Annotated in this window: 58 protein-coding genes and 1 tRNA gene; 43 read left to right on the top strand and 16 right to left on the bottom strand. The window is 63.4% G+C overall.

All coding sequences use genetic code 11. The features are described from left to right. Positions 1-6 precede the first annotated feature (6 nt). From D1227_RS08905 to D1227_RS08885, 5 genes are all read left to right on the top strand, one after another. The gene (locus tag D1227_RS08905) at positions 7-1455 is read left to right on the top strand and encodes a sigma-54-dependent transcriptional regulator (protein ID WP_119377398.1); all 1449 of its coding nucleotides are present in this window, start codon (positions 7-9) and stop codon (positions 1453-1455) included. 128 nt (positions 1456-1583) lie between these two features. Continuing rightward, the gene (locus D1227_RS08900; RefSeq protein WP_119377397.1) at positions 1584-2468 is read left to right on the top strand and encodes a methylated-DNA--[protein]-cysteine S-methyltransferase; all 885 of its coding nucleotides are present in this window, start codon (positions 1584-1586) and stop codon (positions 2466-2468) included. Positions 2469-2521: 53 nt separating this feature from the next. Then, positions 2522-2989 (top strand): hypothetical protein, encoded by a 468-nt coding sequence (locus D1227_RS08895; RefSeq protein WP_119404558.1) that lies wholly within the window; start codon positions 2522-2524, stop codon positions 2987-2989. Continuing rightward, positions 2986-3459, top strand: coding sequence for a VOC family protein (locus tag D1227_RS08890; RefSeq protein ID WP_119377395.1), 474 nt, complete (start codon positions 2986-2988; stop codon positions 3457-3459). Before D1227_RS08895 ends, D1227_RS08890 begins: the two co-directional genes overlap by 4 nt. A gap of 10 nt (positions 3460-3469) precedes the next feature. Next, positions 3470-4834, top strand: a complete 1365-nt coding sequence (locus tag D1227_RS08885) for an ABC1 kinase family protein (RefSeq protein WP_119404557.1) — start codon at positions 3470-3472, stop codon at positions 4832-4834. Here the strand turns inward: D1227_RS08885 and D1227_RS08880 are convergent. After that, positions 4831-6105, bottom strand: coding sequence for a cytochrome P450 (locus D1227_RS08880; protein ID WP_119404556.1), 1275 nt, complete (start codon positions 6103-6105; stop codon positions 4831-4833). The genes D1227_RS08885 and D1227_RS08880 overlap by 4 nt on opposite strands. Before the next feature lie 95 nt (positions 6106-6200). Between D1227_RS08880 and D1227_RS08875 the strand changes: the two genes are divergently transcribed. The 6 genes from D1227_RS08875 (at position 6201) to D1227_RS08850 (ending at position 9876) form a co-directional block, all read left to right on the top strand. Then, the gene (locus D1227_RS08875; RefSeq protein ID WP_119377392.1) at positions 6201-6839 is read left to right on the top strand and encodes a TetR/AcrR family transcriptional regulator; all 639 of its coding nucleotides are present in this window, start codon (positions 6201-6203) and stop codon (positions 6837-6839) included. A gap of 10 nt (positions 6840-6849) precedes the next feature. Further along, positions 6850-7029 carry a rubredoxin gene (locus D1227_RS08870; protein WP_119377391.1) on the top strand — a complete coding sequence of 60 codons (180 nt, stop codon included), beginning with the start codon at positions 6850-6852 and terminating at the stop codon, positions 7027-7029. Between the two features lie 39 nt (positions 7030-7068). Further along, positions 7069-7830, top strand: coding sequence for a CPBP family intramembrane glutamic endopeptidase (locus D1227_RS08865; protein WP_119455273.1), 762 nt, complete (start codon positions 7069-7071; stop codon positions 7828-7830). Between the two features lie 76 nt (positions 7831-7906). Next, positions 7907-8353 carry a PaaI family thioesterase gene (locus D1227_RS08860; RefSeq protein ID WP_119377389.1) on the top strand — a complete coding sequence of 149 codons (447 nt, stop codon included), beginning with the start codon at positions 7907-7909 and terminating at the stop codon, positions 8351-8353. Next, complete coding sequence (locus D1227_RS08855) at positions 8353-9336, top strand: alpha/beta fold hydrolase (RefSeq protein ID WP_119404554.1); 984 nt, start codon at positions 8353-8355, stop codon at positions 9334-9336. Before D1227_RS08860 ends, D1227_RS08855 begins: the two co-directional genes overlap by 1 nt. A 48-nt stretch (positions 9337-9384) precedes the next feature. Further along, positions 9385-9876, top strand: coding sequence for a GNAT family N-acetyltransferase (locus D1227_RS08850; protein ID WP_119377387.1), 492 nt, complete (start codon positions 9385-9387; stop codon positions 9874-9876). Here D1227_RS08850 and D1227_RS08845 read toward each other — a convergent pair. Then, positions 9873-10364 (bottom strand): MarR family winged helix-turn-helix transcriptional regulator, encoded by a 492-nt coding sequence (locus D1227_RS08845; RefSeq protein WP_233350091.1) that lies wholly within the window; start codon positions 10362-10364, stop codon positions 9873-9875. The two genes, D1227_RS08850 and D1227_RS08845, sit on opposite strands and share 4 nt — an antisense overlap. Next, complete coding sequence (locus D1227_RS08840) at positions 10357-11493, bottom strand: Acg family FMN-binding oxidoreductase (protein ID WP_147373291.1); 1137 nt, start codon at positions 11491-11493, stop codon at positions 10357-10359. Before D1227_RS08840 ends, D1227_RS08845 begins: the two co-directional genes overlap by 8 nt. A 151-nt stretch (positions 11494-11644) precedes the next feature. Here D1227_RS08840 and D1227_RS08835 point away from each other — a divergent pair, with 151 nt between their 5' ends. The 3 genes from D1227_RS08835 to arsB are packed head-to-tail and all read left to right on the top strand — an operon-like array spanning position 11645 to position 13485. Further along, on the top strand, positions 11645-12007 hold the full coding sequence (locus tag D1227_RS08835) for an ArsR/SmtB family transcription factor (protein ID WP_119377384.1): 363 nt from the start codon (positions 11645-11647) through the stop codon (positions 12005-12007). Beyond that, positions 12004-12453: an ArsI/CadI family heavy metal resistance metalloenzyme gene (locus D1227_RS08830; protein ID WP_119377383.1), complete on the top strand. Its 450-nt coding sequence runs from the start codon at positions 12004-12006 to the stop codon at positions 12451-12453. The genes D1227_RS08835 and D1227_RS08830 overlap by 4 nt, the downstream gene beginning before the upstream one ends. A gap of 6 nt (positions 12454-12459) precedes the next feature. Continuing rightward, a complete protein-coding gene (gene arsB, locus D1227_RS08825) occupies positions 12460-13485 on the top strand; it encodes an ACR3 family arsenite efflux transporter (RefSeq protein WP_119377382.1) in 1026 nt (341 codons plus the stop codon). An 84-nt stretch (positions 13486-13569) separates the two neighbouring features. Here arsB and D1227_RS08820 read toward each other — a convergent pair whose 3' ends face one another. Beyond that, positions 13570-13935, bottom strand: a complete 366-nt coding sequence (locus D1227_RS08820) for a hypothetical protein (RefSeq protein ID WP_147372875.1) — start codon at positions 13933-13935, stop codon at positions 13570-13572. 78 nt (positions 13936-14013) lie between these two features. Continuing rightward, positions 14014-14754 (bottom strand): hypothetical protein, encoded by a 741-nt coding sequence (locus tag D1227_RS08815; protein ID WP_199288224.1) that lies wholly within the window; start codon positions 14752-14754, stop codon positions 14014-14016. A 321-nt stretch (positions 14755-15075) separates the two neighbouring features. On the opposite strand from D1227_RS08815, the gene D1227_RS08810 reads away from it, so the two are divergent. Both D1227_RS08810 and D1227_RS08805 read left to right on the top strand, forming a co-directional pair. Continuing rightward, positions 15076-15333, top strand: coding sequence for a hypothetical protein (locus D1227_RS08810; RefSeq protein WP_119377380.1), 258 nt, complete (start codon positions 15076-15078; stop codon positions 15331-15333). 285 nt (positions 15334-15618) lie between these two features. Then, on the top strand, positions 15619-16971 hold the full coding sequence (locus D1227_RS08805) for a Shedu anti-phage system protein SduA domain-containing protein (RefSeq protein ID WP_119404552.1): 1353 nt from the start codon (positions 15619-15621) through the stop codon (positions 16969-16971). A 13-nt stretch (positions 16972-16984) separates the two neighbouring features. On the opposite strand, the gene D1227_RS08800 is transcribed toward D1227_RS08805, so the two are convergent. The 5 genes from D1227_RS08800 to D1227_RS08780 form a co-directional block, all read right to left on the bottom strand. After that, complete coding sequence (locus D1227_RS08800) at positions 16985-18784, bottom strand: DUF7408 domain-containing protein (protein WP_233350086.1); 1800 nt, start codon at positions 18782-18784, stop codon at positions 16985-16987. A 236-nt stretch (positions 18785-19020) separates the two neighbouring features. After that, on the bottom strand, positions 19021-21879 hold the full coding sequence (locus tag D1227_RS08795; protein ID WP_119404551.1) for a DUF4159 domain-containing protein: 2859 nt from the start codon (positions 21877-21879) through the stop codon (positions 19021-19023). Beyond that, the gene (locus tag D1227_RS08790; protein WP_233350084.1) at positions 21876-22742 is read right to left on the bottom strand and encodes a DUF58 domain-containing protein; all 867 of its coding nucleotides are present in this window, start codon (positions 22740-22742) and stop codon (positions 21876-21878) included. The genes D1227_RS08795 and D1227_RS08790 overlap by 4 nt, the downstream gene beginning before the upstream one ends. Beyond that, on the bottom strand, positions 22739-23188 hold the full coding sequence (locus tag D1227_RS08785) for a hypothetical protein (RefSeq protein ID WP_119404550.1): 450 nt from the start codon (positions 23186-23188) through the stop codon (positions 22739-22741). The genes D1227_RS08790 and D1227_RS08785 overlap by 4 nt, the downstream gene beginning before the upstream one ends. Positions 23189-23190: 2 nt before the next feature. Next, positions 23191-24180, bottom strand: coding sequence for an AAA family ATPase (locus D1227_RS08780; protein ID WP_119377375.1), 990 nt, complete (start codon positions 24178-24180; stop codon positions 23191-23193). Positions 24181-24291: 111 nt separating this feature from the next. On the opposite strand from D1227_RS08780, the gene D1227_RS08775 reads away from it, so the two are divergent. From D1227_RS08775 to D1227_RS08750, 6 genes are read left to right on the top strand one after another with little or no spacing between them, the layout of a single operon-like run. Next, entirely contained in the window at positions 24292-24891 is a 600-nt protein-coding gene (locus D1227_RS08775; protein ID WP_119377374.1) for a DUF1285 domain-containing protein, read from the top strand. 6 nt (positions 24892-24897) lie between these two features. Then, positions 24898-25536, top strand: a complete 639-nt coding sequence (locus tag D1227_RS08770) for a CoA pyrophosphatase (RefSeq protein WP_119377373.1) — start codon at positions 24898-24900, stop codon at positions 25534-25536. Then, positions 25533-25973 (top strand): DUF6111 family protein, encoded by a 441-nt coding sequence (locus D1227_RS08765; protein WP_119377372.1) that lies wholly within the window; start codon positions 25533-25535, stop codon positions 25971-25973. Before D1227_RS08770 ends, D1227_RS08765 begins: the two co-directional genes overlap by 4 nt. Next, positions 25970-27166 carry a CCA tRNA nucleotidyltransferase gene (locus D1227_RS08760; RefSeq protein WP_233350080.1) on the top strand — a complete coding sequence of 399 codons (1197 nt, stop codon included), beginning with the start codon at positions 25970-25972 and terminating at the stop codon, positions 27164-27166. Before D1227_RS08765 ends, D1227_RS08760 begins: the two co-directional genes overlap by 4 nt. Before the next feature lie 56 nt (positions 27167-27222). After that, positions 27223-27516, top strand: coding sequence for an AbrB/MazE/SpoVT family DNA-binding domain-containing protein (locus D1227_RS08755; RefSeq protein WP_407646990.1), 294 nt, complete (start codon positions 27223-27225; stop codon positions 27514-27516). After that, entirely contained in the window at positions 27513-27899 is a 387-nt protein-coding gene (locus tag D1227_RS08750; protein ID WP_119377371.1) for a type II toxin-antitoxin system death-on-curing family toxin, read from the top strand. Before D1227_RS08755 ends, D1227_RS08750 begins: the two co-directional genes overlap by 4 nt. Positions 27900-27903: 4 nt before the next feature. Here D1227_RS08750 and hemF read toward each other — a convergent pair whose 3' ends face one another. Further along, positions 27904-28776 carry an oxygen-dependent coproporphyrinogen oxidase gene (gene hemF / locus D1227_RS08745; protein ID WP_119377847.1) on the bottom strand — a complete coding sequence of 291 codons (873 nt, stop codon included), beginning with the start codon at positions 28774-28776 and terminating at the stop codon, positions 27904-27906. Positions 28777-29081: 305 nt separating this feature from the next. On the opposite strand from hemF, the gene petA reads away from it, so the two are divergent. From petA to D1227_RS08730, 3 genes are read left to right on the top strand one after another with little or no spacing between them, the layout of a single operon-like run. After that, complete coding sequence (petA, locus tag D1227_RS08740) at positions 29082-29651, top strand: ubiquinol-cytochrome c reductase iron-sulfur subunit (protein WP_119377370.1); 570 nt, start codon at positions 29082-29084, stop codon at positions 29649-29651. Between the two features lie 17 nt (positions 29652-29668). Further along, a complete protein-coding gene (locus tag D1227_RS08735; RefSeq protein ID WP_119377369.1) occupies positions 29669-31126 on the top strand; it encodes a cytochrome b in 1458 nt (485 codons plus the stop codon). A gap of 11 nt (positions 31127-31137) precedes the next feature. After that, complete coding sequence (locus D1227_RS08730) at positions 31138-32112, top strand: cytochrome c1 (protein WP_119404549.1); 975 nt, start codon at positions 31138-31140, stop codon at positions 32110-32112. An 89-nt stretch (positions 32113-32201) separates the two neighbouring features. Here D1227_RS08730 and D1227_RS08725 read toward each other — a convergent pair whose 3' ends face one another. Continuing rightward, positions 32202-33002 (bottom strand): DUF1206 domain-containing protein, encoded by an 801-nt coding sequence (locus D1227_RS08725; protein ID WP_119404548.1) that lies wholly within the window; start codon positions 33000-33002, stop codon positions 32202-32204. Between the two features lie 119 nt (positions 33003-33121). Here D1227_RS08725 and D1227_RS08720 point away from each other — a divergent pair, with 119 nt between their 5' ends. The 5 genes from D1227_RS08720 to D1227_RS08700 all read left to right on the top strand — a co-directional run bounded on the left by D1227_RS08720 (position 33122) and on the right by D1227_RS08700 (position 38436). Then, positions 33122-33994, top strand: a complete 873-nt coding sequence (locus D1227_RS08720) for an S-methyl-5'-thioadenosine phosphorylase (RefSeq protein WP_119404547.1) — start codon at positions 33122-33124, stop codon at positions 33992-33994. Positions 33995-34096: 102 nt separating this feature from the next. Then, complete coding sequence (locus D1227_RS08715) at positions 34097-35221, top strand: hypothetical protein (RefSeq protein ID WP_119404546.1); 1125 nt, start codon at positions 34097-34099, stop codon at positions 35219-35221. After that, entirely contained in the window at positions 35221-35748 is a 528-nt protein-coding gene (locus tag D1227_RS08710; protein ID WP_119404569.1) for an adenine phosphoribosyltransferase, read from the top strand. Before D1227_RS08715 ends, D1227_RS08710 begins: the two co-directional genes overlap by 1 nt. Before the next feature lie 20 nt (positions 35749-35768). After that, complete coding sequence (locus D1227_RS08705) at positions 35769-37751, top strand: hypothetical protein (protein ID WP_119404545.1); 1983 nt, start codon at positions 35769-35771, stop codon at positions 37749-37751. A 94-nt stretch (positions 37752-37845) separates the two neighbouring features. After that, complete coding sequence (locus tag D1227_RS08700; RefSeq protein ID WP_119377845.1) at positions 37846-38436, top strand: ATP-dependent Clp protease proteolytic subunit; 591 nt, start codon at positions 37846-37848, stop codon at positions 38434-38436. 14 nt (positions 38437-38450) lie between these two features. On the opposite strand, the gene D1227_RS08695 is transcribed toward D1227_RS08700, so the two are convergent. The 4 genes from D1227_RS08695 to D1227_RS08680 all read right to left on the bottom strand — a co-directional run bounded on the left by D1227_RS08695 (position 38451) and on the right by D1227_RS08680 (position 41656). Then, a complete protein-coding gene (locus tag D1227_RS08695; RefSeq protein ID WP_158586610.1) occupies positions 38451-39275 on the bottom strand; it encodes an alpha/beta fold hydrolase in 825 nt (274 codons plus the stop codon). A gap of 253 nt (positions 39276-39528) precedes the next feature. Further along, positions 39529-40161, bottom strand: coding sequence for a response regulator transcription factor (locus tag D1227_RS08690; RefSeq protein WP_119377362.1), 633 nt, complete (start codon positions 40159-40161; stop codon positions 39529-39531). Next, the gene (locus D1227_RS08685) at positions 40154-41281 is read right to left on the bottom strand and encodes a sensor histidine kinase (protein ID WP_119377361.1); all 1128 of its coding nucleotides are present in this window, start codon (positions 41279-41281) and stop codon (positions 40154-40156) included. Before D1227_RS08685 ends, D1227_RS08690 begins: the two co-directional genes overlap by 8 nt. Positions 41282-41392: 111 nt before the next feature. Next, a complete protein-coding gene (locus D1227_RS08680) occupies positions 41393-41656 on the bottom strand; it encodes a hypothetical protein (RefSeq protein WP_119377360.1) in 264 nt (87 codons plus the stop codon). Positions 41657-41851: 195 nt separating this feature from the next. Between D1227_RS08680 and ccoN the strand changes: the two genes are divergently transcribed. The 13 genes from ccoN to tnpC all read left to right on the top strand — a co-directional run bounded on the left by ccoN (position 41852) and on the right by tnpC (position 54870). Beyond that, positions 41852-43501, top strand: a complete 1650-nt coding sequence (ccoN, locus tag D1227_RS08675; protein WP_119377359.1) for a cytochrome-c oxidase, cbb3-type subunit I — start codon at positions 41852-41854, stop codon at positions 43499-43501. Between the two features lie 12 nt (positions 43502-43513). Continuing rightward, positions 43514-44281, top strand: a complete 768-nt coding sequence (gene ccoO / locus D1227_RS08670) for a cytochrome-c oxidase, cbb3-type subunit II (RefSeq protein ID WP_119377358.1) — start codon at positions 43514-43516, stop codon at positions 44279-44281. Positions 44282-44290: 9 nt separating this feature from the next. Next, positions 44291-44452, top strand: coding sequence for a cbb3-type cytochrome c oxidase subunit 3 (locus tag D1227_RS08665; protein WP_119377357.1), 162 nt, complete (start codon positions 44291-44293; stop codon positions 44450-44452). Beyond that, the gene (gene ccoP, locus D1227_RS08660) at positions 44445-45332 is read left to right on the top strand and encodes a cytochrome-c oxidase, cbb3-type subunit III (RefSeq protein ID WP_119404543.1); all 888 of its coding nucleotides are present in this window, start codon (positions 44445-44447) and stop codon (positions 45330-45332) included. The genes D1227_RS08665 and ccoP overlap by 8 nt, the downstream gene beginning before the upstream one ends. 12 nt (positions 45333-45344) lie before the next feature. Continuing rightward, entirely contained in the window at positions 45345-46802 is a 1458-nt protein-coding gene (gene ccoG, locus D1227_RS08655) for a cytochrome c oxidase accessory protein CcoG (RefSeq protein ID WP_119377355.1), read from the top strand. 2 nt (positions 46803-46804) lie between these two features. Next, positions 46805-47320 carry a FixH family protein gene (locus D1227_RS08650; protein ID WP_119404542.1) on the top strand — a complete coding sequence of 172 codons (516 nt, stop codon included), beginning with the start codon at positions 46805-46807 and terminating at the stop codon, positions 47318-47320. Continuing rightward, the gene (locus tag D1227_RS08645; RefSeq protein ID WP_119404541.1) at positions 47317-49542 is read left to right on the top strand and encodes a heavy metal translocating P-type ATPase; all 2226 of its coding nucleotides are present in this window, start codon (positions 47317-47319) and stop codon (positions 49540-49542) included. Before D1227_RS08650 ends, D1227_RS08645 begins: the two co-directional genes overlap by 4 nt. Continuing rightward, positions 49539-49688 (top strand): cbb3-type cytochrome oxidase assembly protein CcoS, encoded by a 150-nt coding sequence (gene ccoS / locus D1227_RS08640; RefSeq protein ID WP_119377352.1) that lies wholly within the window; start codon positions 49539-49541, stop codon positions 49686-49688. The genes D1227_RS08645 and ccoS overlap by 4 nt, the downstream gene beginning before the upstream one ends. Positions 49689-49793: 105 nt before the next feature. Further along, positions 49794-51776, top strand: coding sequence for an alkyl/aryl-sulfatase (locus D1227_RS08635; RefSeq protein WP_119404540.1), 1983 nt, complete (start codon positions 49794-49796; stop codon positions 51774-51776). Between the two features lie 71 nt (positions 51777-51847). Further along, positions 51848-51938: transfer RNA gene (locus tag D1227_RS08630), tRNA-Ser, on the top strand. A gap of 430 nt (positions 51939-52368) precedes the next feature. Then, positions 52369-52899 (top strand): IS66 family insertion sequence element accessory protein TnpA, encoded by a 531-nt coding sequence (gene tnpA / locus D1227_RS08625; RefSeq protein ID WP_119404465.1) that lies wholly within the window; start codon positions 52369-52371, stop codon positions 52897-52899. Then, positions 52896-53249: an IS66 family insertion sequence element accessory protein TnpB gene (tnpB, locus tag D1227_RS08620; protein WP_119404466.1), complete on the top strand. Its 354-nt coding sequence runs from the start codon at positions 52896-52898 to the stop codon at positions 53247-53249. Before tnpA ends, tnpB begins: the two co-directional genes overlap by 4 nt. A 76-nt stretch (positions 53250-53325) precedes the next feature. Then, complete coding sequence (gene tnpC, locus D1227_RS08615) at positions 53326-54870, top strand: IS66 family transposase (protein WP_119404467.1); 1545 nt, start codon at positions 53326-53328, stop codon at positions 54868-54870. The last annotated feature ends 16 nt before the right edge of the window (positions 54871-54886 follow it).

The following is a 54886-nucleotide window of genomic DNA, read 5'->3' as shown; positions in this document are numbered from 1 at the left end:
AAGATGATGGCGAAGACAGTCCTTGTAATCGACGACGATCCGACGCAACGCAGGCTGATCCAGGCTGCTGTCGAGAAGGCCGGCTTTGCCTGCCGCACCGCGCCGGATGGCGAGACCGGCTTCACCGCAGCGACCGAAGCGGGCGCCGATGTCATCCTGCTGGATCTCACCATGCCGGGCCTTTCGGGGATGGAAACGCTTGAGCGCCTGTCGGAACGCGTTCCCGACGTGCCGGTCATCATGCTGACGGCGACGTCCGGCATCGACACAATCGTCACCACCATGCGCGCCGGCGCTGTCGACTTCATCGTCAAGCCGGCCAATCCGGAACGTGTGGTCGTCTCGATCCGCAATGCACTGAAGATGTCGTCGCTGACCGGCGAAGTGAAACGCCTGACCCGCAAGACCGAAGGCGGCATGAGTTTCGACGACATGATCGGCTCGGCGACCGCGATGCGCCAGGTGATCCGCCTGGGCCAGCGCGCGGCGAGTTCGGACATTCCGGTGCTGATCCTCGGTGAGAGCGGTGTGGGTAAGGAAGTCGTCGCCCGCTGCATCCAGGGCGCCTCCGACCGTGCAGGCAAGCCGTTCGTGACCGTCAACTGTGGCGCGATCCCGGAGAACCTGGTCGAGAGCATCCTGTTCGGCCATGAGAAGGGCGCGTTTACGGGCGCTGTCTCCAAGTCGCTTGGCAAGTTCGTCGAGGCCGATGGCGGCACGCTGTTCCTCGACGAGGTCGGCGAACTGCCGCTCGACATGCAGGTGAAATTGCTGCGGGCGCTGCAGGAAAGCGAGGTCGATGCTGTTGGCTCGCGCCGCCCGACCAAGGTCGACGTCCGGATCATCTCGGCGACCAACAAGGACCTTGCAGAGCAGGTGAAGTCCGGCGGCTTCCGCGAGGACCTCTATTACCGCCTCAACGTCTTCCCGATCGACATGCCGTCCCTGCGCGAGCGCAAGGATGATGTCCCGGCCCTCGTCGAGCACTTCATCTCCCGCTTCAATGCGTCGGAAGGGCTCAACATTGCCGGGGTCAGCGAGGAAACGCTTCAGGTGCTTTGCGCTTATGACTGGCCGGGCAATGTCCGGCAGCTGGAAAACGCGGTCTTCCGCGCGATGATCCTCTGCGAAGGCAATGAGCTTCTGCCGCACGACTTCCCGCAAATCTCGGGCGTCATGCCGGAAATGGCGGACCTGCCACCGGTGCCGCAATCGGCAAAGCCGGCGAATGACCAGTCGGAATATAGCGAAGCCCCGAGCCCGGTCGCGATCAAGGACGGCACAGGCGAGCTGCGCACCCTGTCGGAAATCGAACGCGATGTGATCGAATATGCGATCGACTTTTATCAGGGCCACATGTCCGAAGTCAGCCGCCGCCTCGGCATCGGCCGTTCGACGCTCTACCGCAAGCTGCGTGAGTATGAGCTGGAGCCTGAAGCGAAGAAGGTCGGCTAAACGTCCGGTACAGATCTATCGGAATTGGCGGTGCGTTCTGGCGTGCCGCCATTCTAATTGCGGCTATTGCATTTCAATGCCGCAAGAAACGGGTGGCGGCGCGCCTTTGAACGCGCCACATTCGGCCCATGACGACGACGCTTTCATCCCTTTCGGAGCGATCGGCTGCCTATGAGCGCATGGCCGAAGCCCTCGAGCACCTCGGCGATACCTGGCGCGACTGGCCGGACCTGACCCAATGTGCCCGCGCCATGGGCCTCTCGCCGCACCACTTCCAGCGCGAATTCACACGCTGGGCCGGGGTAAGCCCGAAACAGTTCCAGGCCGCGCTGGCTCATGCCGAAGCGGGAGACCTGCTGAGGCAGGGGGCGAGCGTCATGGATGCGGCGTTTGAAGCTGGCCTGTCCGGCCCATCGCGCCTGCACGACCTCTTCATCGCGCATGAAGGCTTAAGCCCCGGAGAAGCGAAAACCGGCGGAGCGGGCGCGCAGCTGACGATTGGCGAGGCGCCGACGCCGTTTGGTACCGGTGTCTTCCTGGTCTCGTCCCGGGGGCTTTGCGGGCTCGGCTTTGCCGATGATGCCGCCGCGTCGAAGACCGGCTTCGAACATCCCGGTTATACAAAGGACGCCGTGCTCGCGGACCTCGCCAGCCGCTATGAGAACGCAGAGACGCGGCGCGACGACGCCGAGGCGGCCCGCTGGGCGGCCCGCATCTTCCAGTCCGATAAGCCAATTCCCGTCGCTCTCTACGGGACGCCCTTCCGCCGCCAGATCTGGCGCGCCCTGCTCGACATCCCGGCCGGCGAGACCCGGACCTATGGCGAGGTGGCGGCCGCTGCCGGCCAGCCAAAAGCGGCGCGGGCGGCTGGTACGGCCATCGGGGCGAACAACATCTCCTGGCTCATCCCCTGCCACCGCGCTCTTGCTTCGGACGGAAGGTTACATAATTACCATTGGGGTGTGGCGCGCAAACGCGCCATGCTGACATTCGAGCGTGCCCACGCGGCCTGACGCCTGTTCCGGGTGACGGCGCGCGGCACGCGCCAGAGACCACGGGACCGGAGATGACACTCACAATCTATGCGCTAATGTTTGCGGCGCTGGGGATCTGGGGGGCGTACCTGCTAATGAAGTGGCGCGAGCTGCCGCACTTCTCCAACGCTGTGTACAACTCGATGCGCGAAAAGGGCCTGTTATCGGAAAAGGTCGAACGCGAGGACTTCCAGGAAGCCTTCATCAAGTGCGAAGCGCCGCTCGCCGCGAGCTATCGCTGGTTCGCAGCGCTGGTCAGCCTGTCGGGTCTGCCCATGCTGGTGTCCGGCTTCAACTTCCTCTGGGATTCGATCTGGCGGTTCAGCGGCGCACAGCCGGGTCCGCTGGAAAGTGGCTACATGTTCCACATCTTCATGACCTTTCTGGTCGTGATGGGTGTGGTGGTCGGTTTCCTTTATCTCGTGACGTCCCATTATTACAGGAACGCGCCGCCCTCGCTGAAATCCGAGATCCGGCGGCTGGAAGGAGACCAGGAATGAGCGTTGAATACCTGCACACCATGATCCGTATCAGTGATGTCGATGCCGCTTTGAAGTTCTTTTGCGACGGCCTTGGCCTGCAGGAGGTTCGCCGCGTCGACAATGAGGGCGGTCGCTTCACGCTGGTCTTTCTTGCGTCGCCTGAAGATCTTGCCCGCTTCCAGGCCAATCCGAGCGACGAGAAGGGCTTGCCGCCCGGCCTGCCGATGATCGAGCTGACCCACAACTGGGACCCTGAAGAGCTGGAAGGCGGGCGCAATTTCGGCCACCTCGCCTACAAGGTCGATGACATCTACGCCGCCACCGAGCGTTTCCAGAAGCTTGGCGTCACCATCAACCGCCCGCCACGTGACGGGCGCATGTGTTTCGTGCGTTCGCCGGATGGCATTTCCGTCGAGCTGCTGCAGAAGGGCGACCCGCTGCCTCCGAAGGAACCATGGGCCAGCGCCGAGAACATCGGGACGTGGTGAGCGGAGGCATATGACCGAAGACCGCGATCCCGAACGCAACCGCTTTTCCGCGCGCCTGATGCGAACCGCGCAGGTGGGCGGCAACCTGTCCGGCGCAGGCCTGAGCTTTGCGGCCAACCGGCTTTTTGGCGGCGACGATAGCCAGAACCGCAATGCGAAGGCCCTGGCTGCGGCGCTCGGCAAGACCAAGGGCCCGTTGATGAAGGTCGCGCAGATCCTGTCGACCATTCCCGATTTCCTGCCGTCCGAATATGCCGATGAGCTCTCGCAGCTGCAGGCCCACGCGCCGGCCATGGGCTGGCCGTTCGTCAAGCGCCGCATGCGCGCCGAACTCGGGCCGGGCTGGCAGGACAGGTTCGCCGAGTTCGGCAAGGAGGCTGCTCATGCCGCCTCGCTCGGCCAGGTCCACCGTGCGCGCCTGCATGATGACCGCGAGGTCGCCTGCAAGCTGCAATATCCCGACATGTCCAGCGCGGTTGAAAGCGATGTCGCCCAGCTGAGAAACCTGCTCGGCCTCTTCAAGCGCATGGATGGCTCGATCGACGCCGAGGAGATCATCGAGGAAATCGGTGACCGGCTGCGCGAGGAACTCGACTATGAGCGTGAACGCAAGGCCATGTCGCTGTATCGCGAAATGCTGGAGCCGAAGGACTTCGTGCACATTCCTGAACCCGTTGCAGAGCTGTCCACCGACCGCCTCCTGACCATGGAATGGGTCACCGGCGAACGCCTGGTCGACTATCAGGACGCCTCTCAGGACGTCCGCAACGGAATTGCCGAGCGCCTGTTCTGGACCTGGTGGCTGCCGGTGAACTCCTATGCCGTCATCCATGGTGACCCGCATCTCGGCAATTACCAGGTGCGCGATGGCGGGGCTGGGCTCAACCTCCTCGACTTTGGTTGCATCCGCATCTTCCCGCCGAACTTTGTCGGTGGTGTCGTCGATCTCTACCGCGCCATGCTGGCCGAGGATTTCGATGCGACCTATGCGGCCTATGAGAAGTGGGGCTTCCGCAATCTCAACAAGGACCTGGTCGAGATCCTGAACATCTGGGCGGGCTTCATCTATGGTCCACTGCTTGAAGACCGGGTGCGGACTGTCGCCGATGGGGTCGCACCGGGCGAGTATGGCCGCAAGCAGGCCTTCGAGGTGCGCAAGCGGCTGAAGGAAAAGGGGCCGGTCCGGATTCCGCGTGAGTTCGTCTTCCTCGACCGGGCCGCTATCGGCCTCGGTGCAGCCTATCTGCGCCTTGGGGCAGAGCTGAACTTCCACCGCCTCTTCGAAGAAAGCCTGGAAGGCTTTTCCGAAGCGGCCGTCGCAGACCGCCAGCGGCAAGCCCTGCAGCGTGCCGGTCTGGCGGAGGTAGAAGCCTAGTTCATTTCGTACCGGATCGGGATCGATTTCGGTCCGCTGACGAAATTTGCCTTCACGCGGGTCGGCTTGCCCGCCAGTTCCACGGATTTAAGACGCGGGAGCAATTCTTCCCAGAGAATCCGCATTTCCATCCGGCCGAGATGCTGGCCGAGACAGACATGCGCGCCATACCCGAAAGCGACGTGCTTGTTCGGTGAGCGGTCGATCCTGAAGCTGTAGGGGTCGTCGAATACGTCCTCGTCGCGATTGCCCGACGGGTAGGCCAGGAACAGCCAGTCTCCCTTCCTGATCTTCTTGCCGTGAACCTCCGTGTCGTCGGTGGCGGTGCGCATGAAGTGCTTCACCGGTGTTTCCCATCGGATGGATTCTTCCACCATGGACGGGATCAGCGACAGGTCTTCCTTGAGCCTGCGGAACTGGTCCTGGTTCTCGGCAAGGGCCCAGAGCGCCCCGGCAGTGGTGTTGGACGTCGTGTCATGGCCGGCCGTTGCGGCGATGATGTAATAGCTCATGGCTTCGAGGTGGCCGAGCGGCTTGCCATAGACTTCGCCGTTCGCGATGACGCTGGCGAGGTCTTCGCGCGGGTTCCGGCGGCGGTCCTCGGTCATTTCCATGAAGTAGGTGAAGAAGTCCGCGACCGTGGCCTGGATGTTGGCGAGGCCGGTATCGGCATCTGAGATTTCCTGCCCGGATCGGTTCACCTCCGGGTCCTGCGCGCCGAACAGTTCCTGCGTCAGCTTCAGCATGCGCGGCTCATCAATTTCCGGCACGCCGAGTACTTCCATGATGACGTGCAGCGGATAGAGGAAGGCCACATCGCGGGCAAAATCGCACTCGCCGTTTTTGTCCGCCATCTTGTCGATGAAGCCGCGGGCAATCTCGCGAATCCGGTCTTCCAGCTTGCGCAAATTCTGCGGCATGAACCAGGCCTGCGTCAGGCGGCGATACTGCATGTGGTCCGGATTATCCATCTGCACCAGCGAGCGCAGGAGGTTGGGTGAGCCACCCATCATCTCGCGGACCTTCTTGTCGGTCTCGATATTGGTCAGCGTCGCCGAGCGGTCCTCATTGTGGAAGAGGTCGTTCTGGCGCTCGATGGCCTGGATGTCGGCATGTTTGCTGACGACCCAGAACGGATCAAATCCTTCTATTTCAGCCACATCGAGCGGGGCATTCTTTCTCAGCCAGGCAAAGGCTTCGTGCGAACGGTCCCAGTCGGCATAGGCCTTCGGGTCGACCACGGATTCGGCGATATGGGCAGGTATTGTCATTTGATCCCTCCGGAGATGTGCGCAGCTGGCGGCGCCTCTGACAGGGTCACTAACACATACTTGCTATACAGCCAACAAATATGTTAGCAGTGAGCATGGCTGAATCGAGCACCTTCACCCGTAAACATGATGGCCGGCCCACCCAGGCAGAGCGGCGTGAGCGGTCTGAACAGGAATTGCTGGAAGCCACATTGCGCGTGGTTTCCGGGCAGGGTGTGTCCGCGGCGACATTCGACACGATCGGAAAGGAGGCCGGTTATTCGCGCGGCCTCGTCACGCAGCGTTTCGGGTCAAAGGATGGCCTGATCCGCGCTTTGATCGCGCACCTCCATACCTGGCAGCAAGCGGCACTCGACCGCGACCGGGTGGACAGTATGGACGGTCTCTCCGCGCTTTGTGCCTTCGTCGACCTTCACTGCCAGGTTCTCGACGGTCATGAAGAGGTCACCGCCTATTACATGTTGCTTTCGGCCGCCGTCGCGGACCAGCTCGAAACGCGCGAGGCTTTTGCCGACGAGCACGAGATCGAGCGGGTCCTGATCCGCCAGATCATCGAAAGGGGGCAGGCGGACGGTAGCATCAGGGCCGATGCCGACGCGGACGCCGCCGCCCTGATGACGGGTTGTTCCCTGATTGGCATTCGCATGCAGAGCCTGATCGATCCGAACACCGATATCGCGCCGATCAGGGACGAATTGATCCGCTCGCTGCGGGCGCGACTTTCACTGGACTAAGGAGAGGGCCATGGCCGAGGAAGCCTTCAAGACGTGGCAATGCCGAACGTGTGGCTACATCTATGATGAAGCCGAGGGTGACGAAAGCGAAGGGCTCGCCCCGGGGACGCGCTGGCGCGACATACCGGAGGACTGGGTATGCCCGCTTTGCGGAACGCCCAAATCCGATTTTGACATGATCGAGATGTAGAGCGCTTTCAGCAGGAAGCGCTTTCCAAAGCCGGTCTCGTTGGATAAGCCGGACCGCATGGAATCCGGTCCCTACAACACGCCCATGGCGCTGCACCGCGAGCCGTTCAGTGCGGTCTTCTGGGTCCTCTGCGCTCCCTTTCTCATTCCCGTCGCCGGGTCCGCGCTGATCGTCCTGGCGTGGCCGGGCTATTTCGATGTGATCCAGAACAAGTCCGCCGGCCGCGAGGCCATCGGCCAGGTCTGGATGGCGCTGGCCGGGATCCAGATCATCTATTTCGGCCTGCTCAGCCTGTGGAGCGAACATGTCGGCGCCGGTGCCTTTGCCGGCCAGATGCGAGCGTCGCAGAACTGGATCATTGCAGCCATCCTGCTGGGGCCTGTCGTGCTGCTGGCGCCGCAATTCCTCATCGCGGCTTTTTTTGGCGGCGCTGAGGGGTGGCAGTATAGCGGGGACGTGAACGAGACGCTTTTCGCACCGGAAAACTGGGGCGCGTCCTACCTCGTTTATGTTCTCCTGCTCGCGCCGTTTATCGAGGAAGTGACTTTCAGGGGTGTCGCCATGGGGGCGCTGCTGGTACGCGGCGTGCCGCCTGTCATGAGCATGGCGATTTCAAGCGCAGCCTTCACCTTCATCCATCTGCAATACTCGGTCGCGGCGCTGGTGGTGGTTTTCATTGCGGGGATGGGGTTTGCCTGGCTGCGGCTGAAAAGCGGAACGATCCTGGTGCCGATCCTGGCTCACATCTCGGCCAACGGTTTCATAACCTTCCTGGCCAGCCTGGCACCGCCATCGACCTGAACCAGGGTCGCGCGCAGCCTTTTCGCCGGGGCAGGGCTTGCCGGTTCCGTGCACCTCCGGCAAATCCCGTCGCCTGATGACTGACGATTTTACAAAATCCCAGAGTTTCGACGTTCCCGACGGATTCGAACTCCTGCCCTGGCACCGGGGCTTTGGCCGGCAGGTCGGCCCGCTTTTCCAGAAGCGCGATGGAACGGATGTGACGCGCGGCTTCCGGGTCGAGGAACACCATACCAATGGCATGATGAATGCGCACGGTGGCATGCTGATGACCTTCGCAGACATGGCCTGGGGCTCGGCCATCGAAAATGATGAGAGCACCTGGTGGGTGACGGTCCGCCTGCTTTGCGACTTCCTGTCCGGCGCGAAGCTAGGAGACTGGGTCGAGGGCGCAGGCAAAGTCGTCGGTGAGGTTGATGGCATCTACACGGTTGAAGGCCGGATCTGGGCGGGTGAGCGCACACTCCTGACCGGGACGGGCGTCTTCAAGGTCATCGAGCGCCGCCCGGGCGGGGTAGCCTGATGCGAAACCCTTCCGACGACACGGCGCCAGTCCGCACGCGTTCAGCGCCCAGTGAGGCAGATTTCCTGCTGAAACCCTATAGCGGGGCCCGCCCTGCCGCGCCGGACTGGTTCAGGCGGGCCCTGGCTGCGCCTGTCCGTACCGGCGAGACCACAGTCGATGGCGCGGTGATCCGATGGCGTCAGTGGGGCGATCCGTCGAAACCAGGCCTGTTGCTGGCGCACGGCAATGGCGCCCACGCCCACTGGTGGGACTTCATCGCGCCTTTTCTGGCCGAGGACTGGAACGTTGTCGCGCCGGACTTCTCGGGCATGGGCGACAGCGACTGGCGCGAATCCTATACCTTCTCGACATTCGCCAATGAGCAGGTTGCGGTCAGCGAGGCGGCCGGCCTGTTCGACCATGCCCGCAAGCCCATCATCGTCGCGCACAGCTTTGGCGGTTTTGTTGCCATGACGGCGGCCATTCGGCACGGAGACCGCTTCGCCGGTGCTGTTGTCGTGGACACTCATATCGAGCCTCCGGGCAGTGACCGGCCGCGCCCGCCGCAGCGCCGCAATCCAAACCCGGTTTATCCTGATGTCACCGCTGCGCTCGCCCGGTTCAGGCTTGCGCCGCCGCAGCCCTGCGCCAACCATTTCGTTGTCGACTATATCGCCCGCCACAGCCTGCGAGAGGCAACGGCCGACGATGGCACAAACGGTGTGACCTGGAAGTTCGACCCCTTCATCTTCTCGAAACTGATCGCGGAATGGGACAAGATGGACCTGACGCGGCTCGACACGAAATGTCCGATCGCCTTCATGCGCGGCGAACTCTCGGAGCTGGTCCCGCCTGCGGCGGCCGCCAGTATGCAGGCAATCCAGGACCCGCCCATCCCGATGATCACAATTCCGGATGCCTACCACCATGTGATGCTCGACCAGCCGCTTGCCTTTATATCGGCGGTGCGCGGCCTACTGGCCGGATGGCCGCACGATTAGGGAAAAGCCGTTTGCAAGCGGGGCCGCTGCGCCCTAAACACCCGCCCCATGATCGAAATCCTCCCAGAAACGCCGGACATTCACGCCGAAGCGATTGAAGACCTGTTCGACCGCACCTTCGGTCCTGGCCACTTTGCCAAGACGGCTGAGCGGTTGCGTGAGTATTCTGCCTCGATACCTGAGGTGAACCGCGTGGCCGTGGTCGACAATCTCGTTGTCGGGGTCTGCCGTGTCTGGCCGCTGTTGGTCGGCGAGCGCCGCGACCGGGCGCTGTTCTACGGACCGGTGGCCGTGTCTCCGGCCTGGCGGGGGGCGAGTCTGGGCCTGCAGGTCACCGAGGCGGCGATGGAGGCCGGTAAGGCAGCCGGCTGGCCAGCGGCGGTGCTGATTGGCGCGCCGGAATACTTCGGCCGGATTGGTTTTACCGTCACGCCCAGAAACCGGCTCACTTTCCCCGGCCCGCAAGACCAGTCGCGTGTCATGGTCTGCGATCTCGCCGGCGACGCCAGTGCGCTCGAAGGCCTGGTAACGGCTCCCTAAAGACCGTCAAAATCTGTATTACGGTTCTCGTCCAGCCACTTGCGAAGAGCCTGCAGCGGCTGGAGTAGTGCTTCAGCCTGCGCCCGATCGAGCGCCCCTGTAACGTCCCGGAAAAGCGGGGCGGCCGCGGCGACACCATCCTCGCGCGCCGTCTTCCCCGCTTCTGTAAGGTAGACGCGCTTCGAGCGGCCATCCTTCGGATCTGGCTCGGTGCGGATAAAGCCTTTGGATTCAAGGCGTGAAAGCGTCGATGTCATTGTTCCGCGTGTGACCTGAAAGGCGGCAGCCAGCCGCGCCGGTGTCTGTCCATCACCCAGTCGCACGCAATGATTTAGCACGCCGAACTGCGCCGCGGTCAGGCCATGCGGCAGGGCCTTCTCGAAGGCCGAGGACGACAGCTGGCTGATGATGCCGATCTCGTTGAACAACTGGAAATAGAGCGCCTCTGTGGGCGTGGAGTCCGTCGGCGTTCCTGAAGTGTCAGACAAGATGAGCGTCCAGTCCTCGTCGCGGTGTTGGCATGATCTTCGGGCCATAGCCAATCCGCACCAGCATCTGCAAGCGTTCGCCACCGCCGACAAGGTCATGGACCTCACGGTACAGCTCAGCCATTTCTGGATATTCCTGCAGGGACTGGCTCCAGGGGTGGATGCCAATGCCAAGTTCGGTGGCTTTCAGGTTGAGCCTCGCATAGGCGCGCCCCGCATTGATCTGGTCCTGACGCGTCGCGTTGGAATTGCTGATCCAGGCAAAGCCGCGCGCAGACATCGCCATGGCGCGGTACATGTCCAGGCCCTGACGGAAAGCGCTTGATGACGGATCGGCCAACGTCTTGCGATTGACCAGGCCGAGCAGCCTGCCGGCCGCGATCATTGGTCCTTCCAGCTCGATACCGTCCGGACTGTTTGTGACTTCCTTCGCACCGATGCGCATAAGGTCGAGTGATTCCTGGTAGGTATAGTCAGTCATAACTTCCACCTGATGCGCTCGCCATGTCAGGTCCCGCAACTTTACTGCCAGGAGGTCATTGCCGATACAGCCAGCTGTCTGGCCATAAACGGCGCCAGCCGCTACCAGCGCATTGCGCTTGTCGGTATCAACGTCCCTGTTTTCATAGACTTCCTTGTTGGACCTGCGGGCGAGGATGTGCGCAAAGAGCGGATCTGGCCTGGCTCGTCCGGCGTGGAAGGTCACGCGCGCCACGGGGCGGCGGTCGAGTGCCTGCAGGTCGCTTCCATCAGGAAAGGCTGTGATTTCCGTCCTGTAACCGTCTTCTGCCGCTGCGATGGACAGCAGTTCAAGAAAAGCGCCGCAGCCAATCGTGATCTGGCGATCGTATGGATCGGTCGCCGGAAGGCGCCGTTCCGGATCATGGTAGAGTGTAAGCGCGTCTTTTCCATCGAGCGAGACCTGCCATGGCTGCAGATTGTGCGGATTGGGCGCGAGCAAGGCGTACGAAAGTGCTCGCTTGCGATAGGACTCGTACAGGCCTGCCTGCCGCCATGGTTCGCGCGCGGCCCTTGACGGCCCATTCATTGCGACGAAAGTGCCCACGCTGCCTGCGGCCAGCACGGTTCCGCCTCCAACCAGTTTCAGCACACCTCGCCGCGAAACCATGACAATCTCCATTTAGTTTGATATCAAGCGAATATTGTATGATATCAAACTAGTCAAGCTCAGTTCAGTGCGTAACGCGTGGTTCGGGCGCTATGGAGGGTCGTGAACACAATCGCTTGACACATTTCGATAATTCAACGATATTAGAAATGTGAGAGTTGAAACAGCTATTTCGGGATTGTCAGCGCTGGCCCAGGAGGGACGGCTTGCCGTGTTCCGCCGACTGGTCAAAGCCGGCAAATCCGGGCTTGCGGCCGGGGCAATCGCTGACGCCGTTGGCGTTCCCGCCAATACGCTGTCGGCCCAGCTCAACATCCTGTCTCAGGCGGGACTACTCGAGAAGCGCCGTGACGGCCGGTCAATCATCTACTCGGTGAATTTCGAGGCTGTCAGCGACCTGATCGTCTGGCTGATGGAGGACTGCTGCGCCGGTGATGCGGCCATTGCCGGACCGGTCGAGCAGGCTGCCAGTCGATGCTGCTTCCCCACGAATTTCCAAGGAGCCCCACAATGAAACGCCTTCACGTCCATATCGCCGTTGACGACCTCGCGCAGGCGACGCGCTTCTACTCGACGCTGTTTGCGGCCGAACCGGCGGTCAGCAAGCCGGACTATGCCAAATGGATGCTCGACGATCCGCGCCTGAACCTTGCGATCAGCCAGCGCGGGGCCAAGGCCGGGGTCGAGCATCTGGGCATCCAGGTCGAGGACGATGCCGAACTCGCAGAGGTCTATCAGCGCCTCGCCGATGCCGATGCGCCCGTTTTCGAGGAAGGCGAGACCACGTGCTGCTATGCCAACTCCAACAAGAGCTGGATCAGCGATCCGGCCGGTGTCCCCTGGGAGGTTTTCCTCACACATGGCGACGCGGCGACCTATGGCGGCGGAGACGAGGCGGAGGGCGGACGCCTGTCCCAGACGCCGACCGGAATGCCGAAAAGCGCCTGCTGCGGGGCTTGATCGAAAATGGGGGCCTTTGAACGTTTCCTGTCGCTATGGGTAGCGCTGGCGATTGCCGCCGGTATCGCGCTCGGCCAGCTTCTGCCCGGCGTCTTCGGCGCCCTGGCCGGTTTCGAATATGCCAGCGTGAACCTCGCCGTCGCGGTGCTCATCTGGGCCATGGTCTGGCCGATGATGATCGGCGTCGACTTCTCCAGCCTCCGGCGCGTCGGCGAAAAGCCGAAAGGGCTTCTCATCACGCTGGCCGTCAACTGGCTGATCAAGCCTTTTACCATGGCGGCGCTGGGGGTCCTGTTCTTCCGCTACGTCTTCGCCGGATTCATCCCGCCAGCCGAGGCGGAAGGCTATCTGGCAGGGCTCATCCTGCTCGGCGCGGCGCCCTGTACCGCCATGGTTTTCGTCTGGTCACAGCTGACGCGCGGCGACCCGAACTACACGCTTGTCCAGGTCAGTCTCAACGATGCGATCATGGTCCTCGCCTTCGCGCCGATTGTCGCTTTCCTGCTGGGCGTGACGGACATTGCGGTGCCGTGGGAGACGCTGATCCTGTCGGTCGTGCTCTATGTCGTGGTGCCGCTGATCGCCGGGGTCGTGACCCGCTCGCTGCTGATCCAGCGGGGCGGGCAGGCGGCGGTGGACGGCTTCATGGCGCGGGTCAAACCGGCTTCGGTCGCCGGCCTGCTGGTGACCGTGATCCTTCTGTTTGGCTTCCAGGGCGATGTGATCCTGTCGCGCCCGCTGGTGATCGCGATGATCGCCGTGCCGATCCTCCTGCAGTCCTACGGCATCTTTGCCCTGGCCTATGGCGCCGCGATGGCGCTGCGGGTGCCGCACAATATCGCCGCGCCCTGCGCCCTGATCGGCACCTCCAACTTCTTCGAACTGGCCGTCGCCGTGGCGATCAGCCTCTACGGGCTGAACTCGGCCGCCGCGCTCGCGACCGTTGTCGGCGTGCTGGTCGAGGTGCCGGTGATGCTGTCACTGGTGGCGCTCGCCAACCGGACGAAGGCGCGGTTTCCCGCTTCGGCCTGACAGGGCGGGCGTCCCGCCCCAGCACGTGCGGCCGCTCGATCCCGGGGACCAGCGGCGGTGTGATTGGGTTCGGAAAGGGCAGCGTCAGGGCGGGGCGCGCACGCGGGTGCCAGACAGTACGAAGACAGTCTGATGGCGGTACGGAAACAGTACAATTCCGGTCCGATTCCAGCCTGGCTGGATCTCGCCCGCAAAAGCCGGCGCATCGAGCGGCAGGCGGGCCCAGGGCGCGGCGTCAAACCCGGCCGGCAGCTCGCCCCGGGCCGCGCGCTCGGCGGCGCTCGCATCCATGTACGAGACCCGGATGACGCCGTTCTTCTCAAGATGCCACATGAAGCCCTTGCGCCCCTCGGCGCGGGCGAGCGCGGCGGTCGCCTCAAGCCGGGCGAGGTAATGCCACAGCACCGGCCAATACCAGACCGGCACGAAAAGGTGGCATCTGAGGATCATCCGCCCATCGAGCATGACGGAGAGGATAGGGCCGGTTCAGGGGGAGGGGGAAAGTCGGGGAGAACCCCTGGACCCATATCAACCCAGAGAAGCAATTAACTTCTGGATTCTCGTCAGCTTTTCACCTTCGCCATTGCGAAGCCCTTCGTCTTCGCCCCTGAGCATGGCCAGCGTGTCGAACTCCCATTGCCGCAGCAGGGTGATCTTTTCGGCATCCGACAGCCAGGAGACCTGAGCCACGGCTTCCGGCGTGGCCAGCGCTTTTGCATCCGCGCCGATATCGTGGATATGGATGTCGCGCGCACCGGCGGCTTTAAGAATGTCCGTCGCCGTGCGCTCATCCTCCGGTGTCCATGTGCGGACCCAGAGCAGGATGCCGCCATGTTCGAGCTGGGTGTCGATGAAGTCCACGTGCTGCTTGTCCACAAACCGGGCAAGGACAGCCCCCACGGCGGCGCCAGCGCCCATGCCGGCCGCGACCGCAGCAAGCGTTATCGCCAGCGGTCCGCCGGCCACGGCCGCCATGCCGGCAGCGGTCACGCCGAATATGTACATCGGGATACCAATCAGCGCGCCTTCCGCATCGCCAAGGGTTTCCCTCGAGATAAAGGCCACCGAGGGCGCTGCCGGATCGTCTTCAAGCTCTTCAACCCGCCGATAGGCATGGCCGAGCTTTTCCTCGATGGCCTTCTGGCCCGCCAGCAGGCTCAGCTCGCCCCGATCAAAACCGGACGACAACAGGGTGTCGATGGCTTGCTCCAGTCTCTTCTCGCTGTCGAAGACGCCAACGGCTTCCTTCAGTTCGTGTCCCGCTTTCATGGCCCATTTCCTCCTGTTCCGGGTCCGGCTCGTCCTGGGTGCAGTTAAACCGGCGCGGCCGGGGCTGGAAATAGGGAGATACGCCTATGTCCGCCCGCCGCACCGGGCTGGCAACCGGAGGCATTCGAAGCGACTTTCGACGGCCGCGTGACTGCCAAGGAGCGTGAAAGCGGGCGAGGGGAGCTGGGTCAGGGGAGGGGATGGAGGGGGGAATTCGTGATCGAAATCTGTCCGCCTTGGGCGCAGAACCAGTTTAGTCTTCCAGACTGAAACATGGTTTCGCTCTTGCCTTGGCTCGAACCATTCGGATAACGCTACCTCATGGAAGAACCTCAAGACTTCGAAACCCGGTTCAGTGAGGTTTTTCAGCCCCTCTTCCTCTGGGGCGTTGGTGCCTTTGAGCTGACCCTTGTCATCTACACGCTGTATATGGAATTCGTGACGGGCACGGGCCCGTCATTGCTTTCGACGGTCTTGCCTTTGAGTGTCGTCATCGCGGTCGTCTGGGCCATCCTGGCCGTACTGATCACGCTCGCCTTTATTGGACTGAAGAACCGCGCCAGTCGCGCAAGGCACTGATTGCTTTTGCGAAAATCCTTTTACAACCGCGCTTGACCAGATCCCGCTGCCCTGACCCCGCTCCCGCAATTAGCGAGAGGGAAAGGCGCGAAGCTGGGCCCAGCACGTAGAGACGGCATCTGGAGACCATCAAGCCATCTAGTAGCTTGGGAAGAACGGGGCGTGAGTTGAGGGCGACAGTGCTGATGGCCTAATGTAATGCGTAGGACGCAATGGCAGGTTTCTCCCTCCGCATTTCTCAGGCAGTATTGTGCCACGTTAAGTCTGAGAATGTAGGAATTCTTCGTGGCCCAATTGTTAGATGAATACGACTTTAGACTGTCATCAGATGGGTGTGGCCACTTACACTACCTAATCGACTTTGACGGTTCCCCAACCCCGCACGATATAGAACTGGATTTGTACGACTGTCCTGCCTTATCAGTCGATTTGAAGAATGATCACATAGTACTGCACGCAAGAGATATTGCGGCTGGCCCACCTCTCGTCCATCTAAATTTTCGCTATAGAAAAATTAGACAGCTTATACTCGAAGGCTTTGGTACTGCGGCCATTCGAGACGAGGAGTCGGCGCTGCGTTTCGTTGAATCTGAGTTGCCAAGCCAGTTTAGGCAAAGCCTAAGAGACGGACTTGGTTTAGAACACCAGTACACTTCTTTGGTCGAGGAAATTGAAGATGGTTGCAGCGCGCACCGAATGATTGTTTCAAGGAACAGACCTTCTCAACTCGACAGCAAAATTAATGCTCTTGTGCTATCGGAGCGAGACTTCCAAGAAGTATGTCGGCAAATCGACGATCTTCGTTATCGGTCAAAGCAGAAACTTTACTCCGACCAACGCAATGCAGTTTACAATCACTTTGCACCGTTTTTGGCGCGACAAGATAAGCCTCGACAACTATCCAAAGCTCGCGTCATTCAAGATATCGAATCAGTATTTGAGAATGAACCAATAGAGGCAACATCAAAGCTCGCAGGCTTCATTGGCAGCTCGGCAAATACGCTAATCGACCGGATTCCGGAACGAATAAAAGTAATTAGAGAACGGGTCGAATTAGCCTTCTTGGATGCATTCATCGAGAAATTTGAAAATCGCATCACGGAAAACTTGCCGGAGGCTGACTGGCAGAAATTCTTCATCGATAATCCGATTGCACTTTCCTCGATGTTCAATAGTTCCGTACTGATGATAAGTGACAGACCATTTGTTGGTGGAACCGACATCGAGGGTAGAGGCGGAAAAAAGTCTGACTTTTTATTCAAAAATTATCTAACCGGGAATCTTAGCTTCATTGAAATCAAGACGCCTCAAAAGGAAGTTGTCAGTGCGCGCGACGATTACAGCAACGGAATGTATCCCGCCCATAGCGATCTTTCATTGGCGGTCAGCCAAGTGATCGACCAGCGAAATAAGTTTCAAGATGAGTTCGCTACGCTTTTCTTGAAATCTCCGGACAAGCAACTCACAAGCTATGCGATCCGATGTTACGCTGTAATCGGCACGGTTCCACTTGAGGACGATCGGAAAAAAAGTTTTGAACATGTGCGCGACAATTTTAAACACGTCACAGTGGTTACGTTTGATGAGTTGCTGTCGCGGTTGAAGCAGCTGCGGCAAATTCTTGCTGATGTCGTTTGAGTGTCGAGAGCAACTACCGCCCCTCACGCCGCCAGGCCAGCAGCAGGAAGGCCACAATCGCCAGCGCCGCGAGCAGCCCCGGCAGGAGCGGCAGGCTGGTGGAGCTTCGCACGGCATAGGCGCCGCGTTCCCTGAGGCCGAGCCAGTTGCCGCCTTCGGCATCGGCGCCGCGGCCGACGCGGCGGATGTCGGGGATGCGGTCGCCGGGGCGGTCCAGGGTCCAGACGCCGCCGCCGGTCAGGCTGGCGAGCGGTTCAAGCACCTCGCCGGTCGCCTCCAGCGCAGCATATTCCTTCGGATTGGCGGGGCCATTCAGCGTCACGGCCTCAAGCCCGCCCGAGCGCGCCCGGAAGAGACCGAGCCGGTCAATCGGCGCCTCGGCGACAAACTCGCCCGGCCCGGCGGCCTGCCAGGTGGGCTCCATGATCGAGCCGTCCGGTGTCTCGATCGAGAGCGGCGGGGCATTGTCCGACAGGGTGCGCAGCGTCGCGCGCAGCGTGTCGCCCTGGGCTTCGAGGCGCAGCTGGCGCTCTTCCAGTTCCGGCTCCTTCATCAGCCAGTGCACCATGCGGCGGATCAGCTCGGCGAAGGGTCCGCCGCCATCATGGCCGCGCGCCCAGAGCCAGATCTGGCCTGAGAGCAGCTGCGCGACCCGGCCTTCGCCAACCCGGTCGACGACCAGCAGCGGGTCGCCATCGCGCGCCGTCATCAGCACGTCGCCGGCCTCGGCGGTCGCCTTGATATAGCGCACCCAGCCGCCCCAGCTCTGCCCGTCCAGGGACTGGGTCACGGTGTGGCGCTTGCCCGTGTCGGAGAGTTCCGGCGTGAAGGCGCCGACCTCGATCGTGCCGGTCGGGAGCGCGGGCAGCACCCCGGCGAGCGGCGTGTTGGCGAGGCTGGCCGGGCCGGCAAAGTCCTCGCCGGCCGCGATCAGCAGCGCCCCGCCATCGGCGACATAGCGCGCCATATTGGCGAGGTAGCTCATCGTGATGACGGTGCGCCGCTCATACTGGTCGAAGATGATGAGGTCGAACTCATTGAGCTTGCCCTCGAACAGTTCCTCGGTCGGGAAGGCGATGAGCGCCATTTCCTCAAGCGGAGTGATGTCCTGCTTGAAGGGGGGCCTGAGGATGGTGAAGTGGACGAGATCGACCGACGGGTCGGATTTCAACAGGTCGCGCCAGACCCGGCCCGCAGCGTTCGGCTTGCCGGTGATCAGCAGCACGCGCAGCCGGTCGCGCACGCCTGAGAGGGTCGCGGCGGTGCGGTTGTTGGCGAGCGTCAGCTCCTGCTCGCCGGCCGGCGTCTCGACCACGACGATATTGTCGCCGCGCCGCTCGATCTCGATAGGCAGCGGCGTGTCCTCGCCGGTTGCGACCGTCATGCGCCGGGGCAGGCCGCCATTTACCGAAACGGTGACGGTTGCCGTTTGCGAGACCGGATCGTCGACACGCACCAGGAATTGCGCTTCCTCTCCGACGATGCCGAAATCGGGCGACTGGACGAGCGAGATCCGGCGGTCTCCGCTGTCGGGGTCGCCGGTGATGAGGGCATGGACGGGGCCGAGTTCGCCGAGGCGGGCCATGTCCTCGGGCACGTCGTGGACCTGGCCATCGGTGATCAGCACCGCCCCGGCGATCCGGTCGCGCGGGACGTCCGCCATCAGGCCTTCGAGGGCACCGATGAGGTTGGTGCCGTCGGTGCGGCTGTCGGTCTCGATGATCCGGACTTCAAGCGAAGCGTCCGCGTCCATTTCCGTCAGGAGCTGCTCGCGCACGGTCTCGGCGATCTGCGTGCGCTGGCCGAAGCTCATGCTTTCGGAGCCATCGACAACCACCGCGGCGACCGAGGGCAGCGGCTCGCGCTCCTCGCGGACATAGGCGGGATTGGCCAGGGCGGCAGCGAGGGCCGTCAGGGCAGCAGCGCGTGTCAGCCAGGCCCGGCCGCGCCAGCGCAGATAGGCGAGATAGGCCAGCGCGCACAGGACGAGCAGCGCGAACAGGACCGGCCAGCCGAGCAGCGGGTCGAGGCTTATGCGTCCAGCTTCGGTCAGTTGGGACCTCCGTCGGGCGAGGGCGGAATATTGTTGAAGTCAAACTGGTCGGGTGAGGGCGTGTCCCCCGTGCCCTCGCCGAGGCGTTCGAGCAAGGCAGGCAGGTGGACCTGGTCTTCCTTGTAGTTGCCGGTCAGCACATACATGATCAGATTGACGCCGAAGCGGCGCGCCATTTCGCGTTGCTCATCCCCGCCATCGACGGAGTAGACCGGCCGGCCGCGTTCATCCACGGCCCAGGCGGCGAGATAGTCCGCATCGCCTATGATCAGCCGCGAAACGCCATCGCCGCGCCGCTCGGTCTTCTCGCCAACGCCGGAAGATTCGATCCACAGGCGGCGGTCCTGGTAGCGGCCGGGGAAGCTGTCGAGCAGGTAGAAGCTGCGGGTCAGTACGTGGTCCTGCGGCACGGGCGCGAGCGGCGGCGTGTCGAGGCCCGGCAGGACGCGGTCGAGGTCGTCGAAGCTGTCACCGCTTGCCATGTCACCGCCATTGCGCGTGTCGATCACCAGCGCGCCGCCATTGCGCAGATAGGCGTTCAGCCGCTCGACGGCGAGTGAGCTCAGCGGCGTGGCATTGTCCGGCAGGCCGAGGAAGATCACGGGGTAGACGTCCAGCGCATCGGTTTCCGGATCGACGGCATGCGGCTCGGCCGGCTCGACCGAGGTGCGCCGGTAGAGGATGAGCGAGATGCCGCGCAGGCCATTGCGCGTGGCGTCATCGACCGCTGTGTCGCCCGTCTCGATATAGGCAAGGCGCATTTCCAGCGCCGCTTCGGTCGCCTTGTCGATCTCGCCGGTGACGTTCATGTCGACGCCATAGCCGGGGCTGGTGCGGTAGCTGTAGGGGCTGGGATTGAGGTCGAATTGCTGGGCCTGCGCCTCTGGCTCCATCACGCCGCTTGCCGGCAGGAGGACCAGTCCGGCAAAGGCGGCCATGGCGGCCCGGTTGAAGAAGGGCAGGCGCCCGGCAATCGCGAGGGCGATGATGAGGTCGATGGCGAGCAGCAGGCCTGCCAGCCCGAGCAGAGGCCCGGCAAGGCGCATGGATTTCGCTTCCGCGTCGCCCAGCAGGCGGACCCCGGCGGGCCAGTCGGTCATCAGCTCGGCCTCATAGTCCGCCGCAGCATTGATCGCGCGCGTTCCGGAGGGCCCGCGATAAAGGCCGGGTGGATGGGTCTCCGACGGCACGATCCCGGAAAAGTCGCTGGCGGCGACCGGGGTTGCATTGGAGTCGGGCGAGACAAGCCGCCCATAGCCGTTGAGGACAATGTCGGGCGAGTAGGTGCCGTCGCCATCATTGACGGCCTCGCCCCGGCCAGCGGCGATGGCGCGGCGGAGCATTTCGACGAAGGTGCCGGAGTAAGGCAGGTCCGACCAGTCCGGCCCGGCGGTAACGTGGAAGAGGATCAGCATACCCTGGCCGCGCGGTGCGGCGGTCACCAGCGGTGAGCCGTCGGTGAGGCGCGCCCATGTGCGATTGGCGAGCTCCGGGTCCGGCCGGGCGAGCACCTGCTGGCGCACCTTTATGTCGGCCGGGGCCTTCAGGCCGATGAAGGGAGAGGTGTCAGGAAAGCCGCCAATCGATTGCGGTTCCTCCCAGGTCAGCGCCCCGCCAATAGCCCTTGAGGCTCTCCGCAGCGGCGTCGGCACCAGCGTGTCAGTGTGCGTGGCCATGCGTGGGCCGGCAAAGCGGATCAGCGCGCCGCCCTTTTGCACCCATTCCTCGACACTGGTTTCAAGGTCGGGCGCCAGCTGGCCGATATCGGTCATGATGATGGCGTCGGGATTGGCAGCGATCAGGTCTGCCAGCTCGCCTTCGGTGATCGTGGCGAACGGCTCCAGCGCCTTGCGGACATAGTGCATGTCCGAAAGCAGCGGCTGGGCGGTTGCATCGCCGGAGACAAGGCCGACGCGGCGCGAGCGGGCCGCCGAATCCCAGAGCCAGACACTGCCGGCGCCTTCCGATCCGGTAATGGTGAACCGCGCGATCCGGGCGAGCGCGGCCGCCGGGATATCGAAGACGGCGGTGGCTTCGGCCTCGCCATCTGCAAAGCTGGCCTCGGAGGTTGCGAGCGCCGCGCCATCGAGGGTGAGGGCCGAGACATAACGGTCCGCCGTACCGTCCGGATTGGCGCGGGTCACCACGACATTCGCGCCCTCGGCATCTGACGAGAGGCCGGTAATCGCAGACGGGCCACGCGGCGGGGCGGCATAAACGGTCAGCGGCGCCATGGCGGCGAGCGCCCGTGCAAAGGGTTCGGCGGTCTGCGGGTCGAGCCCGTCCGTCACCCAGAAGATACGTCCTGGCTCGACGCCGGAGGCTTCAAGCCGCTCCAGCGCGTCTTCGCGGTCAACGCCCCAGGCCACCGGGTCGAGCGAGTTTACGCGCTGCGGCAGCTCGGTCTTGGACAGCCGCTCGGCCGGGTCGGCATTCAGCGATTTCGGGGCGGTCAGCAGCAAGTGGCCCGCCGTGTTGCGGCCTTCACCGTCGAGCGCGCCAGCGGCCGCAGAGCGGATCTCGCTCCAGCGGGCCGCACTGGTCCAGCCATTGTCGACAACAATCAGAACCGGTCCGGCCGCTTCGCCCTCGGGGCTTGCGCCGGGTGCATAGACGGGCTGGGAGAGGCCGATGATTACAGCGGCGGCGGCAACAAGGCGCAGCAGCAGGATCCACCATGGCGTGCGCGCCGGGGTCTCGTCGCGCGGGGTGACGTCGTCGAGCAGGCGCAGCGAGGGTAGGGCCGCTTCCTGCGGGGCGGGCGGTGTCGCGCGCAGCACCCACCAGACCACCGGCAGGGCGATCAGGCCCAGCAGCGCCAGCGGTGCGCCGAACAGGAACGGGCCGAGCATCATAGCCGCGCACCGAACAGTTCGAGCGCCTGTTTGAGATCGGAGGCGCAGCGCTGCAGCGGCGTGCCTGTCGAATGCCGGATGAGCTGCCAGCCCATCCCGGCGGCCAGCGCTTCAAGAGCCTCGAAGTGCGCCTTGTAGCGGGCGAGATAGTCCTCACGGATCGACTCGGTGCGGCCAAAAATCCGGGACAGCGAGGCGCCGGGCCGGGAAAAGCGCACGCGGCCCTTCCACGGGAAGGCTTCCTCGATCGGGTCGCGCACAGCGATCAGGACGCCTTCCTTCGACTTTGCCGCCAATGGGGCCAGCCGGTCGCGCCAGACGTCGATCGGGTCGTAGAAGTCACTCGCGATGACGAAGATGGACTGGTAGCGCGGCGGCGGCGGGAAAGCCTCGCCATTGCCCAAGGTCAGGTCCTCGGCGAGCTTGTCGACAGCGGCCTTGCCGAAGCTGGGCGCACGGCTGCCGGCCAGCGCGCCGATGCGTTCGCCGGCCTTGGACAGGATGAGGCCGGCGGCGAGCATGCAGACCCGCGCGGCATCGGCCTTGTGCAGGCGGGTCGGCTCGCCTGACCAGTCGAAGCCCTGATGCGGATCGCTCCAGAAGAGGACCGTTCGCGAGGTTTCCAGTTCGGACTCGCGCACATAGAGGTCGTCACCGCGTGCAGAGCGGCGCCAGTCGATCCGCTGGGCAGCGTCTTCATGCGCATAATGACGGTACTGCCAGAACTGTTCGCCGGTCCCGGCCCGCTTGCGGCCAGCTGCGCCGAGATGGGCCGCGTCGGCGGCGCGGGCATTGAGACCCACACCCGGCAGGGCGCGGGCGAGGGCCTCGGCTTCGGCGCGCAGGGTGGCGGCATCCATCATGGCGCCAGCCTTCCGGCGCAGTTGAGCGCCCGGCTGACATGGTCCCGCCAGGCTTCCGGCGCGTCTGCGGCAGCCGAGAGGGCTGAGAGCTTCTCCTGCTCGCTGAGGCCGGCTTCGGCATCTATACCCTCGAGAAAGGCGACCGCCCGGGGCGCCTCTTCAGCAAACTGGGCCGCGCTGATGGAAAGGCCCTCTTCCTGTGCCCAGACATGCAGCAGGCGGTGATCGGCGTCTTCCAGCTGGCGGCGCGCCGCCGAGCGTTCTTCATAAGTCATGACCGGCCCGGCCACCTGCACGGCGAGGGTCGCCCGCTGGATCGTGCGGTGGCACTGGGCCAGGGCCTGCGCGTCCACGCCGTCATCGCCGCGTGCACAGCCCTGCAGCGCGCTTGCGCCTGCGAGGCCGATGCCGGCGAGCATGCAAGTGGAACGCAGCGCGAAGCTCATCTTCAGACAGCGGCCTTTGCGAGATCTCCAATCAGGTCGCGCAGCGGCGGGGCTTGTCCGGTCGGGTCATAGCGCATCGCCATACGGTGTCCGAGGCAGGGTTCGGCCAGTGCCTCGACGTCTTCCAGAGATGGCGCAAGGCGTCCACGCAGCAGGGCGCGGGCGCGGCAGGCCAGCATCAGCGCCTGACCGGCGCGCGGGCTCGGCCCCCAGTCGACGAAGCGTTTCACGCGCTCGTCGGATGTCTGTTCGGGCCGGGCCTCGCGAATGGTTGCAAGGATGGCTGCGAGCACTTTTTCCCCGACCGGCATCTGGCGCACCAGCGCCTGGAGTTTCTGCAATTCTTCTCCGGAAAGGGCCGCCTCGACCTCGGCCTCGTTCGCGCCGGTCGTCTCGATCAGGATTTTCCGCTCGGTGTCGATATCGGGATAGGTGACGTCGATCTTCAGCAGGAAACGGTCGAGCTGGGCTTCAGGCAGCGGATAGGTGCCTTCCTGCTCGATCGGGTTCTGGGTGGCGAGGACATGGAACGGGGCGGGCAGGTCGTAGCGCACGCCGGCGACGGTGACATGGCGCTCCTGCATGGCCTGCAGCAGGGCTGACTGTGTGCGCGGGCTGGCGCGGTTGATTTCGTCGGCCATCAGCAGCTGGGTAAAGATCGGGCCCTTGATGAAGCGGAAGCTGCGCTCGCCGCTGGCGGTTTCGTCCAGCACTTCGGAGCCGAGAATGTCCGATGGCATCAGGTCCGGCGTGAACTGTATGCGGGCTTCATCGAGGCCGAGCGCGGTGCCCATCGCCTCGACGAGGCGTGTCTTGGCAAGGCCCGGCGCGCCGATCAGCAGGGCATGCCCGCCGGCCAGGATGGCGGACAGCGCCAGCTCGATCACCCGGTCCTGTCCGAACACCGCCTTGGCGATCTCTTCCTTCACCTTCGCAAGCGTTTCGCTCGCGGCTTCTGCGTCTTGTACGATGGCCTGATTATCGTCTGCCATAAGGTCTCCGTCTTCACTCCCGCCTACAACAGACCTAGGTCTGGGGTCGATACTTCATTCTTTGGCCTGTCACTCCGACAAAAGAATTGAATATGGACCCTAGGCAAAATGATGGCGGAGCGCGACGTGAAATCCAATCAGAACACTGCAATCAGTCTCGAAGAGCTGCTGAAACAGATCGCACCCGATCCGTCCGGGCGGAAATTGCCTCCCGTGGACAAGTGGAATCCGGAGCGGTCGGCCGATATCGACATGGAAATCCGGGCCGATGGCAGCTGGTGGCATGAAGGCTCGCGAATCAACCGCAAGAAGCTTGTCCGCCTGTTCTCGACCATCCTGCGCCGCGATGAGGATGGCTCGTACTGGCTGGTGACGCCGTATGAGAAAGTCGTCGTGCATGTCGAGGACGCGCCTTTTGTCGCAGTGCGGGTCGACCGGGCCGAGGAGGAAGGCACGGGCCAGAGCCTCGCCTTCAGCACCAATCTCGGCGATATCGCCGTAGCCGGCCCGGACCACCCGATCCGCATCGAAACAGACGGGGAGACAGGCGAACCGGCGCCATACATCCACATAAGAGGCCGGCTGGAGGCCAAGCTGTCACGGCCTGTCTTCTATGAACTGGCCGGGCTGGCCGAACCGGACCCGGACGGCGGCGAGATGCTGGGCGTCTGGTCAAAAGGGGTTTTCTTTCCGCTCGGCCCGGCTGAATAGACGCCCATGTCCTTTGTCGATCTCGATGACTTTCTTGCGCGTGCGCGCCTGCGCCTCGACCCGGTCGAGGGCCGCGAGCGCCTGCCTGAAGGTGGCGACATCGAGTTCCTGGATGCATCCGCCATCGAGAATATCCGCCCGGCGGCGGTGCTCGTGCCGATCATTCCCCGGCCTGGCGGGCCCACAGCCCTGCTCACCCACCGCCCCGACACGATGCCAACCCATCCCGGTCAGGTGGCTTTTCCGGGTGGCAAGGTCGACCCGGCCGATGCCGACGAAATCGAGGCCGCGCTGCGTGAGGCCGAGGAGGAGGTCGGCGTCGATCCGTCGACCGTGCAGTTGATTGCGCGCGGATCGCCCTATCTCACAGGGACAGCCTTCCGGATCGTGCCCGTGATCGGCGTCCTGCCAGCGGATTTCGAGCCGAAGCCGGATCCGACAGAGGTGGCCGATGTCTTCGAAACCCCGCTTTCCTTCCTGATGAGCGCGCGCAACCATCACAAGCGGTCCGCCGACTGGGGCGGGCAGACCCGGCACTATTTCGAGATGCCGTATGAGGGCCACCGGATATGGGGCGTGACGGCAGGGATCATACGCGCTTTATATGAACGGCTGTACGAGTCGGAGGAGGAAACCGAGGCGTGACTTACAGGCTGATATTCGAACTGGTCATTTTCCTGTCGCCCTTCGCGGCTTTCGGGCTCTGGCGGCTGGCCACGCAGGAAGCGATTGAGGAGGGCCGCAAGCCCTGGCCGATTGCGGTGCTGTTCGGTGTCGGGGCGTTCCTGGCGATCGCGGCCTGGGTTGTCCTTATCTTCATGGACCGGGGCGGTCGCGAGATGTGCTACGAGCCGCGACGGCTGGTCGATGGGAAGATGGTCGGCGGGCAGGAAGTGCCGTGCGAGAAGATCAAGAACGACCTTGGCCGTCCGGCAAGCCGCGACCCGGGCGGGCAGGCGCACGGTCTTGGCGAAACAGATCCGGCAGGCCCGAATATCCCGGCCGGGCCGGTAGAAGAGCGCCCGGAAGGCGATCCGCCGGCCTCGGATACGCTACCTGACAATTCCGAATTGCCAGAATGATCTCCATTTCTGGACAGGACTGGCTGACCGATCCGAGAACCCTCGCCGTCATGGCTGCGCTTGAGGCTGTCCGGCCGGGCGGGGCGCGATTTGTCGGCGGCTGCGTGCGCAATGCGATCATGGACCGGCCCGTCGACGATATCGACATTGCCACCCAGATCGAGCCCGAGAGCGTCATCAAGGCGCTGGAGGCGGCGGGCATCCGCGCCATACCGACCGGGATCGACCATGGCACGATCACGGCGGTCATCGATGGCAAGCCGTTCGAGATCACCACGCTGCGCCGCGATGTCGAGACGGACGGGCGCCGCGCTGTCGTCGCCTTCACCGAGGACTGGGCCGAGGATGCCGGGCGGCGCGACTTCCGCCTCAATGCGCTTTATGCCGACCGCGACGGGACGGTGCACGACCCGGTCGGCGGTGGGATCGAGGATGCCGAGGCAGGCCGCGTCATCTTCATCGGCGATGCGGACATGCGCCTGCGTGAGGATTTCCTGCGCATCCTGCGCTTCTTCCGCTTCAATGCCTGGTATGGCGCCGGCATCGACGCGGACGGCCTGGCCGCCTGCGCGCGCCAGAAAGAGGGCCTGAAGAAGATCGCCGCTGAGCGAATCTGGAAGGAGCTGCACAAGCTGCTCGCCGCGCCCGACCCGACAGAGGCGGTCACCGCGATGCAGGATAGCGGCGTGCTGGCGATCTTCCTGCCGGAAGCCGAAACGCTGGACGGGCTGCACGATTTGCGCGTCAGCCAGACGCTGGCTGGCGTGCAGGCCGACCCGATGCTGCGCCTGATGGCGTTGATCCATCGCAGCGCCAATTCGGTGCTGGCGGTGTCGAAACGCCTGCGCCTGTCGAATGCGGAGGCCAACCGGCTGACCATGTGGGCCGCCGACAACCTGCCCGATGTGTCAGGCATGAACGGGCGCCAGCTGAGGCAGGCGCTCTACTGGCATGGCAAGCAGGCCGTCGTCGACCGGGCGCTGACCTCGGGCCGGGATGTGCGCGACCTGCTGTTTGCGGTGCGTGCCTGGAAGCGGCCGGAGTTTCCCGTCGGCGGGGACGACGCACTGGCCGCCGGCCTCAAGGGTCCGGAAATCGGACAGGCTTTGCGCAAACTCGAAGAGTGGTGGATGGCCGAGGACTTCCAGCCAGGCCGCGATCAGCTGCTGGAGCGGCTGGGCAAGTTGAGCTGATTGCTCGTTAAAGATGAGCGTGTTATAACTTTTGTTCTAACTCAAGGACGCTCGCCATGACGGATCGCAAGACAGACAAGGGTTTGAGGGAAGCTGGCAAGGCCCCGCTGACGCCGCCGGTGTCTGCCAGCATGAAAGTCCGCAAGATCGGGAATTCGTTGGGCGTGATCCTGCCGCGCGACATTCTCAATACCCTTGGTGTTGAGGAAGGCGATACGGTCGATATCGTCCAGACGGAGGATGGCCGGATCGAATTGGCCGTAGTCGACCGCGAAGCGGACGATCTCATGTCCATGGCGGAAGAGATCATGGCGGAGAATCGCGCCGTCCTGAGGGCGATCGCCAAATGAAGGAGCCGCGATGGCTCGACAAGGCGTTCATCCTGCAAGTTCACGACAGACAGCTCGCCTTGCATGGCGGTGCTGGAGGGACACGCGATGAAGGTCTCCTGGATAGCGCCCTTGCGCGGCCGCTGAACGCGTTCGGCTACGGGGAACATGACCTCTGCACGCTCGGGGCGCTCTATGCTGGCTGGATTATCCAGAACCATCCCTTCATCGATGGCAACCAGCGGACGGGCTATGTCGCGTGCCTCACTTTCCTGCGGGCAAATGGCCTGAAACTTGTTGCGCCGATGGCCGACCGGCTCGCCTGGACGCTGATGCTGGCAGCGGGTGAAATCGATTACCAGCCTTATGCCAACTGGCTGCGGGAGAATACCGAGCCTGCCTGACGCCTCAAGGCCACTTCACCACGGGCGGCATGGAGGACAGGATCGAGTTCACGTTTCCGCCGGTCTTCAGCCCGAAGGTGGTGCCACGGTCATAGAGCAGGTTGAACTCGACATAGCGTCCGCGCCGGATCAGCTGTTCCTCGCGCTGCTCCGGCGTCCAGCTTTCGACCATGCGCCGGCGCACGAGCTGCGGATAGATGTCGGCAAAGGCGCGCCCGACATCCTGGGTGAAGGCGAAGTCTGCCTCCCAGTCACCGGTATTGTGGCGGTCGTAGAAGATGCCGCCCGTGCCGCGCGGCTCTGAGCGGTGGGGCAGGTAGAAATACTCGTCGCACTGCTGCTTCATGCGCGGATAATATTCCGGATCGTGCTTGTCGCAGGCGGCCTTGAAGGCGGCGTGAAAGTCGACCGTGTCCGGAAAATCCTCTTCGCGCTGATAGTCGAGCAGGGGCGTCAGGTCACCGCCGCCTCCGAACCAGCTGTCGGCGGTGACCAGCATGCGCGTATTCATGTGAACGGCCGGCACGCGCGGATTGTGCATGTGCGCGATAAGCGAGATGCCGGAGGCCCAGAACTTGCCGCCCGACTTGTCGGCGCCGGGGATCTGCGCGCGGAAAGCTTCGGAGAAGTCGCCATAGACGCAGGAGACATGCACGCCGACCTTCTCGAAGAGCTTGCCCTTCATGATCGCCATGGTGCCGCCGCCAAGGTCTTCAGACCCGTCGCCGCGCGTCCAGGGCGTTTTCACGAATCGGCCGGGTTCGCCGTGATAGAGCGGCGGCTGGGCTTCGTCTTCCAGCGCCTCGAACCGGGCGATGATGTCGCCCTGAAGTGATTCGAACCACGCACGGGCTTTTTGCTTGCGGTCTTCCAACATGAGGGAGGTGATGGCCGTTCTGCCGGCTGCGGTAAAGGCCACGATGGCCGCGAACGGCAAAAAACGCCTACGGACAGATACATATGCGACGCGATGCCGCTTGTCCGGGGCTGTACCAAATGCAGCTTCAATGGCGTCTTGGCGTCGCAGGCCGACATGCGTGGCTTGCATTGCTGGAGCGGGCGCGCTAACCGCAGCCGCAGACGTGCTCGGGGAGGGCATTTTTTGCGGCGTTGCGCCGCAATGAAATCCTTGCCCGATACTGTATGCATCTCGGAGTAATCCTTGGCCAGAGGACCGGAAGAGTGAGCGAAGCGCAAACGACTACCCACGAGACGATCGACGAAGATCGCCGTGATTTCATCCACATCGCGACAGCCGCGACTGCTGCTGCCGGCGCAGGTGCGCTGGCTTATGTGTTCATCGACCAGATGAATGCGGCGAGCGACACCAAGGCGGCATCCAGCCTTGAGGTGGACATCTCCAAGGTCCCGCTGGGCGGTGAGATCCGGGTGCTGATCGGCGGACAGCCTTTCTTTATCCGCCACCGTACGGAAGCGGAAATCCGCTCGGCCGAAAGTGTCGATGTCGGTAGCCTGCGCGACCCGCAGACCGATGACGAGCGCCTCGTGCCTATGCAGGACGGCTCGCTGAACCGGGCCATCCTGGTGACCTCCGGCAGCTGTACCCACCTTGGCTGCGTGCCGGTCGGCCCGGCCCAGGGTAATACGGGTGACTATGGCGGCTGGTACTGCCCGTGCCATGGTTCGCACTACGATACGTCGGGCCGTATCCGGAAGGGGCCTGCGCCCTCCAACCTGCCGGTGCCTGACTATCGCTATGTCAGCCCCACCGTGATCAACATTTCGCTTTAAGAGAGGACGCCAGACAGATGAGCGGACATCCCTCTACCTACGAGCCGAAAACCGGTTTCACGAAGTGGCTCGATTCGCGCCTGCCGATTGTCCGGCTGGCTTATGACAGCTTTGTCGATTTCCCGACGCCAAAGAACCTGAACTACTGGTACACGTTCGGCGGCATTCTCGCGGTCTGCCTGATGACGCAGATCCTGACAGGCGTCGTCCTGGCCATGCACTACACGCCAACCGTCGACGGGGCCTTCGCCTCGGTCGAGCGGATCATGCGCGACGTGCCTTTTGGCTGGCTGATCCGTTACATCCACGCCAATGGCGCCTCGATGTTCTTCCTCGCGGTCTACATCCACATGTTCCGCGGCCTGTATTACGGCTCCTACAAGGCCCCGCGCGAAATCCTCTGGATTCTCGGCTGCGTGATCTTCTTCCTGATGATGGGCACGGCCTTCCTCGGCTACGTCCTGCCATGGGGCCAGATGTCCTATCACGGCGCCAACGTCATCACCGGCCTGATCGGCGCCCTGCCGGTCGTCGGCGACAGCATCAAGGCCTGGCTGATGGGCGGACCGTCAATCGGTAACCAGACCATCCAGCGCTTCTTCTCGCTGCACTACCTGCTGCCGTTCATGATTGCCGGTGTGGTTATCCTGCACATCTGGGCGCTGCACGTGCCGGGCAACAACAACCCGACCGGCGTCGAAGCCCGCAAGGATCCGGAAGGCCTGAAGAAGGACACCGTCCCGTTCCACCCGTACTACACGGTGAAGGACGCCTTCGCGATTGTCGTCTTCCTGCTGATCTTCGCAGCCTTCGTCTTCTACATGCCGAACGTGCTCGGCCATGCCGACAACTATATCGAGGCCAACCCGCTGGTGACGCCGGCGCACATCGTGCCTGAATGGTATCTGCTGCCGTTCTACGCCATCCTGCGCGCCATCACTTTCGACATCGGCCCGATCGACGCGAAACTGCTCGGTGTCATCGCGATGTTCGGCTCGATTGCCATCCTGTTCGTGCTGCCCTGGCTGGACACGTCCAAGGTCAAGTCGATGCGCTACCGTCCGGTTGCCCGTCAGTTCTTCTTCGGCTTTGTCGTTGCCGGCCTGCTGCTCGGCTGGTGCGGTGCGTCCAACCCGGACGATCCGATCATTCCGATGGGCTCGGACAAGCTGGTGGTCAGCTACACCGATGCGAACGGCAACGAAGCCACGCAGACCTATGACGAGTACGAGCCGGCGGCGACATTCCGCGACCAGAAGGTCGAGGAAGGCGTGGATGCGTCCATTGCGGTGCAAAAGGCCCCGGCCTTCCGCTTCGTGCACCTCGCCCAGATCCTGACGCTCTACTACTTCGCCTACTTCCTCGTGATCCTGCCGCTGCTCGGCCTGCGCGAGAAGCCGAAGGACGAGCCGACTTCCATCCACAAGGCTGTGCTCGGTTCACATGACCGTGCAGCGCCTGCGCCCGCCGAATAAGAGGTTTGGACATGAAATTCATGCGTTTCATTTCTGCTGGACTGGGTGCGGCGGCGCTGGCCCTCAGCGCTCAGGCTGCCGGTGGCGCCAAGCACCCTCACGCGCCGGAAGGCGGCTGGGACTTCCAGGGCCCGCTGGGCGAGCTCGACATGGACAGTGTCCAGCGCGGCTATCAGGTCTATCGCGAGGTCTGCGCCTCCTGTCACTCGATGCGCCTGCTGCATTATCGCAACCTCGGTGAGCCGGGCGGCCCGTTCTACGATCCGGAATATCCGAACGCGAACGACAACCCGCTGGTGAAAGCTTTTGCTGCGCAGGACGAAATCCTCTCGACCGAGCCGAACGATGTTGGCGACTACGACTACCGTCCGGCGCGTACGTCCGATCCGTTCAAGTCACCTTATCCGAACGAGCAGGCTGCGCGCGCGGCCAATGGCGGCGCCTATCCGCCGGACCTGTCGGTCATCACCAAGGCCCGCGCGGGCGGTGCCAGCTACATCTACAGCCTGCTGGTCGGCTATCCGGAAGAGGCCGCGATCGCGACTGATACAATTGAGACCGAAGGCGAGGATGGCGAGACCGTCACAGAACAGCAGACGCTCATCGAAGTTGGAGAGATGGCCGTCTTCGAACATGGCGACAGCCATTATGAAGGCGAGCTCGTCCAGCCGGTCGGACAGTACTACAATCCGTACTTTGCCGGTGACACGACGCCTCAGTGGCAGGGCGATCCGCGCCATGCACCGCCCGGCGGCTTCCTGGCCATGCCGCCGCAGCTGACACCGGGCCGCGTCGAATATCTCGACGGCACGGAAGCGACCGTCAGCCAGATGGCTGAAGACGTTGCCGCCTTCCTGCAATGGGCCGGCGAGCCGAAGCAGACCCAGCGCAAGTCGACCGGTCTTGCGGCGATGATCTATCTCGCCATCCTGGCCGTGCTGCTCTGGTTTTCCTTCCACCGCATCTGGCGGAAGGTCGACCACTAGGGGCCTGCCTGAACCGTCCACGACATCAAGGCCATCCGCACCGTGCGGGTGGCCTTTTCCGTTTCAGGCATAGGCAGGCCTCGCGCCCATCAGTCGAAGGTGTAGCGCAGCGACTGGACGCCGGAGTACATGCCGTACATGCCGATGGCAGCTGCCGAGACCAGGAATAGCAGGAAACCGAAGGGCTGGCCGCGAATCCAGCCCAGCGTCGCCGCCAGTCCGCGAATATCGCTTTCGTCGGCAGTCACCCCGCCGAGCAGGAGAAACAGGCCGACCAGCAGGAAAAGCATGCCGCGCCCTGCAATCGCGAAGGCGATGAAGCCAGTGAGGGAGGCGGCCCAGCCCGAAAGGTCGAGACTGCGTTTCCACTGGCCGGAGCTTGCCCGCCAGGCCTGTGCGCAGCCAATCGCCATCAGCGTCATCCCGCCAAGGGCGACCAGCCAGCGCCCATAGGGCTGTTCCATCAGCCAGCGGGCAGTTTCGGCTGTCTTGCCGCCAGTCGAGCCACCGCGATCATTCTCGCCGAGCGTGACGGCGAACGCCGCAATGCCGACGAGCAGGTAACTTGCGCCGGAGGACATCATGCCGAGGCGCGCCAGCATGCCTTTGGCGTCACGCCCTCGCGCATCGGTATCGAGGATGGCCTGCTGGAACCGCCATAGCGCGTAAAGAAACAGACCGGCGGCGAGCGCGACCAGCAGGATTCGTCCGCCGAGCTGGGTTTCGATGGCCCGGAAGGCTTCGCCGGGGCTGGCGCCGTCATCCGGCCGGGCGCCAACCGCCCCCAGGGCGAGCAGCCAGGCCACGGCAAGATAGACAAATGCTCGTGCGCCGAGGCCGGTCCGCGCGATCCATTCCGTCGCCGGCGCAGGAATTGCCTTGTCTGCCATCCTCCAACAGACGCAGGGGCAGGCCTCCCGGTTCCCCGGCGACGGCCCTCACGCCGACTTGATTTCCCATCGCGGGCCTGCTTCTGCAACAGGACGCAGGACATCAGGGAAGTGACAGCATGAGCAAGTGGACAATCGGTGTGATCGGTGGCTCGGGCCTCTATGAAATCGACGGGCTGGAGGGGGCGGAGGCCTTGTCGATCGACACGCCTTGGGGCGCGCCGTCCGACCCGCTGATGCGCGGGCGCATCGGCGATGTCACGCTGGTTTTCCTGCCGCGGCATGGCAAGGGCCACAGGCTCACCCCGACAGCGGTTCCCTACCGCGCCAATATCGACGCCCTGAAGCGGGCCGGCTGCACCGATGTCCTGTCCATTTCCGCCTGCGGCTCGCTCAAGCAGGCCTATGCGCCGGGTGACTATGTCATGGTCGACCAGTTCATCGACCGCACCTTTGCGCGCGAGAAATCCTTTTTCGGCCCGGGCATGGTGGCGCATGTCTCCATGGCTGACCCGGTCTGTTCGCGCCTGTCCGGCCTGGCCGGTGACGCCGCCGAGCGGGTCGGTGCGACGGTCCATCGCGGCGGGACCTACCTTGCCATGGAAGGCCCGCAATTCTCCTCGCGGGCCGAGAGCAACCTCTATCGCCAGTGGGGCTGCGACGTCATCGGCATGACCAACATGCCGGAAGCGAAACTCGCCCGCGAGGCCGAACTGCCCTATGCGACGATTGCCATGGTGACCGATTATGACTGCTGGTTCGACGAGGTTGAGGCGGTCTCGGTGTCGAATGTCCTGGAGGTCATGCGGCAGAATACCGAGCGGGCAAAGCAGGCGATTTTGGAGCTGGCGAGCGGCCTGAACGGGGTCGAGCGCTCACCCTCGCCGCAAGGGATCGAGACCTGTCTCGACTTTGCGATGATCACCGCGCCGGAGGCGCGCGATCCGGAAATCCTGGCCCGGCTGGATGCTGTCGCCGGCCGCGTTCTGTGATCGTCCTGCTACAGCGGATGGCTGGCGGGGGCTTCAACGAAAAGGAATTGTCGACGCCCGAGTCACCATTTGCTAACCTTTCACCAAATCGGGTGAGAGATGATGAGCGGGACATATTTTGAGACCTTTCTGGTTGGCGGGCTGGGACTGCTCGTTACAGCCGCTCTGGCGATAACCTGGCTGCTCTGGCGCCAGGACGATACGCGCCAGGAAGCCATAAAGCTTTCACTGGAAGGCATCGGGCACGAATTCCGGTTCAACATGTTCCAGACGGTGCGCGAGCTGGCTGATGTCTGCGAGGGCCGTATCCGGCTGTCGCGCGATATTCCGGTGATCGAGCACCCGCAGCTCAATGCGGTGCTGGCGACCATCATGGCCACCGACAAGCGCCCGCTGGCCGCCGTGCAGGCGACCTATCAGGCCATCGAGGCGGCCAAGCGCCGGTTGCGCTATGCGATGGACCAGGGCGAGGCGATCGATGAGCCGCTTGAGGCTGCGAAGACCGCGGCGGTCAATGGCATTTCGACCCTGTATCTCTGGGAGAAGCATGAAGGCCGCCCGCCCGAACGGGCGCGGTCGACCCGCAGCTGGTGGGTGCGCGACTGGATGAAGAAGCACGGCTTCCACCAGGACCTGCTGCCCGGCCTGTACCTGCGCGATGCGGTGGTCGAGGACCTTCGCGAGTCCGGAATGGTGTTGACGCCAAAGCCGCTGATGCTCAGCGCGCACGAATATTATTCGCGCCATTATGACCGCAAGGCCGATCCGCGCGGGGTGTTCGGCAGGCGCAAGACCCCGAAGGCCGCGCCAGCGGCGATGGATGAGGAAGCCGAAGCCGATGCCGAGATCGAGGCCGATGCCGACTTCCAGCCGGCGCCTGAGCCTGCCGAGGCCGAAGTGTCTGCCGAAGCCGTGAGCGAAGCGCCGACGACGGCAGAAGACGAGGCGCCAGAAGCGCCAGAGCCGGAGACGCCGGTCTACGACGAACCAGCCGCTGAAGAACCAGCCGCCGAAGAACCGGCACCCGAAGAGCCGGTCGCCGCCGAAGCCTCGCCAGAGGAACCGGCTTCCAACGTGTCCCCGTTTCGCGATGAGGCCGAAGCTGTCGAGGCCGAGCCGGCCGAGGAGCCGGCAGAGACGGCCGTCGAAGACGAGCGGGCGGGCGAAGACGATCATGATGACGAAGAGGCATCGGACACCACGCCCCAGCGAGGAAGCGGTCTTTGATCGACTACAAGTCGAAGATCCGCACCATACCGGACTATCCCGCCAAGGGCATCATGTTCCGGGACGTCACCACGCTGATGAGCGACAGCGAGGCGCTGGCCGCCGCCATCGAGGATCTGTGCCGGCCGTTCGAGCGCATGAACGTGTCCAAGGTCGCGGGCATCGATGCGCGCGGCTTCATCCTGGGCGGGGCGATGGCCGTGCGGCTCGGCGCCGGCTTCCTGCCGCTTCGAAAGCCCGGCAAGCTTCCATATGAAACCTGGAGCGAGTCCTACGCCCTCGAATATGGCAGTGACGCGCTGCACATGCATACCGATGGCGTGGAAGAGGGCGAACAGGTACTGCTTGTCGATGACCTCATTGCGACAGGCGGAACGGCCGAGGCCGGCGTGAAACTGCTGCGCAAGGGCAAGGCAGATATCGTCGCCGCTACCTTCCTGATCGACCTTCCGGATCTTGGCGGCGCTCGCACCCTTCGCGAACTTGGCGTTGAAGTCATGAGCCTTGTAACGTTTACTGGTCACTGAACAGGAAAAGGACCGCACCCATGAAGACAGTCTCATCGCTGAGCGCGCTCTTTCTCGCCGGGGTGCTTGCAGCCTGCGGCAATGGCAAGGACGAACCGGCCCCTGATGCGCCGGCCCCGCCAGCCGAATCCGACGTGTCGGCCGGTGAATGGCAGGAATCGATCGCCAGCCTCCAGGCGCTCGCTGGCGAGGCCTTCAGCCTCGAGGACCAGCTGGAGGCCGACCTCCAGCCGATCAATGATGCGCTGCCCGACCTGCTGTCGATCAGCTGGGACGACAAGTCCCTCGACCCGACCTCTGGCGCGACCGTCTTCACGGGCCTGAAGGTAACCATCGCCACCGAGCCTGAATTCGGCATCCAGGCCGAGGAAGCAGAGCTCTGGGGCCTCAATACCGATTTGGTTTCAGCCCGCCTGCGGGGCGAGCGGCTGGACGAAACGGGCCTCGCCTTTAACCGTCTTGAAGCCCGCAACGTCTCCTATTTCGGCGTCGCGAACGCCTTCAACACGCTGTTCGATGCCATGGAAGAATCCATTGAGGACGATTCCGGCACCGACGTGGATTTCGGCTTCGACACCTTCGAATCCAATACCGCCGAGATGGTGCTGAGCAATGTCTCGCTGCGCCCCTATGAGCTGGTTCCCATCTCCGACACCTTCTTTGAAGACCTGGTTCCGGACGAGGAAATCAGTGATGAGGACCGCGAGGAGATGGCGGTTGCGACAGAGGCTGTGCGCCTTGCGCAGCAGGTGGTCGCCGTGGTCCGCACGCTTTCGGTCGAGAGCGGGGCGTCATACGATTCCAAGGCGACCTTCGTGATGGACCAGCCCGGCATGAAGCAGTCGGTCGATGTCAGCTGGGACTTCTCCGGCTATGAGAATATGAGCGGGTTCGACATTGGCCGCGTCGTGATGGTCAATACGCGCCAGGCGCAGACCATGGAATTCACCAATGAGAACGGCGAATTCGACGAGCTGAACCTTGAGGATGTCGAATTCGACCAACTCGAGACAACCGCCTACATGGCCTACAAGGATTTCCGGCTCGACAAGCTGGCCGGCTTCCTGGCGCGCGCCGAGTTTCCCGGTATGGACGAACGCGACCTGATGAGCCTCGGCAGCTGGGAAGCGCGCGATTACAAGCTGCGGTTCAATGATGGCGACGTCTTCGAAGTTGACCACGCTGAATTCAGTGCCGACCAGTTCGCCTGGTTCTTCCCCGAAGCGATCAGCCTCGACATGACCGGCGCACAGCTGGACATCCAGGAAGTCGGTGAGGTGGTGCTGGCCTTCATTCCTGAAGAGGCCGTCGAGGAGATGGCCGAGGGCGACGGAACCGACGAGGCCGAAGCGTCCGGCGAGGACATGAAGGAAAGCCTGCGCACAGCGATCAGCAAGCTCGAGGAAACCGGGCTGGACACGCTGCCCTTCGATATTGCGGTCAACTGGCGCTGGGGCGCCGATACGGGCGAGACGGCCCTCTCCTTCGACAGCAGCTCGGAAGGCTTCGGCACGGGCGCCTTCTCCGTCGACGTCACCCTTCCGGACTATGCCCGCGCGCAGGCCGCCTTCGAGTCCGAGGACAAGGAAACCGCCTTCGAGGAAGCCTTCGAAGAGGCGTTCGCGTTCCGCGGGGCGCGCTTCTTCGAGTCCGATGATGGCGGCTATGACAAGCTGTTCGCCTATGCCAGCGCGATCGGCAAGCTCTACCCGCAGGAAGGCTGGGGCGCGACGCTGGGCGGCATGGAGCCGCAGCAGATGCGCACCTTCATCGCCACCATGATCCGCGCTGGCAAGCAGCCGGCGACGCAGGAATTCCCGCCCGCCGTCGACTGGATCGAGTCGGTGGCGCAGTATTATGAAGCGTCCGGCGGCAGCATCGAACTGAAGTCGGCTCCACCCACTCCGGTCACCGTTGAATACTTCGACGCCCTCGATCCGGACGTGGCACCTGAACAAATTGTGGAGGATTTGGGCCTCTCGGTCACGCATGCGCCCGAATAGGGCAGCAAGGCGCTTGACCGGAAGCGCGGGGCGTCTCACCTATGGCAAAGACTGTTTTGACGGAGGGATGATGCCCCAGCTCGACTACCAAACGATGCCGACGCTTGACGACGAACAAGATGCCAAGCCGATGAGCGAGCCGAACGCCTTTCTTGAAGAGGCATTGTTCAAGGCCCGCACCATCCTCCTGACGGGCGGCATTGACGACAAGCAGGCGCGCCGCGTCTGCGAACGGCTGCTGGCGCTTGGGTCCGACAGCGACAAGCCGATCCTGCTGGTGATTTCATCGCCGGGCGGCCACGTCGAATCCGGCGACATGATCCATGACATGATCAAGTTCGTCGATGCGCCGGTCAAAGTGCTCGGCTCCGGCTGGGTCGCGTCTGCAGGCGCGCTGATCTATGCGGCGGCCAAGAAGGAAAACCGCTACTCGCTGCCGAATACGCGCTTCCTGCTTCATGAACCGCGCGGCGGCTTTGGCGGCCAGGCCTCCGACATTGACATCCAGGTCCGCGAGATCGTGCGGATGCGCGAGCGGCTGAACAAGATTTTCGCTGCCGCCACCGGGCAGCCCTTCGAAAAGATCAAGGCTGACACCGATCGCGACTACTGGATGAGCGCCGAGGAAGCGGTTGAATACGGCCTCGTTGGCAAGATCGTCACCAGCAAGAAAGAGATCACCTGACCTTCGGCTGACACTCAGTCAGCCATGGCAGCGTGCGGCGTCTTCTCATAGAAGCGCATGATGTGGCGCGCCGTGCGTTCCGGTTCCGAGAAGGGGAAGAGGTGTGCGGCATCCGGGAGGATGCGGTGATCGGCATTCGGCAGGAAGGCCGAGAGCTGCGCGGCGTTCGATGGCGGTATGATCCGGTCGCGCGACCCGGCGAGCACCAGCGTGGGTGACTTCACCATTGGCAGGAATGCCAGGCTCGTCCAGCCGGCAAAGGATGCGAACTGGCTGGCGACAGAGGCCGGCGTCGGCTGGATCAGAGTGTTGAGATGAGGCCCGATCAGGTCGCTGATCAGGTCATTCATGACGACGGCCAGCGGGTTCATCGTCCACATCAGGCGGTCGGCCATCCAGTCGTGCGGCAGCATGGTATAGCCGCTGCACGTGCCGGCCAGGACCAGCCGGGCGACACGGTCGCGATATTGCCAGGCAATCTGCTGGGCCAGCGCGCCGCCGATCGACAGGCCAATCAGGTCGAACTGGTAGGCGCCAAGCTGGCTGGCGGCTTCCACCGCGAATCGGGCGAGCAGGGCCGGGGGCAGGGGAATGGAGGTGTTCGCCGTCAGGCCGGATCCGGGCATCTCGATCGCGATGAAGCGCCGGCCGGAAAACTGCTCGGCCAGAGGCGCCGCGATTTCGAGGCTCGTGCCGATACCGTTCAGGAAGACGATGGGCAGGCCCTGGCGGTCCTCGTTCCAGACTTTCGCCCGCAACAGAAGGCCGCCGGTCTCGCACCAGTAGTCTGGCGGGAGCCCCCCTTCATCGAGATTGTCTGAGCGTGTTTTATCCAGCACCGGCATACCTTGGTTCGATTCGGACCTGCGCGGCTCCCACCAGGTGCAGGTCCCTTTGACAGGGTGCTCGAGTGCAAGAAGAGGACCAAAAGAAAAAGGGAGACCAGACAGGTCTCCCTTCAACACTCTACGCGTTTACTCTACCAATACAGGTAAAGTACGCACACTCGCGAGCTTTGCCAACCCTTCGCTTGCAAAGGATTGTGTAAATCCTGAACGGTTACATGGACGTAATTAACGCTGGCATTGAAAGTCAGGGATTTGCCCGTCCTTCAAGCCCGGCGGCAAATGCCAGGCGCAGGGCCGCCGACAAATTGTCGACGCCCAGTTTTTCCATCAGATTTGCGCGGTGTATCTCGACCGTTCGTGGTGAGATATCGAGCGTATTGGCAATCGCCTTGTTGGTCAGCCCGTCAACCAGACCTTCAAGCACTTCCGCCTCGCGCGGTGTGAGATGGGCCAGTCTTTTTTCAGCGTCCGCCTTCTTCAGCGCGCCGCGCGACTGGTTTGCCAGCTGTTCGAAGGCCTCTTCCAGGGCCTTCAGCAGGACCTGTTTCTCATAGGGCTTCTCGACGAAATTGACGGCGCCGGCCTTCATGGCCTGCACCGCGACGGAGACATCGCCATGCCCGGTCAGGACAACGACCGGCATTTCGCAGCCGCGTACATTCAGCTCCTTCTGGACGGCAATGCCATTCATCTTGGGCATCTGCACGTCAAGCAGGATGCAGCCCGATTCGAGACCGGGCAGCGCCTCAAGGAAGCTCACGCCATCCTTGTGGGTCTGCACACGATATCCCGCCAGCCGAAGCATGAAGCTCGCCGAATGGCGGATGGCCTCATCATCATCGATCAGATGTACGAGGGGTTTTTCCGATTCACTCATCAGTCCTGTCTGCCAGCTCGACGGTAAAGACGAACCGGGTCCCTGCCGTTTCCATTGGCATTGCTTCTATCGTGCCGCCATGGGCTTCGACAATAGTCTTGCAGATAGACAGACCCAGCCCCATCCCAGTCGACTTGGAACTGGCGAGCGGTTTGAAGAGCTGGTCGGCGACTTCCCGGTCGATGCCGGGGCCATTGTCCTCGATGGTGACCATGGCCAGGCCGCCGCTGACGCTGGCCGCCCGGATCTCGACCTTCGGGTCATCCTGGCCTTCCATCGCCTCGAGCGCATTGCGAACAAGGTTGATGATGACCTGCTGGATCTGGATCGGGTCCGCCATGATGTCGGAAATGCCTTCCTCGACGCTGACGGCGATCTCGCCATTGGTGCTGCTCATCTCGGCCTGGATGAGGGCGACGGCATCGCCGATCAGCGGGACCAGCTGTGTCGGGCGTTTCTCGATCTCCCCGCGGGAGACATAGTCGCGCAGCTTGCGCACGATCTGGCCGGCGCGCACCGACTGCTTGGCAGCCTCGTTGAGGGCTTCCTGCACCATGTCCATGGTTTCGGGGTCAGGCGATTCGAGCAGGTCGCGGGCCGCCTCGAGATAGTTGGTAACAACGGTCAGCGGCTGGTTCAGCTCATGCGCGAGGGCTGACGCCATGGTGCCGACGGAACTCAGCCGCGAGAAATGGACGAGCTCGGCCTGCAGCGCCTTCATGCGCGATTCGTTTCGCCGTTGCTCTGTCAGGTCTCGCATGAATGCCGTGAAGAGGAAGTGGTCACCGATCTTCGCTTCGCCGATCTTGAGATCGATCGGGAAGAGTGAACCATCGGCGCGGCGCGCGGTGACCGTCCGTCCGATGCCGATGATACGCCGTTCGCCCGTTCGCAGGTAGCGCGAGATATGCCCGTCATGCTGGGCCTTGTCGGAGGGCGCCATGAGGACGCTGACATTGCGGCCGAGCAGGTCGTTGGCATCATAGCCGAACAGGGTCTCCGCCGCCTTGCTGAAAGCGGTGATGATCCCGGCGTCATTGATGACGACCATGGCATCCGGAACCGACTGGAGAATGGACCGGAAGTGCTGGTGGAGCGCGTCAACGTCCATCTCCGCCATGTCGTATATGAGTTGCTGACGATCCAGCGCACAAACCTCCGACTTCCAGCTTACCGGAATGCGGCAAGCTGGACCCCGAGGTCAATACACGCAGGCGGCGGAATCTGCTTGTCATGACAGGCGCACGCGCACCAGGCGGCGGCTGAGCCGGTGAACAGGAAGCGCCAGGCTGAGCGTCATGGCGGTGATTCCCGCCAGCAGGGCCGGGCAGGCAGCACAATGCATGGCGAAGATGCCGGCATCCGGCGCTGCATTTCCTGCCGAGGAACACCAGGCCAGCTGCATGATTTCTGCGCGGGCATGATGGGCCAGCACCTGCGGTGTCGAAACCACCGTAGTGACCAGTCCTGCAAGGAAAAATGCGATCTTGTACATGGCTGCTCTGCCTCCCTGATGAGGCGGATTAAGCCACAGTGCGACGTGCTGGCCCATACGTAGGAGCCCGTATAACCAAACTGGACGGTCCCGGATAATCCCTCGAACACGCACCCAACCTGCTGTAATGGTTAATGCGGGTTCATTGATTGAGGGGAAGGGAAATTGAGCACGACCACACTCCGAAAGGGTGGCATGGATACGAGCACGGTCATTGTGGCCACAATGCTCGGCATCTTCGCCATTCTCGCCGTCTTCATAGCCGGCAACGCCACGGATCGTCTCATGGGTATCCATGCGACAGTCTTCTTCGCCGCCGTCGCCGCCTGGCTGCTCGGCATTGGTCTCTGGGCAGGCAAGCTCGGCGACCGTGATCCGTTCGACCAGACGAAGTATGAAGATACGCTCGTCAAGTTCGGCATTTTCACATCGATGTTCTGGGGCATCGCCGGCTTCCTCGTCGGCATCGTGATTGCCCTGCAGCTGACCTGGCCGAACATCTTCTATTTCGAGCAATGGGGCTTCACCAATTTCGGCCGCCTGCGCCCGCTGCACACCTCTGCGGTGATTTTTGCGTTTGGCGGCAACGTGCTGCTGGCGACCAGCTTTCACGTTGTCCAGCGCACCACGCGGGCGCGCCTGTTCGGGGGCATGCTTCCCTGGTTCGTGTTCTGGGGCTACCAGCTCTTCATCGTCATTGCCGCGACCGGCTATCTGATGGGCATCACCCAGTCGAAGGAATATGCCGAGCCGGAGTGGTATGCCGACCTGTGGCTGACCGTGGTCTGGGTGGCCTATCTCCTCGTCTTCCTCGGCACGCTGTGGAAGCGCAAGGAGCCGCATATCTATGTGGCGAACTGGTTCTACCTGTCCTTCATCGTGACCATCGCGATGCTGCACATCGTCAACAATTTGTCGCTGCCGGTCTCGCTCGGCTCCTCGAAGAGCTACCAGCTGTTCGCGGGCGTGCAGGATGCGCTGACCCAGTGGTGGTATGGCCACAACGCCGTCGGCTTCTTCCTGACGACCGGCTTCCTGGCGATCATGTACTACTTCATTCCGAAGCGGGTTGAGCGTCCGGTCTATTCCTACCGGCTGTCCATCGTGCACTTCTGGTCGCTGATCTTCATCTATATCTGGGCCGGGCCGCACCACCTGCATTACACCGCGCTGCCGCAATGGGCGCAGACGCTGGGCATGACCTTCTCGATCATGCTGTGGATGCCGAGCTGGGGTGGCATGATCAACGGTGTGATGACCCTGTCGGGCGCGTGGGACAAGCTGCGCACCGACCCGGTTGTCCGCATGATGATCGTCTCGTTGGCCTTCTACGGCATGTCGACCTTCGAAGGCCCGCTGATGTCGGTCCGCGCCGTGAACTCGCTCAGCCACTATACCGAATGGGGCATCGGCCACGTGCACTCCGGTGCGCTCGGCTGGGTTGGCTTCATCTCCTTCGGCGCGCTCTACTGCCTCACGCAGTGGCTGTGGAAGCGCAAGAGCCTCTACTCGGTCGCCCTGGTCGAGTGGCACTTCTGGCTCGCGACAATCGGGATCGTCTTCTACATGGTCTCGATGTGGTTCGCCGGCATTACCGAAGGTCTGATGTGGCGCGCCTATAACGAGTTCGGCTTCCTGGAATACTCCTTCGTGGAGACCGTCGAAGCCAAGCATATCAGCTACATCATCCGGATGGCGGGCGGTCTGCTCTACTTCTCCGGGGCGGCGATCATGGTCTACAACCTGGTCCGCACAGCCATCGGACATGAGCGTATCAACCAGCCGGCCAGTGCGCCGTCGGTCAGCAGTCCGCCGGCCGCTGCATCCCTCCAACCTGCTGAATAGGAGCCTAGTGAGATGGGACTCATGAACAATCACGGCGTTCTCGAACGCCACTCGCTCCTGCTCACCATCGGCATCCTGATTACGGTGTCGATTGGCGGGATCATCCAGATGGCGCCTCTGTTCTACATGGAGAACACCATCGAGAAGGTGGAAGGCATGCGCCCGTACACCCCGCTCGAGCTGGCTGGCCGCAACATCTATATCCGCGAGGGCTGTTATGTCTGCCACTCGCAGATGGTGCGCCCGCTGCGCGATGAGGTGGAACGCTACGGCCACTATTCACTGGCGGCCGAGAGCATGTACGACCACCCCTTCCAGTGGGGCTCCAAGCGGACCGGTCCGGACCTTGCCCGCGTTGGCGGCAAGTATTCCGACGAGTGGCACCTCGATCACCTGATCGATCCGCGCGCACTGGTGCCGGAATCGATCATGCCGCCCTATGCCTTCCTTGCCGAGAAGTCGCTCGACTATGAGAACATCGCGCAGGACCTGAAGGCGCTCCGCATGGTCGGTGTCGACTATACCGACGAGATGATCGAGAACGCTGTGATCGATCTCGAGGCCCAGGTCGACCCGGACATCTATTTCGACGAGCAGGATGCCCTGGTCGCCCGCTACACCGAAGCGGCCGGGCGCGAAGGAACGGTCCAGATCCGTGACTTCGACCGCGATCCTGACCGGATCACCGAGATGGATGCGCTCATCGCCTACCTTCAGATGACCGGCACGCTGGTGGATTTCTCCACCTACGAAGCCGAAGACCTGATGAACCGGCGCTAGGAGGCGGACATGTACGAGAAACTCTCGCATTTCGCGCAGACTGGCGGGTTGATCTACTTCTTCGCCATCTTCGCCGTCGTCCTCGCCTACGCCCTCTGGCCACGAAACCAGAAGCGCTTCGACGAGGCAGCCCAACTTCCACTTCAAGACCGGGAGCCCGGAGATGAGTGACCACACCAAGGATATCGATGAGACGACCGGCGTTGAAACCACCGGTCATGAGTGGGACGGCATCAAGGAGCTGAACAACCCGCTCCCGCGCTGGTGGCTCTATATCTGGTACGGCACGATCGCCTTTTCGATCGCGTACATGATCGCCATGCCGGCCCTTCCGGCGCTGCCGGGCCTCGGCACCAATACCCGCGGCGTACTCGGTGCGTCCGACCGGGTCGCAGTGGCCGAGCAGGTCGACAAGATGCGGGCCGACCGGATGGCCGCCGGCACGGCGTTGCTGAGTGCAAGTCTCGAGGAAATCGAGACCGACCGCTCGCTGCAGCAATTCGCCATGGCGGCCGGTGAAAGCGCCTTCGGTGACAATTGTGCGACCTGCCATGGTGCCGGCGGACGCGGGGCGATCGGTTATCCGACCCTGGCCGACGATGTCTGGCTCTGGGACGGCACGCTGGATGGAATCGAATACACGATCCGCCACGGCATCCGTCATGAGGAAGACCCGGAGACCCGCTTCTCGCAGATGCCGGCCTTCGGTCGTGACGGCCTGCTCACCCGCGCGCAGATCGACGATGTCGTGAACCACGTCCTTACGCTGTCTGGCCGCGAGGCCGAAAGCGAAGACGCCGCTGGCCGCGGTGCCGATATCTTCGCCGCCCAGTGCGCGCTCTGCCACGGGCCCAATGGTACCGGCGACCGCACCCAGGGGGCACCCAACCTGACCGACCAGACCTGGCTGTTCGGCAGCGAATACCGTGACATCTACAATTCCGTCTACAACGCCCGGAACGCCCACATGCCGGCCTGGGGTGAGCGGCTGGACGATGCCACGATCAAGTCGCTCGCCGTCTATGTCCACTCGCTGGGCGGTGGGGAATAAAGGACCCGAGACATGAACCGCGTGACCCTCATCTCGTCGAAGTCGCCGCCACCGGTCCCGCCGCCGCAGGACCTGTATTCGAAGCGCAAGCAGATCTATCCGAAGCTCGCCCATGGCAAGTTCCGGACGGTGAAGTGGGCTGCGATGGCGGTGCTTCTCGGGATCTACTATCTCGTGCCCTGGCTGCGCTGGGACCGGGGTGAGGGTGTGCCGGACCAGGCTGTCCTGGCCGACTTTGGCGGCGAGCGGTTCTTCTTCTTCGGCATCGAGATCTGGCCGCAGGAGGCGTACTACCTTGCCGGCCTGATGATCGTCGCTGCGCTGGGCCTGTTCCTGGTGACGTCGCTCTTCGGGCGGGTCTGGTGCGGCTATGCCTGTCCGCAGACGGTCTGGACCGACCTTTACATCTGGGTCGAGCGGGCCTTCGAGGGCGACCGCGCCAAGCGCATGCGGCTCGACAATGCGCCAATGAGCTTCAACAAGCTGTGGCGCAAGGTCGGCAAGCACATTGTCTGGCTGATCATCGCCTTCCTGACGGGCGGCGCGTTCATCCTGTACTTCCACGACTCGCACATGATCCTGCAAACCTTCTTCATCGGCGAGGCGCCGCTGTCGGCCTACTGGTTTGCCGGCATCCTGACCTTCACCACCTATGCGCTTGCCGGCACCATGCGCGAGCAGGTCTGCACCTATCTCTGCCCATGGCCGCGTATCCAGGGTGCGCTGACCGACGAGGACGCGCTCAACGTTACCTATCGCTATGACCGCGGCGAGCCGCGCGGCCCCCACCGCAAGGGCGAAAGCTGGGAAGGACGCGGCGACTGCATCGACTGCAAGCAGTGCGTCCAGGTCTGCCCGATGGGGATCGATATTCGCGACGGACCGCAGTTGGAATGCATTCACTGCGCGCTGTGCATCGATGCCTGCGACCAGATGATGAAGACGGTCGGCCGGCCGACGGGACTCATCGCTTATGATACCGATACGGCCGTTGCCCAGCGCGCCTGCGGCCAGACGCCGAAATACCGGCTGATCCGTGCGCGCACCGTGCTCTATGCGCTGCTGATCGGGATGATTTCCGCGCTGATCGCCTTCGGCCTGTTCAATCGCGGTACGTTTGAGGTCAACGTCCTCAAGGACCGTTCGCCGCCTTTCGTGCGCCTGTCTAATGGCGACATCCGCAACGGCTATGCGCTGAAACTGGTCAACAAGGCGGGCGAAGCACGCGAGATGACGCTGACGGCGAATGGCATCGAAGGTCTCGAGATCGAGGTTGTCGGCCTTGAAGCCGAGCCGGGTGAAGACCTGGTCCTGCCCGTCGCGTCCAATGGCGTCGACCGTTACCGGATGCTGGTCACCGTGCCCGAAGGGGCTGCCGATGGCCGGCGCTACTTCCAGCTGGTTCTCACCGACACCGAAACCGGCGAAGTGCATACCAACCGTACCAGCTTCATGGCTGCAGGAGACTGAACATGATGGCCGCCCCTCAATACAAGCAAGGCCCCGACGCGAAACTCAAAGGCTGGCATGTCCTGCTGATCATGCTCGGCTTTTTCGGTGTGATGTTCACCGTGAACGGGATCTTCCTCTATTCGGCCATCACCAGTTTCCCGGGTGAGGATGTCGAGAAGTCCTACCTGCAGGGCCTGCACTATAACGACACGCTGGAAGCACGCCGCGAGCAGGCCGAGCTTGGCTGGACGCTGCGGGCAGGGCTCGTCGAAGGGCCCGAGCGCCTGCTTCGGGTCGAGGCGAGCGATGCCTATGACGCACCGCTCTCCGCGCTCGAGATTTCGGCCCGGCTACGCCGCCAGGCGACGACAGCCGACGACGTCCATCTGACCCTTCAGCCGTCCGGCCTGCGCGGGACCTATGAAATCGCCCTGCCTGCAGACCTCGCCAAAGGCCTCTGGGATGTCGAGATCCAGGCCCGCTCGGCGCGCGGCGAACAAGCGTTCACGGCGACCAAGTCGATTGTCGTGCCATGACCACGCTGACTGACGTCAACGAGGCCGGCTGCCCGAGCGGGCTGGCCCCGGCCACGGCTGGCACCGGGACGGATGTCTCCGCCTTTGTCAACGAGAAGGGCGGCGTCAAATCGCTCAGCCTTTCGGTGCGCGGGGCGAAGTGCGCCGGGTGCCTTTCCAAGATTGAAGGCGGCATCGGCGCGATGCCGGGCGTCAGCACCGCGCGCCTTAACCTGTCCAGCGGCCGGCTGGATGTGCGCTGGTCGGGTGATCTCGATGCCAATGCCATCGCCGCCAAGGTCGCCGACCTTGGCTATGGCGTCTCAGCTTTCGATCCGGACAAGGGCGATGCGGCCGCCAAGAAGGAAGAGCGCGACCTGCTGATCGCGATGGGCGTTGCGGCCTTCGCGGCGGCCAATGTCATGCTGCTGTCGGTGTCGGTCTGGGCTGGCCACGGTGAGATGGGCGAAACCACCCGCCGCGCCATGCACGCCATATCCGGCGCGATTGCCATTCCTGCTGCGCTGTTTTCAGGCCGGGTCTTCTTCAAGTCGGCGTGGAACGTCCTGAGACGCGGACACGCCAATATGGACGTGCCGATCTCGCTGGCCGTCCTGCTCGCCCTCGGCGTCAGCGTGGCGGAGACGATCCGCGGCGGCGAACATGCCTATTTCGACGCCTCCGTGATGCTGCTCTTCTTCCTGCTGATCGGCCGCTTCCTCGATGCGCGCCTGCGCCGGCGGACCCATGCGGCTGCGCATGACCTTGCGGCGCTGCAGTCCCACACGGTCACGCGCCTTGATGCGACTGGCGTTGCGCGCTCTGTCCGGGCGAGCGAGGTTTCCGCCAGCGACACGATCCTCATCGCACCCGGCGAGCGCCTGGCGGTCGACATCGATGTGATCGACGGCAAGGGCGAGGTGGATGAAAGCCTGGTGAGCGGCGAGAGCCTGCCGCGCGCCATCGCGCCGGGTGCGCGTATCTTCGCCGGGTCGGTCAATCTCGGCCAGTCCATCCGCGGCCGCGCCATCTCACCGGCGAGCGACTCGCTCCTGGCCGATATCGGCCGCATGCTGGAAGCCGGCGAACAACGCCGCTCGGCCTATCGCCGGATCGCGGACAAGGCCGTCTCGCTATACGTGCCGCTGGTCCACACCACCGCCGCGCTGACCTTTATCGGCTGGATGCTGGCGGGCGCAGGCGTGCGCGAAGCGCTGCTGATTGCGGTCTCGACGCTGATCATCACCTGCCCCTGTGCGCTCGCCCTGGCCGCGCCGGTCGTGCAGGTCGTGACCGCCGGGCGCCTGTTCCGCAAGGGCGTCTACCTCAAGTCCGGCGATGCGCTCGAGCGGCTGGCAACAGCCGATCACGTCGTCTTCGACAAGACCGGAACGCTCACGCTTGGCGATGCAAAACTCATTGCAGGCAGTGCCCCGCGTGAGATCGTGCTGAAGGCGGCCCGCCTGGCACGCGCCTCGCGCCATCCGCTGTCACGGGCCATCGTCGCCGCGGCCGGACCGGGACCGGTTGCCGATCATGTGACCGAACATGCCGGCCTCGGCCTCGAAGCCGAGATTGACGGCGAGACCGCTCGCCTCGGGTCTGCAGACTGGGTCGGTGCGGACGATGCCCCGGAGGATGGAAAGCTGCACATCTGGTACAGCGAAGCCGGCGGCCTGCTCTGCCGGTTCGACTTCGAGGATGCGCTGCGGCCCGAGTCCGAAGCGATCGCCGCCAGCCTGAAGGCGCGGGGCCTCGGCCTTGAAATCCTCTCCGGCGACCGTGCACCGGCCGTCGAGGATGTTGCCAACCGCCTCGGAATCAAGCGCTGGACGGCAGGCGCCAGCCCGGCGCAGAAGGCCGCCCGCCTGGATGCGCTGAAGGCGGAAGGCCGCAAGGTGCTGATGATCGGTGACGGGCTCAACGATGCAGGTTCGCTCGCCCTCGCGCATGCCTCGCTGGCGCCCGGCGGTGCGATGGATGTCAGCCAGTCGGCGAGCGATGCGGTCTATACTGGCACCGGGCTTGGCGCGATCCTCGCCATCATCGATACAGCGCGCGGCGCCCGTATCCGCATGCTGCAGAATTTCAGCCTCGCCGCGCTCTACAACATGGTTGCCGTGCCCATCGCGGTGGCCGGATTTGCCACCCCGCTGGTCGCAGCCATCGCCATGTCGGCCTCATCGGTTATAGTAACGCTGAACGCGATACGACCCACCAGATCGAAGGAGCCAATCTCATGACCGGGCTCATCTATCTCATCCCGCTTGCCCTGCTGCTCGGCGCGACCGGCCTCGGGGCCTTTCTCTGGGCTGTCAACTCGGGCCAGTTCGACGATCCGGAAGGTGCCAGCCAGCGCATCCTGATCGATGAGGACCACCCGCTCTAGCGCGAAGCGCGCGCGTTCGATCGCACGTGCTCTAACGTCAGGGCTTCCTGACACCGGCAATGCCAATTAGTCTCCCTTCCAAACGATAGAGAGGGAGGACCAGCCATGAAAGCTGGATGGCTTGCGATACTGACCGTTGCACTGGCGGCTTGCGGACAGCCACAGCCTGATGCCCCGGACGCGGGCGAGGCCCCGGATGCACCGCCCGCAGGGCAGGCCACACAGGCCACAGCCGATGCGAATGCGGCCGTAGCAGCCCGCCTGCCGCTCGGCGATGAGGGTGACGCAGAGGACGCGGCGCGCGGCTTCCTCGCAGCCATCGAGGCCGATGCCATCCTCAACGATGACGGCGGCGTCGTCTGGTCTATCCCGCAATTCGATTTCATCGAGGGCGAAGCCCCGGCCACCGTCAATCCGTCGCTCTGGCGCCAGTCGGGCCTCGCCGCGAAACATGGCCTGTTCGAGGTCGCCGACGGGATCTGGCAGGTGCGCGGCTATGACCTGTCGGTGATGAGCGTGATCGAGGGTGAGACCGGCTGGATCATCGTCGACCCGCTGACCGTGAGGGAGACCGCTGCGGCTGGCCTCAAGCTCGTCAATGACACGCTGGGTGAACGGCCGGTGACGGGCGTCATCTACACGCACTCGCATGCTGACCATTTCGGCGGCGCGCGGGGTGTCGTCTCCGAAGCCGACATTGCCGAACGCGGCGTACCCGTGATCGCGCCGGAAGGCTTCACCGAGAGCGCCGTTGCCGAGAACCTGCTGGCGGGTAATCTCATGCAGCGCCGGGCCGTCCTGATGTTCGGCAACACCATTCCGCGATCGGCCGAGGCGGTGGTCGGCACCGGGCTTGGCCCCGGCCTGCCGCAGGGCACGACCGGCCTCGTCCTGCCGACCGAGGAAGTCGGCGGCTGGGGCACGGTGCGCGTGATTGACGGGGTGACCTTCGAATTCATGGATGCGGGCGGCACCGAGGCGCCGGCCGAATTCATGTTCTACCTGCCGGAAAAGCGCGCGCTCTGCTCGGCCGAGGTGGCGACCGCGACGTTCCACAATGTGCTGACCCCGCGCGGCGCGAAGGTCCGCGATGCGCGCAAGTGGAGCCGGGTCATCGACCGCGCGCTCGCCGATTATGGCGACCGGTCCGACCTCGTTTTCGCTTCCCACCACTGGCCGACCTGGGGGCAGGCGAATGTCCAGCAGTTCCTCAAGCACCAGCGCGACGTCTACCGCTATGTCCATGACCAGACCCTGCGGCGCGCCAATGCCGGGGCGACAATGACGGAAGCCGCCGAGACCATCCCCGAGCCGGGCTTCAGCACCGAGGACTTCTCCACGCGCGGCTATTACGGCACGCTGAACCACAATTCCAAGGCGGTCTACCAGTTCTATTATGGCTGGTGGAGCGGGGTGCCGGCCGACTATCACGCCCTGCCGCGCGAGGAGACGGCGAGCCGCTATGTCGAGGCGATGGGCGGGCTGGACGCGGTCCTGTCGCGCGGAGCTGAAGCCTTTGAAGATGGCGACTATCGCTGGGCGGCAGAGCTGTTCAACCAGGCTGTCTTCGCTGCGCCGGAGAGCCAGCCGGCAAAGGACTGGCTGGCGGGCGCCTATGAGCAGCTCGGTTTCCAGGCCGAGAGCGGCGCCTGGCGCAGCTATTATCTCACGGCCGCTTCCGAACTGCGCAATGGCGTGCCGGATGCCGGCGCGCCCAATCTCGGCAATGCGGACTTCCTGAAGGCGGTCCCCACGCTCGACCTCTTCGATGCGCTGGCCAGCCGCTACAATCCGGAGAAGCTCGCCATCGACCCGTTCTCGCTTGTCTTCGCGTTCACCGATACCGGCGAGGTCGTGACGGTTGAGGTCGGCCGCGATGTCGCTGTGCCGCGGCTTGCGGACGGGGAGGGCGCGGCGCGCCTGTCGCTGACACGGGGCGACTTCAACCGGCTGATCCTGGGGCAGACAAGCGCCCGCGCGCTGATCGAGTCCGAGGCGATGACGCTGGAAGGGCAGATGACGGCGCCGGCGGCCTTCCTGGGTGCGCTCGACCAGCCGGCCTTCTGGTTCCCGGTGGTCACGCCCTGAGGCGATCTGCGATCAGAGGAGATTGGCCTCTTGCCCGGGCGCGAGCATGCGGTTAGTCAGCAGACTGGCGCGGAGAGGTGGCCGAGTGGCTGAAGGCGCTCCCCTGCTAAGGGAGTATACGTTAATCGCGTATCGAGGGTTCGAATCCCTTCCTCTCCGCCAGCCAGTTTCCCGAAAATCAGCGAATTCGAGACGTCTCGGAATAGTCCCGACATTTCCGGGACTTGCCGGCGCTATCAGCGACTGATTTCGACATTTCCCGTCTCCATTCGGAACCAATTGTGGCCTTTCAAGCAAAAGTCTCCGCGGCCGATTTTTTCAGTCAAGTTTGGCCGCAATTTCCCTGATAACCGTCGATTTACAGGGAAATTTGCAAATTTAACAGGGATTGTCGGATTTTAGCCCCTCCAGATCGCCCGCCACCATTGGGGTTTCCGGCGAAATTCCCTAAACGACAGAACAGGGAATTTAATCTCAGGAACAGGGAATTTTTCCGAGATAACAGGTAAGCGTCCAATAGTGACACGCTTGTGCGCGGTAGCGGGCATTCGATCTCTTTCGGCTGGTGTTCAAAAGCTGAAAGGAGATACCGATGCCGAAACTCAAGACGAAGAAACGTGCCGCGCTGGAAGCGTTCTGGCGGGCCCATCATGAGGCCTGGAAACGCAGTGACTTGAATCAACGCGAATATTGCGAAGTGAACGGCTTGCCGCTGAAGCGGTTCGGCAACTGGCGCGCCCAGTTCAAGCGGGAGCCGCGGCCTGAGCCAGTGGACCTGCTTTACCGGCGCGGAGGCCTAAGTCATAGCTTTAGTCATAGGCTTAGTCATACCCTTAGTCATAAGCTAAGTCATAGGCTTAGTCCTAAGTTGGACTACCAGGCTGAGATCCGGCCGACGCCAAATCGCGATCCGATTCTCCAGCCTCTTCAGGAAGGACGCCGGCGCAAGTTCAGCGCCTCAGACAAGAACGCGATCGTCAGGGCGGCCTGCCGACCGGGGGCTGTCATTTCAGATGTTGCTCGCCACTATGGCGTTGCCCCGCGGGTTCTGTTCCGTTGGAAATCGGAGCTGGCTGTTGCTGACACGGGCGTGCGGTTCCTCACGGTCGAGGTGGCATCATGACCTTGCTTCCAGAAGGTGTGCGGGTGCACCTGGCGGTCGGCTATACCGACATGCGCAAGGGGATCGATGGACTGTCGATGATGGTCCAGGAGGTGCTGAAGCGCGATCCGTTCACCGGGCATCTCTTCGTGTTCCGCGGCCGCAAGGCCAATCTGATCAAGATCGTCTACTGGGACGGGACCGGGCTCTGCCTGTTCACAAAGCGGCTCGAGCATGGCGTTTTCCCCTGGCCGTCAGAAAACGAGCCTGGCAAATCCATCGTCCTGACCTCTGAGAAGTTATCGATGCTGATCGACGGGATCGACTGGCGATCACCGGACGAGCGCTGGCGTCCTGATCGGGCGGGCTGAAACGCAGATGCGACCGATTGAATCAGGCCGCAGAAAGCTGTGCGAAGCGAGCTGATTCCAGCGTAATCTCCATGCCATGGAGCTTGATCTCACCGCCCTGCCTGAAGACGTGGATGTGCTGCATGGCATGATCCGCGAGCTGGCCGCGGCGCGCGAAAGCGAGCGCGCTGAGACACGGGCGGAGATCGAGCGACTGCGCCAGATGGTGAAGACGCTGCAGCGCAGCCAGTTCGGCCGCCGGGCCGAAGGCCTCGATCCCGGTCAGCTCCAGCTCAGCCTGGAGGATCTCGATGGTGATGTCGCCCGGCTCGAAGCGGCTTTTCCCGACTTGGCAGCTGAAACTGCAGCGCGCCTATCCCGTACCCGCGCGTTCAGCCTGCCGGACCACCTTCCGCGCGAGGATGTCGCGATCGAGACCGAGACCAGCGCCTGTCTATGCTGCGGCGGCGCGCTGCACTTCATCGGCGAGACGGTCAGCGAGATGCTGGATCATGTGCCGGCGCGGTTGCGGGTCCTGCGGATCAAGCGCCCGCGCTATGGCTGCAGAGGCTGCGGGAAGATCCACCAGGCGCCGGCCCCGGAGCGCCCGATCGCGAAGGGGCTCGCCACGCCCGGCCTGCTCGCGCATGTCATCGTCAGCAAATATTGCGATCACCTGCCACTCTATCGCCAGTCGCAGATCTTTGCCCGCCAGGGCGTGAAGCTGAACCGGTCGACGCTCGCCAACTGGGTCGGCGGTGCAAGCTGGTGGCTGGAAGCGCTGCATGAGCGTCTGGCGAAACATGTCTTCGCGTCGACCATGCTGTTCGCCGATGACACGCCGCTGCCCGTGCTCGATCCCGGCCGGGGCCGCACGCGCACCGGCCGGCTCTGGGTCTATGCCCGTGATGATCGGCCCTGGAATGGGCCCGGTCCGCCGGCCGCGGTCTACATGTACAGCCCGGACCGGCGCGCCGAACGACCGGAAGACCATCTGAAAGACTTCAACGGTGTGCTGCAGGTCGATGGCTATGCCGGGTTCGAGCGGCTGACTGCTGGCGGGGACATCGCGCTCGCTGCCTGCTGGGCCCATACCCGGCGCAAGTTCTACGAGGTCCACCAGGCGACGGGCTCGCCGATCGCAGCCGAAGCGTTGCAGCGGATCACAGAGCTTTATGCCATCGATGCGGCTATCCGGGGCCAGAGTGCGGACAAGCGCCGGATCGTGCGGGCCCGGAAATCCCGCCCGCTCGTCAGGGCCATGAAGGTCTGGCTGGAAACCGAACTCCAGCGTATCCCACCGCGCAGCGGGCTCGGCGATGCGATCCGCTATGCGCTGACCCGCTGGGCTGAGCTCAGCCGGTTCCTGGATGATGGCCGGATCGAACTTGACACAAACACGGTTGAGCGTGCCATCCGCCCGGTCGCACTGGGCCGAAAGAACCACCTGTTCGCCGGCTCCGAAGGCGGCGCTCAAAGATGGGCCGTCATCGCCTCGCTGCTGACCACGGCAAAGCTCAATGATGTCGAGCCGCATGCCTATCTCAGTGATGTCCTCGACCGTCTCAGCCAGGGCCATCCGATGAACCGGGTCGATGATCTGCTGCCTTGGAACTGGGCGGGCTCACACAAGGACGTGTGAGAACTGGACGCTTACG

It is taken from the genome of Henriciella mobilis (assembly GCF_003576315.1).
In the GTDB taxonomy this organism is placed as follows: Bacteria; Pseudomonadota; Alphaproteobacteria; order Caulobacterales; family Hyphomonadaceae; genus Henriciella; species Henriciella mobilis.
Note: the sequence above shows the minus strand (reverse complement) of the source record. Positions and strands in the feature narration are given on the sequence as shown.

Excerpts from the sequence above, each read along its gene's own strand:
- D1227_RS08905 (WP_119377398.1), top strand. The coding sequence starts at position 7 with ATGGCGAAGACAGTCCTTGTAATCGACGACGATCCGACGCAACGCAGG.
- D1227_RS08900 (WP_119377397.1), top strand. The coding sequence starts at position 1,584 with ATGACGACGACGCTTTCATCCCTTTCGGAGCGATCGGCTGCCTATGAG.
- D1227_RS08895 (WP_119404558.1), top strand. The coding sequence starts at position 2,522 with ATGACACTCACAATCTATGCGCTAATGTTTGCGGCGCTGGGGATCTGG.
- D1227_RS08890 (WP_119377395.1), top strand. The coding sequence starts at position 2,986 with ATGAGCGTTGAATACCTGCACACCATGATCCGTATCAGTGATGTCGAT.
- D1227_RS08885 (WP_119404557.1), top strand. The coding sequence starts at position 3,470 with ATGACCGAAGACCGCGATCCCGAACGCAACCGCTTTTCCGCGCGCCTG.
- D1227_RS08880 (WP_119404556.1), bottom strand. The coding sequence starts at position 6,105 with ATGACAATACCTGCCCATATCGCCGAATCCGTGGTCGACCCGAAGGCC.
- D1227_RS08875 (WP_119377392.1), top strand. The coding sequence starts at position 6,201 with ATGGCTGAATCGAGCACCTTCACCCGTAAACATGATGGCCGGCCCACC.
- D1227_RS08870 (WP_119377391.1), top strand. The coding sequence starts at position 6,850 with ATGGCCGAGGAAGCCTTCAAGACGTGGCAATGCCGAACGTGTGGCTAC.
- D1227_RS08860 (WP_119377389.1), top strand. The coding sequence starts at position 7,907 with ATGACTGACGATTTTACAAAATCCCAGAGTTTCGACGTTCCCGACGGA.
- D1227_RS08855 (WP_119404554.1), top strand. The coding sequence starts at position 8,353 with ATGCGAAACCCTTCCGACGACACGGCGCCAGTCCGCACGCGTTCAGCG.
- D1227_RS08850 (WP_119377387.1), top strand. The coding sequence starts at position 9,385 with ATGATCGAAATCCTCCCAGAAACGCCGGACATTCACGCCGAAGCGATT.
- D1227_RS08840 (WP_147373291.1), bottom strand. The coding sequence starts at position 11,493 with ATGGTTTCGCGGCGAGGTGTGCTGAAACTGGTTGGAGGCGGAACCGTG.
- D1227_RS08830 (WP_119377383.1), top strand. The coding sequence starts at position 12,004 with ATGAAACGCCTTCACGTCCATATCGCCGTTGACGACCTCGCGCAGGCG.
- arsB (WP_119377382.1), top strand. The coding sequence starts at position 12,460 with ATGGGGGCCTTTGAACGTTTCCTGTCGCTATGGGTAGCGCTGGCGATT.
- D1227_RS08820 (WP_147372875.1), bottom strand. The coding sequence starts at position 13,935 with ATGATCCTCAGATGCCACCTTTTCGTGCCGGTCTGGTATTGGCCGGTG.
- D1227_RS08815 (WP_199288224.1), bottom strand. The coding sequence starts at position 14,754 with ATGAAAGCGGGACACGAACTGAAGGAAGCCGTTGGCGTCTTCGACAGC.
- D1227_RS08810 (WP_119377380.1), top strand. The coding sequence starts at position 15,076 with ATGGAAGAACCTCAAGACTTCGAAACCCGGTTCAGTGAGGTTTTTCAG.
- D1227_RS08800 (WP_233350086.1), bottom strand. The coding sequence starts at position 18,784 with ATGAGCTTCGGCCAGCGCACGCAGATCGCCGAGACCGTGCGCGAGCAG.
- D1227_RS08795 (WP_119404551.1), bottom strand. The coding sequence starts at position 21,879 with ATGATGCTCGGCCCGTTCCTGTTCGGCGCACCGCTGGCGCTGCTGGGC.
- D1227_RS08790 (WP_233350084.1), bottom strand. The coding sequence starts at position 22,742 with ATGATGGATGCCGCCACCCTGCGCGCCGAAGCCGAGGCCCTCGCCCGC.
- D1227_RS08785 (WP_119404550.1), bottom strand. The coding sequence starts at position 23,188 with ATGAGCTTCGCGCTGCGTTCCACTTGCATGCTCGCCGGCATCGGCCTC.
- D1227_RS08780 (WP_119377375.1), bottom strand. The coding sequence starts at position 24,180 with ATGGCAGACGATAATCAGGCCATCGTACAAGACGCAGAAGCCGCGAGC.
- D1227_RS08775 (WP_119377374.1), top strand. The coding sequence starts at position 24,292 with ATGGCGGAGCGCGACGTGAAATCCAATCAGAACACTGCAATCAGTCTC.
- D1227_RS08770 (WP_119377373.1), top strand. The coding sequence starts at position 24,898 with ATGTCCTTTGTCGATCTCGATGACTTTCTTGCGCGTGCGCGCCTGCGC.
- D1227_RS08760 (WP_233350080.1), top strand. The coding sequence starts at position 25,970 with ATGATCTCCATTTCTGGACAGGACTGGCTGACCGATCCGAGAACCCTC.
- D1227_RS08755 (WP_407646990.1), top strand. The coding sequence starts at position 27,223 with ATGACGGATCGCAAGACAGACAAGGGTTTGAGGGAAGCTGGCAAGGCC.
- D1227_RS08750 (WP_119377371.1), top strand. The coding sequence starts at position 27,513 with ATGAAGGAGCCGCGATGGCTCGACAAGGCGTTCATCCTGCAAGTTCAC.
- hemF (WP_119377847.1), bottom strand. The coding sequence starts at position 28,776 with ATGTTGGAAGACCGCAAGCAAAAAGCCCGTGCGTGGTTCGAATCACTT.
- D1227_RS08735 (WP_119377369.1), top strand. The coding sequence starts at position 29,669 with ATGAGCGGACATCCCTCTACCTACGAGCCGAAAACCGGTTTCACGAAG.
- D1227_RS08730 (WP_119404549.1), top strand. The coding sequence starts at position 31,138 with ATGAAATTCATGCGTTTCATTTCTGCTGGACTGGGTGCGGCGGCGCTG.
- D1227_RS08725 (WP_119404548.1), bottom strand. The coding sequence starts at position 33,002 with ATGGCAGACAAGGCAATTCCTGCGCCGGCGACGGAATGGATCGCGCGG.
- D1227_RS08720 (WP_119404547.1), top strand. The coding sequence starts at position 33,122 with ATGAGCAAGTGGACAATCGGTGTGATCGGTGGCTCGGGCCTCTATGAA.
- D1227_RS08715 (WP_119404546.1), top strand. The coding sequence starts at position 34,097 with ATGAGCGGGACATATTTTGAGACCTTTCTGGTTGGCGGGCTGGGACTG.
- D1227_RS08705 (WP_119404545.1), top strand. The coding sequence starts at position 35,769 with ATGAAGACAGTCTCATCGCTGAGCGCGCTCTTTCTCGCCGGGGTGCTT.
- D1227_RS08700 (WP_119377845.1), top strand. The coding sequence starts at position 37,846 with ATGCCGACGCTTGACGACGAACAAGATGCCAAGCCGATGAGCGAGCCG.
- D1227_RS08690 (WP_119377362.1), bottom strand. The coding sequence starts at position 40,161 with ATGAGTGAATCGGAAAAACCCCTCGTACATCTGATCGATGATGATGAG.
- D1227_RS08685 (WP_119377361.1), bottom strand. The coding sequence starts at position 41,281 with ATGGCGGAGATGGACGTTGACGCGCTCCACCAGCACTTCCGGTCCATT.
- D1227_RS08680 (WP_119377360.1), bottom strand. The coding sequence starts at position 41,656 with ATGTACAAGATCGCATTTTTCCTTGCAGGACTGGTCACTACGGTGGTT.
- ccoN (WP_119377359.1), top strand. The coding sequence starts at position 41,852 with ATGGATACGAGCACGGTCATTGTGGCCACAATGCTCGGCATCTTCGCC.
- ccoO (WP_119377358.1), top strand. The coding sequence starts at position 43,514 with ATGGGACTCATGAACAATCACGGCGTTCTCGAACGCCACTCGCTCCTG.
- D1227_RS08665 (WP_119377357.1), top strand. The coding sequence starts at position 44,291 with ATGTACGAGAAACTCTCGCATTTCGCGCAGACTGGCGGGTTGATCTAC.
- ccoP (WP_119404543.1), top strand. The coding sequence starts at position 44,445 with ATGAGTGACCACACCAAGGATATCGATGAGACGACCGGCGTTGAAACC.
- ccoG (WP_119377355.1), top strand. The coding sequence starts at position 45,345 with ATGAACCGCGTGACCCTCATCTCGTCGAAGTCGCCGCCACCGGTCCCG.
- D1227_RS08650 (WP_119404542.1), top strand. The coding sequence starts at position 46,805 with ATGATGGCCGCCCCTCAATACAAGCAAGGCCCCGACGCGAAACTCAAA.
- D1227_RS08645 (WP_119404541.1), top strand. The coding sequence starts at position 47,317 with ATGACCACGCTGACTGACGTCAACGAGGCCGGCTGCCCGAGCGGGCTG.
- ccoS (WP_119377352.1), top strand. The coding sequence starts at position 49,539 with ATGACCGGGCTCATCTATCTCATCCCGCTTGCCCTGCTGCTCGGCGCG.
- D1227_RS08635 (WP_119404540.1), top strand. The coding sequence starts at position 49,794 with ATGAAAGCTGGATGGCTTGCGATACTGACCGTTGCACTGGCGGCTTGC.
- tnpA (WP_119404465.1), top strand. The coding sequence starts at position 52,369 with ATGCCGAAACTCAAGACGAAGAAACGTGCCGCGCTGGAAGCGTTCTGG.
- tnpB (WP_119404466.1), top strand. The coding sequence starts at position 52,896 with ATGACCTTGCTTCCAGAAGGTGTGCGGGTGCACCTGGCGGTCGGCTAT.
- tnpC (WP_119404467.1), top strand. The coding sequence starts at position 53,326 with ATGGAGCTTGATCTCACCGCCCTGCCTGAAGACGTGGATGTGCTGCAT.